This window comes from Gordonia sp. NPDC003425, assembly GCF_053588635.1.
In genome coordinates this window covers 152197-201979 of sequence record NZ_JBSFQI010000003.1, presented here as the reverse complement: position 1 = coordinate 201979, position 49783 = coordinate 152197, and the positions used below count along the sequence as shown (strand labels likewise).

Sequence of the window (49783 nt, the reverse complement as noted above, 5' to 3'; positions counted from 1 at the left end):
CGAGCAGCAACAAGGCGGCGAGCAGCAACAAGGCGGCGAGCAGCAACAAGGCGGCGAGCAGCAACAAGGCGGCGAGCAGCAACAAGGCGGCGAGCAGCAACAAGGCGGCGAGCAGCAGGAGCAGCAGAAAGGCGGCGACACCAGCACCTCCGCCAACACCACCTCGAACTCGGAGGAGTGAGGTCTCCGACCGAAGAGAGCGCCGCACGACGTGATCGCCGGTACGCCCGCGTCGTGTGAACGATCTCACCGTCGTATGGGGGTATGGGTCCGACGGGTGGGTTCGTTGCCACAACAATGTCCACTCCCGCCACCTCCGTCGCGCAGCATGGCACCGACCCCAGCCGGAATGGCTTGTCAGCGCACCGCGGCGCGATCATCGCGATGGCTCTCGGCGGCTTCGGTATCGGTACCACCGAGTTCGTCGCCATGGGTCTGCTGCCCAACATCGCCGGTTCGCTACGGGTCAGTGAGCCCACCGCCGGATACGTGGTATCCGCCTATGCGCTCGGCGTGGTGGTCGGCGCCCCGCTGATCGCAGCACTCACCGCACGGGTATCCCGGCGGACACTGCTCATCGCCCTGATGGTGGCGTTCACCGTCGGCAACGCCGCCACCGTGCTCGCACCGGGCTTCGGGCTGCTGATCGCCGCGCGATTCGTGGCCGGAATCCCGCACGGCGCCTACTTCGGGGTCGCCGCGCTCGTGGCCGCGCATCTGGCGGGTCCGCGCAAACGCGCCAAGGCGGTAGGACTGGTGTTGCTGGGGTTGTCGGTGGCCAACGTGGCCGGAGTTCCGCTGGCCACCTGGCTCGGCGAAAACCTCGGTTGGCGCAGCGCTTTCGCGGTCGTGGTGGTCATCGGCATCTCGACGATCGCCGCGCTCGCCGTCTACCTGCCACCGCTGACCGACATGGCGGTGACCGACCCGATGACCGAACTCGGGGCGCTACGACGCTCGCAGGTGTGGTTCACACTCGCGATCGGCGTCGTGGGCTTCGGCGGGATGTTCGCGTTCTACACCTACCTGAACACGGCGCTCACCAGCCTGGCCGGGATTCCGGTGGGATTCATCCCGATCGCGCTGATGCTCTTCGGGCTCGGCATGGTGGTGGGCAACCTGGTGGGTGGCGCCGCGGCCGACCGCAGCGTACCGATGGCCATCCTGGGCGGGCTGCTCGCCATCACCGTCGCCCTGCTGGCCTTCGCGCTCCTGGTCCAGTACGCCTGGGTCGCTCTCGTCCTGACCTTCTGCGTCGGCGTGACCGGCACCGCGATGGTGCCCGCGCTACAGACCCGGCTCATGGACGTCGCCGACGACGCCCAGACCCTGGCCGCCGCGCTCAACCACTCCGCGCTCAACGTCGCGAATGCGTCGGGCGCGTGGCTCGGCGGACTGGTGATCGCGGCCGGCCTTGGCTACCGCGCTCCGTCGGTGCTCGGCGCCGGTCTCGCGTTGGCCGGCGTCGCCGTGCTGGGCGTCGCGGTGTTAGCGGGTGGGCACGCTCGACGGGGTTCTGGGCACGCTCGACGGGGTTCTGGGCACGCTCGACGGGAATCTGGGCACGCTCGACGGGGTTCTGGGCACGCTCGACGGGAAGTGGTCGAGGGTGCGGGTGCGGATCAGCCGACGTCGGGCGGTGTGGCCACCGACTTCGACAGGTAGAGCGGTTCGCCGAGCTTGTCGAGGAGTTCGAGCTGCGTCTCGAGGTAGTCGATGTGGTGCTCCTCGTCCTTGAGGATCTCCTCGAATATCTTCGCGGTGGTGATGTCCTGCTTCTCCCGGCACATGGCGATGCCGGGCTTGAGACGGTCCACCACCTCGATCTCGATGGCCAGGTCGGACTCGAACTGCTCGCGCAGGGTCTGCCCGATGCGCAGCGGCAGCAGCTTCTGGTAGTTGGGGAGACCTTCGAGGAACAGGATGCGATCGGTCAAGATCTCCGCGTGGGTCATCTCCTCGATCGATTCGGCCCTGGTCTTGGCGGCCAGTTCGGTCAGGCCCCAGTTGTCCTGCATCTTGGAGTGCAGAAAGTACTGGTTGATCGCCGTCAGCTCGCTGGTGAGCTGCTCGTTGAGTAGTGCGATGACCTCGTCATCCCCGCGCATGGCTGTCTCCGTTCGGCTGGTGGTGCCAGCGAACGTAACACGACAAAAGCCCCCGCGGGATCATTCCACGCGGGCGGTCTTCGCAGGTCAGGTTAGGCTGCGCTCGTGTGAGCGACCTTTCCGGCGACACGCGTGGTCACGATCTGTGCGAGTCGTTCCACGCAGGTGCCGCAGCCCTCGCCCGCGCCGCAACGCTCGCTGACCGCATCGGGAGTGCGCGCGCCGGCGTCACAGTGCTCGTGGACCTCGTCGACGGTGACGGCACGGCATATGCAGACGAACATCGGGCACCTCGCAATCGTGTTAGGCAAGGTTTACATAAAAGCCGGCAGGGTGCAAGGGTTGGCTTACCTTCTGGACTCGATCCGGATTACGGGCGGGACGCCGGGGCCGATGTCATCGTGCTCCGTAATGTGGTACCCCGTGCCGACAGCGATCACCACCGTGAATGTGAACGGAATCCGCGCCGCGACCAAGCAACGGTCGGAACTCAACCCCGGCCTGTTGCCGTGGCTGGCGTCGGCGGACTCCGACATCGTGCTCCTGCAGGAGATCCGCGCGAGCGAGGAGCAAGCTCGCGAGGCGCTGGGCCCCGCGCTCGACGACGGCTGGCACCTGCGGATGTCGGAGTCGACGGTGAAAGGCCACGCCGGCGTCGGGGTGCTCAGCCGCAGCGAGCCGACGGCGGTGCGGGTGGGCTTCGGCAGCGACGAATTCGATTCCACCGGAAGGTATCTCGAAGCCGACGTGCCCACGTCGTCGGGTCCGGTCACCGTCGCGAGCCTGTACCTGCCGAAGGGCGCCGCCGCACCGGCCGCGGAGTCCACGGACAAGGATGCCGCCAAGTACGAGGAGAAGAAGCGCTTCCTCGGCGACTTCGGTGACCACCTGGCGACGCTCGCCCGCCGTCGCCGCCCCGTGGTGGTCGGTGGTGACTGGAACATCGCCCCCGCCGAGCCCGACATCAAGAACTGGAAGGGCAACCTGCGCAGCCCCGGGTTCCTCCCGCACGAGCGTGCCTGGGTCGCCGACCTCCTGCGGACGGGATGGTCCGACGTGGTCCGCGACCTGCACCCCGACGTCGACGGGCCGTACTCCTGGTGGTCGTGGCGTGGCAAGGCGTTCGACAACGATTCGGGGTGGCGCATCGACTATCTGCTCGCCAACCGGGCGTTGGCGCGACGAGCGGTCAAGGGCTTCGTCGACCGGGCGCAGGCATACGACCGTCGCTGGTCGGATCACGCGCCGGTCACGGTGATATTCGAGTGACGCCGTCTGAGAGACTGGAATCCATGAACGACGTCCCAGAAGCCGTCCCGGCACCCCGCCGGCGGGTGCTGTCGGGTATCCAGCCGACCAGCGATTCCTTCCACCTCGGCAACTACCTCGGGGCCGTGCGCCAGTGGGTCGAGCTGCAGGACGAGTTCGACGCCTTCTACTTCATCCCCGACATGCACGCGCTGACCGTCGCGTTCGATCCCAAGACCCTCGCCGACCGCACCCGGCTGTCGGTGGCCCAGTTGCTGGCCGTCGGCGTCGACCCCCGCCGGTCCACCGTCTACGTGCAGTCCCACATTCCCGAGATCGCACAGCTCACCTGGGTGCTCAGCTGTATCACCGGGTTCGGCGAGGCCAGCCGGATGACCCAGTTCAAGGACAAGACCGCGAAACAGGGCGTCGACTCGGCGGGGGTGGGGCTGTTCACCTATCCGATCCTGATGGCCGCCGACATCCTGGCGTTCCAGGTGGATCTCGTTCCCGTGGGCGAGGATCAGCGTCAGCATCTCGAACTCACCCGCGACCTCGCCCAGCGGTTCGACAAACGGTTCGGCACGGCATTCAAGGTGCCGCAGGCACACATCGTCAAGGAATTCGCCAAGATCTACGATCTGCAGAATCCCACCGCGAAGATGAGCAAGTCCGCCGAGACCGACAAGGGGCTGATCAACCTGCTCGACGACCCGAAGCGGTCGGCGAAGAAGATCCGATCCGCGGTCACCGACACGGGCACCGACATCGCTTTCGACCCCGCCACCAAGCCGGGCGTCAGCAATCTGCTGACCATCCAGTCGGCGCTGACGGGGGTGGGTGTCGACGACCTCGTGGCCAAATACGACGGCAAGGGATACGGCGAGCTCAAGGTCGACACCGCCGAGATCCTCACCGATTTCGTGACGCCGCTGCGCGGCCGGGTCCAGGAACTCCTCGACGATCCCGGCTACCTCGACGAGGTTCTCGCCGCCGGAGCCGAACGCGCGCGCACCATCGCTTCGGCCACACTGCGCGACGTGTATGACAAGGTGGGATTCATGGCGCCGGTGCGCTCCACGTCCTAGCGCGACGATTCCCCGACCGTTTCACCGACCGGCCCATGCGACAGCCGTCGGGGGTTCGCGCGCCGACACACAAGAGGCGGTAGGCGATGAGTTCGGTGGTCGACTCGGCGAAGGGTGTGGTCGCGCGCGGCAAGCAGGAGTACGCCGCAGCGCGTGAGCGGTGGGGCTGGTTGGATCATCTGCTGCGCACCGTCGAACGCTATGGCGACCGACGTGGAAATCTCTACGCCGCGAGCATCAGTTTCAACGGCATCCTCGCGATCGTGCCGATCACGATGGTGGCCTTCGCGATCGCCGCCTTCGTTCTGGTCAATCACCCCGAACTGATCGACGACATCAAGGACGCGATCGTCAAGGCGATGCCCGGTCAACTCGGCACCACCCTGGAGAAGGCCATCGACTCCGCGATCGATTCACGCGCCACCGTCGGTGTGATCGGTCTGCTCGGTGCCGCGTTCACCGGCATCGGCTGGATCTCCGGCGTCCGGCTGGCGATGACCGAGATGTACGGCGGGCGTGTGAATCGAAATGCTGTGCTGTCCAAGGTGTTCGACCTGCTCACCTTCATCCTGCTCGGACTCGCGTTCCTGGTCACGCTCGCCCTCACCACGTTGGCCAACAGCAGCCTCATCGTGAGGATCCTCGGCTGGCTGCACATCGAGGACGCCTCCTGGACGCCCGTGGTGGTGCGTGCGGTGGCGCTCGTGATCGCCGTGTTCGCGTCGTGGATGCTGTTCTCGTTCGTGCTCTACCGGCTGCCGCTGTCGGGGGTCCCGTTCCGCAATGTGCTCAAGGCGGGACTGGTCACCGCGGTGGTCTTCGAGATCCTCAAGGCCGTCGGCGGCATCTACCTTCGATCCGTGCTCAGCAGTCCGGCCGGTCTCGCGTTCGGCCCGATCCTCGGTGTGATGGTGTTCGCGTACCTGGCGTCGCGGATCATCCTCTACGCCAGCGCATGGTGTGCGACCGATCCGATCAACGAGCCATATCAGGTGGTCGACCCGGACGAGGCCGCACCGCCGGCGCCGGTCGTGGTGCGGCCGAGCTACGAGGTCAATCCGGTACCGCGAGCGGGAGCGGTGGCAGCGGCGCTCGCAGTGGGTGCCGCGATCAGCGCCGCGACGGGCTGGGTGCTGCGGCGCTGACCGCGACGTGCTCTGCGGCGCCCGCCGCGACGGCGCTCACCGCCGGGAGAACAGGCGAAGTCCCACGGCGAGCGATCCGAGTGCCGCCAATGCACACAGGAGTCCGATGAGAATGCGGATCGACCACTTCGGGGCCTGATCCTGACCGGCCGCGGCGCGCTGGGTGGCGGCCCGGGTGTCACGCGGCGCGTCCGTCGTCGGTGCGGCGTCGGGGGACGGGGCCACCGGAGACACCAGCCGGCCGACGGCGTACTCGCGGCCCGCGTGCACGCCGTAGTCGACGAGTGAGCGGGCTTGGGTCCAGTAGTTGTCGTCGGCGGTGGACAGGCCGTACATCTGCACAACGAGGACGGTGCGTCCGTCGCGGTGGACGGCTCCCACATAGGTCTTCAATGCATCGTCGGTGTAGCCGGTCTTACCGCCGAGCGCACCCGGATCGCCGTCGAGGACTAGATGATTCGACGTCTGCATCATGTAGGCGGGATGGTCGGTGTCGCCGGGCACGTCGGCACGTTTGGGGTATCCGGGAAACCGGTAGGTGGGCATCGCGACGAACTCGCGAAACGCGGGTTCGGCCATCGCGGCGCGGAAGATCAGGGCCAGATCGTAGGGGGACGTCGACATTCCGGCGGCATCGAGTCCCGACGGGCTCGCCGCGCGGGTGTCGTCCGCATGCAGGCTGTGGGCCAGGCTGTTCATCGTCTCGAGGGTCGTGTCGACGCCGCCGAGTTCGCGGGCGAGCACGTGCGCGCAGTCGTTGCCCGACACCATCAGCAGGCCGATCATCATGTCGCGGACGGTGTAGTGTCCGCCCGGTCCCAGACCACACGAGTCGCCCTCGGCGCTCCAGTCCTCCGGTGTGGCGGTGACCACCCGGTCCATCGGGATGCCCGCGCGCAGCACGGCGAGCGCCAGCAGCACCTTGATCGTCGACGCCGGCCGATAGCGTCCATGCGGGTCCTTCGCGGCGATCACCGCCCCGCTGTCGAGGTCGGCCACCAGCCAGGCCGCCGAGGTCAGCCGTTGCGGGATCGGGCCGGCGCCGGGCTCGGCGATGACACCGCACGCCGACAACGCCTCGCCGCCGACGGCGGGGTTGGGCACCGGGAGCGGCGCGGGTGTCGACGATCCGGGCGCGACGACCTCCGACTCGTCCACCGCGGCGGGGGGCGTGACGCGATGCGGGCAGCGGTCGGTGTCGGGGGTCGCGAAGGGTGTGGTGATCGGGCCGGCGGCGGGCTCGGCATGCGCGGGCGGCGCATCCATCCATGCCGCAGCCGGCGAGCACAAACCCGCGCCGACGACGATCCCGGCGGCGACGGAACCGATTCGTCGCCGCCAGCTGGATCGAATCCTGGTCCGCCGGTACACCGCTGGTGAGACTAGCACCGGCGGATGGCGGCGTCTCAGAGCAGCGTGTACGCCTCGGTGAGGACGTGGCGCAGGATCTGTTCCATCTCGTCGAACTCGGCCTGCCCGCTGATCAGCGGCGGCGCGAGCTGGATGACCGGGTCCCCGCGATCGTCGGCGCGGCAGTACAGGCCCGCGTCGAACAGCGCCGTCGACAGGAAGCCGCGCAGGATCCGTTCGGACTCGGCTTCGGAGAAGGTCTCCTTGGTGGCCTTGTCCTTGACGAGTTCGATCCCGTAGAAGAAGCCCTCGCCGCGCACATCGCCGACGATCGGCAGGTCGTGGAGCTTCTCGAGAGTCGCGCGGAACGCGGGGGCGCTGCTCTTCACGTGATCGTTGAGGCCCTCGCGCTCGAAGATGTCGAGGTTGGCCAGGGCGACCGCCGAGGAGACGGGGTGCCCGCCGAACGTGTAGCCGTGCGCGAACGTGGTGATGCCGTCGTTGAACGGTTCGAAGAGTCTCTCGCTCGCGATCATCGCACCGATGGGGGAGTAGCCCGACGTCATCCCCTTGGCGCACGTGATGATGTCGGGGGTGTAGCCGAAGTCCTCGCAGGCGAACATCGATCCGATCCGGCCGAACGCGCAGATCACCTCGTCGGAGACGAGAAGAACGTCGTACTCATCGCAGATCTCGCGGACCCGCTCGAAGTAGCCGGGCGGCGGCGGGAAACACCCACCGGCGTTCTGGACGGGCTCGAGGAAGACGGCGGCGACGGTGTCGGGACCCTCGAACTCGATCGCCTCGGCGATGCGGTCGGCGGCCCATCGGCCGAACTTCTTGGGATCTGCCGCCAGATCTTCGTCCGGGGCACGGTAGATGTTGGTGTTCGGTGCGCGGAACCCGCCCGGGGTCAACGGTTCGAACATCTTCTTCAGGTCGGGAATACCGGTGATCGCCAGCGCGCCCTGCGGGGTGCCGTGGTAGGCGATGGAACGTGAGATCACCTTGTGCTTCAACGGCTTTCCGGTGAGCTTGAAGTACTGCTTGGCCAGTTTCCACGCGCTTTCGACGGCTTCACCGCCGCCGGTGGTGAAGAACACCCGGTTCAGGTCGCCCGGGGCGTAGGCGGCGAGGCGTTCGGCGAGTTCGATGGCCGGGGGCGTGGCATAGGACCACAGCGGGAAGAAGGAGAGTTCCCGCGCCTGCTTGGCGGCGGCGTCGGCGAGCTCCTCGCGGCCGTGACCCACCTGGACCACGAACAATCCGGCCAGCCCGTCGAGGTAACTGCGGCCTCGATCGTCGAAGATGCGAACGCCCTCGCCGCGGGTGATGACCGGCGGCGTGAGGCCGCCGCCGTGCCGGCTGAAGTGTCCCCACAAGTGTGCGGCGCTGCGTTCGCCGAGCAGACTCGGCGAGGTGGTGATGGTCATCGGGTTCCCCAATTGTATTGCTGTTTCACTAATTTGAGATAGACGAGGGTTTCGGTCGCGTTGACCTCGGGATGCGTGCGCACCGTTCGGTTGATGATGCTCAGCAGGTGGTCGTCGTCTTCGCAGACCACCTCGATCACGATGTCGAAGGTGCCTGCGGTCAGCACCACGTAGTCGATCTCGGTGTGTTCGGCGAGCTGGCGGGCGAGCGCCTCGGTGTCGCCGGTACACCGGATGCCGATCAGCGCCTGCCGGGAAAACCCCAGCTTCAGCGGATCGGTCACCGCCACTATCTGCAGGAGCCCGCTTTCGTTGAGCTTCTGCACGCGGTTGCGGACCGCCGCCTCCGACAGGCCGACGGACTTGCCGATCGACGCATACGAACTTCGACCATCGGACTGAAGCTCTTCGATGATCTTCTTCGCGGTCGCGTCGAGATGCGGGGGAACGGGTTCGGCCACCCCATGATCGTGACGGAATCCGCAATCAGATGCAACAGATACTGTCGTTATCGATACTTGATTCGGCATTGAAGTCGTGAATCAGTAGTTGCGCAGGTACTATTGCAGCCCATGTCCACCACTACGAGTATCGCGGCGGGATGGCTCGACGGAACTGCGTATGTCGGGGGCGGCGCGGCGCACACCGTGAACGATCCCGCCACCGACCTGCCGGTGGCTACCCTGAACCTCGCCGGCGGGAGCGACGTCGACCTGGCCGTGATGAATGCTCGGCGCGCGCAACATGATTGGGGTCGTGCCACGCCGGCCGAGCGGGCTGCGGTGCTGACCAGGCTCGCCGGGTTGGTGGCCGAGGCCGCCGATGTGCTGGCCGCCGAGGAGGTTTCGCACACCGGCAAGGCGATCAGGCTGGCCACCGAGTTCGATGTGCCCGGCAGCCAGGACAACATCGAGTTCTTCGCCGGTGTGGCCCGGAACCTGGAGGGTAAGGCCGCCGCCGAATACTCCGGCGACCACACGTCGTCGATCCGGCGTGAGCCGGTGGGAGTGGTGGGGTCGATCACCCCGTGGAATTACCCGCTGCAGATGGCCGTGTGGAAGGTGATCCCGGCACTCGCCGCCGGCTGTGCGGTGGTGCTCAAGCCCGCCGAGATCACTCCGTTGACCACCCTCACCCTTGCGCAGCTGGCCACCGAGGCCGGACTACCCGACGGCGTGTTCAACGTCCTCGTCGGCACCGGCGCGCAGGTCGGCGCGGCCATCGCCGGTCACCCGGGCGTCGACATCGTGACCTTCACCGGCTCCACCGCGGTGGGTCGGATGGTGATGGCTCAGGCCGCGGTGAACGGTACGCGCGTACAACTCGAACTCGGCGGCAAGGCGCCCTTCGTCGTGTTCGACGACGCCGATCTCGACGCCGCGATCCAGGGGGCGGTGGCCGGATCGCTGATCAACGCGGGCCAGGACTGCACGGCCGCCACCCGCGCGATCGTGGCACGCGAGCACTACGACGAATTCGTCTCCGGCGTCGCCGATCTCATGGCGTCGGTGCGGGTGGGCGATCCGCGCGATCCGGCCACCGACATGGGATCGCTGATCTCGCACGCACATCGCGACAAAGTGGCCGCGATGGTGGCGCGAGCCCCGGGCGAAGGCGGCCGGGTGGTCACCGGCGGGCGAGTCCCCGACGGTCCGGGATGCTTCTATCCGCCCACTCTGATCGCCGACGTCGACGAACGCTCGGAGATCTACCGGGACGAGGTGTTCGGGCCGGTGCTGACGGTGAGTTCCTTCGCCGACGACGCCGACGCGATCCGGCGTGCCAACGACACCGTCTACGGACTCGCGGCATCGGCGTGGACCCGCGATGTGTACCGGGCGCAGCTCGCCGGACGCGAGATCCACGCCGGGTGCGTCTGGATCAACGACCACATCCCGATCGTCAGCGAGATGCCACATGGGGGAGTCGGCGCATCCGGCTTCGGCAAGGACATGTCCACCTACTCCCTCGACGAGTACCTCGCCATCAAACACGTCATGAGCGACATCACCGCGGTGGCCGCAAAGCCCTGGCACCGGACGGTTTTCGCGGACAACAGTGCTATCGAACAGAAGGTGGAGCAATGACCGCGAGTTGGGCAGCCGAGCCGACCGCGCGCGGGATCGCGATGGTCGCCGACGCCGCACCCGAGTCGTATTGGCTCGACCGGCCGGAGCGGCCCGCGCCGCGGCCCCGGCTGACCGGCGAGGTGACGGCCGATCTGCTGGTGGTCGGCGGCGGATTCACCGGATTGTGGGCCGCGGTGCAGGCCGCCGAGCGCGATCCGGGGCGAAGCATCGTGCTCGTGGAACGCGACCGCATCGCCGAACACGCTTCCGGGCGCAACGGCGGCTTCTGTTCGGCGAGCCTGACCCACGGTCTGGGCAACGGGCAGGCGCGTTTCGCCGACGAACTGCCCGAACTGCTGCGGATGGGCCGCGACACCCTCGACGAGATCGAGAAGGCGATCCGCCGGCTGGGCATCTCGGCCGACGCCGAACGCACCGGCGAACTCGACATCGCCAACTTCGACTGGCAGACCGAGGAACTGGCCGAGATGTCCTCGGCGGCGGCGTTGCTCGGCGAGCAGCTGGTGCTGCTGCCGAAGGAGCAGGCGCGCGAGCGGGTGGACTCGCCGATGGTGCAGTCGGCGCTCTTCGATCCGGACGTGGTGATGCTCGACCCCGCGAAACTCGCCTGGGGATTGGCCGATGCGGCACAACGGCTCGGGGTGCGGATCTACGAACGCACCGAGGTCACCGGTGTACGGACCGACCGCGGCCGGGTGCGCGCCGACACCGGATTCGGCGCGGTGATCGCCGATCGGGTGGTGCTCGCGACGTCGGCGAGTCCCTCACTCGTGCGGCGCCTACGGCTCTACACGGTGCCGGTGTGGGACTACGCCATCGTCACCGAACCGCTCACCGACGCGCAACTGGAATCGATCGGCTGGGCCGGCCGCGAGGGACTGGCCGATTGCGGCCCGCGGTTCCACTACTTCCGGCTCACCGCCGACAACCGGATTCTGTTCGGTGGCTGGGATGCGTTGTACCACTACGGTTCCGGTGACTCGCCACGTCATCAGCAGGAGCCGCAGGAGTTCGCGCTCCTCGCCGAGCAGCTGCTGCAGATGTTCCCGCAGCTCGAGGGAATCACCGCGAGCCACGCGTGGGGCGGGGCGATCGACACGTGTTCGCGCTTCTGTGCGTTCTGGGACCGCTCGCACGGTGGCCGGGTGGTGACCGCGGTGGGATTCACCGGACTCGGGGTGGGAGCGTCGCATTTCGCCGCGGCCACCGCACTCGATCTGGTGGACGGACGGATCACCGAACGCACCGAACTCGACATGGTGCGCAGCAAGCCCCTACCGTTTCCGCCGGAGCCGTTGCGCTGGTTCGGGATCAACGTCACCCGCCATCAGATCGCCCGCAGCGAACGCCGTAACGGCAAACGCGGTGCGTGGCTCACCGTGATGGACAAGGTGGGGCTCGGCTTCGACAGCTGAGGCCGCGGCCGTTCTCAGTGTGCGGCTCGGGCGAGCCAGCGCGTCATCGCGGTGGTGGCCATGGCGGCGGTGGTGGTCTGCACCCGCGCGATGTCGGCGCTCACGCGGTCGGGGCCGTCGACGCCGAGCGCGTTCTCGAGTTCGGTGCGGTAGTGCGGCACGGCCAGCCACGCGTCGAGCAACGGCGTGTCCACCTCGAGGTGAAACTGCACCCCGTAGCTGTTGCCGTGACGGAACACCTGGTGTGGGTAGCGATCCGACGACGCGAGCAGGGTGGCTCCGTCGGGCAGCGCGAACGTGTCGAAGTGCCACTGCATCACCGGAAACGTGGTGGGCGAGAGACCGGTCCAGACCGGGTCGGCGCGGCCCGCCTCGTTCCAGGTGACCTCACAGACACCCACCTCGCCGACGGGACCGGTGGTCACCTCGGCGCCGAGTGCGGCGGCCAGCAACTGAGAGCCCAGGCACACACCCCAGATGGGCACCTTTGCCTCCACCGCGCGGCGCAAGAAGCCGATCTCGTCGCCGATCCAGGCGATCGTGTCGGCATCGTTAACACCCATGCCGCCGCCCATCACCACGATGGCGTCGAAGGCGGCCGGATCGGCGGGCAGCGGCTCCTGCCAAACCCGAACCGTGGTGATCCCGCCGTGTCTCACCAGCGAATCGGTGTAGCTGCCGGGCGATTCGGGTTCCGCGTGGCGCAGTTCGAGAATCCGCAGGGGCGTCACGGCGTGGCGTCCCGCGGTACCACGATCACCGGCGCCGTGGTCCACCGCAGGATGCGGGCGGCGGTGGTGCCGAGGAAGACGCGGTCGTCGGCGCCGAGACGGCCGGAACCCACGGCGACGATGTCGTTGTCGTCCCACGGCAGGTTGTCGAGGGCCTCGTCGAGCGTGTCGCCGTCGGCGACGAGGACTTCCACGTCGATGTCCAGATCGACCGATGCACGAGTGTCCTCGAGCAGCTTCTGCGCGACCGCGACCTGCTGTTTGCGTGCCTCGAGACTCGACTCGTCGGCGAACGGAAGGTCAAGGGACACAAGGGAGAGAAGCCGGATGTCGATCGAGGCCAGTTCGGCCAGTCCCAGGGAGAAGGGCAGCGGGCTCGACCCCGAGTCGGTCGCCGGGACCGCGACCGTGAGCATGTCGATCTTGACGCGTCTGCGCTCGACGTACCCCCGGGGAGCCAGCGCCACCGGAAGTGGGGAGGAATGCAGCAGTTCGGTGCTGACCGTGCCGAGGCGGTGGCGGCGGATGAGACCGTCGGTGGCCCCGCCGACCACGATCATCGCCGCGCCGGACTGCCTGGCGATCTCGATGAGTCCCGCGGTGAACGAGTCGTTCACGGTGACCACCGCACGGGTCTCGATGCCGTCCGGGATGAGGGCCGCTCCTTCGGCGAGCCACTCGGCGGCCTGGTTCTCGACGCGTTCCATATAGCCGCCGACCCCGGGATTGCCGTCGTACGGCACGGGATGCAGGACGCAGATCAGGTCGATGGCCGCACCGGTCACCGCCGCGAGTGCGGCCGCGAAGGCGACGCCGTCCTTGCCCGACGGGGTGTTGATGTAGCCGACGGCGAGGCGATAGGGATTCCCAGTAGCGGGATTATCAGTAGCGGCATTATCAGTAGCTGGATTATCAGTAGCGGGATTATCAGTAGACATCGGGCACCTTCACTTCGGTGTTCGCGTTGAGTGTCTTGCCTTGGAAGAACTCACGGTCGTTGGCAAAGCATGCCAGCATCAGCGGGATGCCGAGCACCAGCATGCCCACACCGAGGATGAAGACACCGCCGATGCCGCCGACCGAGGTGGAACCGTAGTCGGGCGCGATCATGTCGATGGCGCTCTTGATGAACGCCCACGCCATGGCGATGCCGCCGAGGAGGGGAAACAGGCCGCGCATGAAGAAGTTTCGCGCCGAGTCGAACAGGGTGCGGCGGAAGTACCACACGCAGGAGAACGCGGTGATGCCGTAGTAGAAGGCCACCGCGAGACCCAGCGAGGCGATGGAATCGGCGAGGGTGTTCTGGCTGGCGATCGAGAGCACGAGATAGAACACCAGCGCCGACACACCCATCACCGCGGTGCCGAAGGCCGGGGTCATGTAGCGGGGATGGACGACCCCGAAGCGAGCGGGCAGTGCCTTGTACACGGCCATCGACAGCGTGCCGCGGGCGGTGGGGAGGATCGTCGACTGGGTGGACGACAACGCCGAGATGCACACGACCAGAAGCAATGCCGAGGCCATTACCGGACCTGCCACGGGGTCGCCGAGAATGGTCAGGACGTCGTCGGCGTTGTCGGGGTTGTTCAGGCCGATCCCGGTGGTGCCGAATCCGGCGAATGCCTCCACCGCGTAGGCCACGAGCACGTAGGTGGCCACCAGGATGAGGCAGGTGATCACGGCGGCGCGGCCCGGGGTCTTCTCCGGGTCCTTGGTTTCCTCGCCGACCGCCAGACAGGCGTCCCAGCCCCAGTAGATGAAGATGCACAGGATCACCGCGGCCGCGATCTCCGACTGGCTCAAGCCCCCCGGCCACAGCCACCCGAGTTCGGGGGTGATCGCCTGCGGTCCGGCATGGTCGGTGACCACCTTCACCAACGCGATGACGCTGGCCAGGATGAGGATGCCGAACTGGATGAACATCAGCACCGACTGCATGCGTTCGCTGATCACGATGCCGCGGATGCTGACGTAGGTCATCACCACGATGAAGAAGCAGCCCAGTGTCACCTTCGCCCAGGAACTTTCGGCGAGTGAGTCGAGGTGCAGGAACCTGAACAGGTAGACCGCGGCGATCTCGGCGACGTTGGCCAGGACGATGATCGCCGAGACGGCAAGACCCCAGCCGCCGATCCACCCGATCCAGGGGCCGAAAGCCTTGGTGCCCCACGTGAACGTGGTGCCACAGTCGGGTGTGTCGCGGGACAGTTCCCGGTAAGCGAACGCGACCAGCAGCATCGGGATGAAGGCGACGACGAACATGGCCGGCGCCTTGCTGTGGACGGCCACCACCACGTAGCCGAGGGTGGCGGCGAGACTGTAGGCCGGCGCCACCGCCGACAGCCCGATGATGACGTTGCCGAGCAGGCCGATCGACCCCGCTCGCAAACCCTTTTCGCCTGCCTGGATCTCGGCGTGGACGCTTTGTGGCATGGTGATCTCCCACTCATGAGGACATGATGGGGATAAGGCTAACCAGGCGGAGTAGTCCTCGCCGGATATGTCGGAAAGAGCGAGCATTGCAGCTCAGGCAGGTGGGCGCGGAGTGTCGTCGTCGGCGAACTCGTCGCCGGTCTCGGCTTCCACCGCGACATGGTGCGGCGGCAGGTTCGACAGATCCGGGGCGATCACGGTGGGCATCAGCCCCGAGTCGGGCAATCCGAACTTGGCCTCCGATCCGTAGGCGGGTTCGAGCAGCAGATCGTGGCTTCGGCGCGGAAGGGTCTCGCCCCGGAAGTAGTCCGGCTTCATCACCCACCACACGATCATCACCACCACACCGAGCAGCAGGGCGCCGATCCCCACGACGGCCACGGCACCGATCCCGAGGATCGTGACATTGTTGCCGTTGTCGTCGGTGAGCCACGAGGGCTTGGCGTACTGGATGAGTCCGTAGACGAAGACGACGACCAGCACGATGCCACCGAGACCCGGCAGCACGCCACGCATGACGAAGTCGCGCGTCGAGCGGGTGAGTGTCTTGCGGTAGAACCACACGCACGCGAATCCGGTGAGGCCGTAGTAGAACGCGATCATCAGACCCACCGAACCGATCAGCGCGGTGAGGAGATTGGTGCTGATCACCGTGAACAACAGGTAGAACACCACCGACACCACGCCCATGACGATCGTCGAGACGGTGGGGGTGAGGAACCGGGGATGGATCTTGGCGAACGAGGTCGGGATCGCCTTGTAGACACCCATCGACAGTGTGGTGCGGGCCGTCGGGAGGATCGTCGTCTGGGTTGATGCCGACGCGGATGTCAGGATCGACGCCGAGAGGAGCAGCAACCCGATGTGGCCGAGGAAGCTGTCGCCGAACAGGTCCGGTCCGATCGCGCGGAAGACGTCGTCGGAGTTGTCGGGGTTGCCGAGGCCGTCCCCCGTGGTTCCGACCCCGGCGAAGGCGATCGCCGCGACCGTAACGATCGCGTAGGTCGCCAGGAGCAACACGGTGGAGATGACGGCGGCACGTCCCGGCGTCTTTCCGGGATCGTCGGATTCCTCGTTGCACGCAACCGCGGTGTCCCAGCCCCAGTAGATGAAGATGGCGGTCAGGAGGGCCGGTGCGATGACACTGGAAAAGTCCATACCGCTGGGCCAGAACCACGACAGCGACGGCGTGATCGAGTAGGGCAGGGCGTGGTGCGAGTACACCTTGATCAGGGCGACGACGGAGAGCACCACGAGCACGATCACCTCGAAGGAGAGCAGTCCGTACTGCAGCCGTGCCGACACCTCGATGCCTCGGTAGCAGATCCAGGTCATCAGCGCGATCCAGATGATGCCCGCGACGGTGGCCCACACGGTGTTGTCTGCGAGATCGGCCACCGAATGCCAGCCGAGGTCACCGACGAATGTGAACGAATACGCGCCGGCGATCTGCGCGAGGTTCGCCATCACGATGACGTCGGCGGCGATGATTCCCCAGCCGCCGAGCCAGCCGACGATGGGGCCGAATGCTCGCGACGCCCACGTGAACGTGGTTCCGCAATCCGGTTCGGCTTTGTTGAGTTCCTGATAGGCGACCGCGATGAGATACATCGGGATGAACGCGATCAACACGATCGCCGGTGCCTTGACACCGGCCAGCAGTGAGCCGCCACTGGCCACGATGAGTCCGAGCGTGGCGGCCAGACTGTAGGCGGGTGCGGTGGAGGCCATTCCCACCACGATCGATCCGACGAGTCCCAGGGCGCCGTCCTTGAGGCCCTTGCTCTCCACCGATGACATCGATGTGGGTGGAACAGTGGTGTTGTCGCTCACGGGAACTCCCTCCGCGGCCCGGCGACGATGCGGGCCCGACCGCTAATTCTGTGGAGAGACTACGGTTTTCGCAGAGTTTTCGCGCAGCAGTAACGGAATTTGTAGGAATTGGACCGATTTGTCGCGAATTGCGTTGTTCGGTGGCGGGTCCGTGGCGCACCGATCGGCCGTGGCGATCGACCGCGAACTCTTCTCCCGACGGTCCTTCCACGACTCGAGCCCGCCACCCCGGACGGGGTTGCGGGCTCGAGTCGGGCTGCAGAGAAGGTTTGTGGTCAGCGCGAGAACAGCAGTGCGCGCTTCACCTCTTGGATGGCCTGGGTCACCTGGATTCCACGCGGGCAGGCATCGGTGCAGTTGAAGGTGGTGCGGCACCGCCACACGCCGTCGGAGTCGTTGAGGATGTCCATCCGCTCCAGGGCGCCCTCGTCTCGGCTGTCGAAGATGAACCGGTGGGCGTTGACGATGGCCGCCGGACCGAAGTAGCTGCCCTCGTTCCAGAACACCGGGCAACTGGTGGTGCAGCAGGCACACAGGATGCACTTGGTGGTGTCGTCGAAACGGGCGCGGTCGGTCTGACTCTGGATGCGCTCACGGGTGGGCTCGTTGCCCGAGGTGATCAGGAACGGCTTGATCGCCCGGTAGGCGTCGAAGAACGGCTCCATGTCCACCACCAGATCCTTCTCCACCGGCAGGCCCTTGATGGGCTCGATGGTGATGGTGATGCTCTTGGACTTGTCCTTGGGCAGGAAGTCCTTCATCAGGATCTTGCAGGCCAGCCGGTTGACTCCGTTGATCCGCATGGCGTCCGAACCGCAGACGCCGTGCGCGCAACTGCGCCGGAAGGTCAGGGTGCCGTCGAGGTAGCCCTTCACGTAGAGCAGGAGGTTCAGCAGGCGATCGGTCGGCAGCGCCGGCACCCGGAAGCTCTCGAAGCCCTGCGCGTCGGGATTCTCCGGGTTGAACCGGTAGATCTTCAGCGTCACCATCGTCGCCTCGTCGGGCACCGGTGGCAGCGGCGGCTCGTCGGACGACGGCGTCGGATTGTTCTCCAGCGTGACGGTCATCAGTACTTGCGCTCCATCGGCTCGTAGCGGGTCTGGATGATGGGCTTCCAGTCGAGCTCGATGTCGGACAGGAGCGCATCACCCTTCTTGTAGGCGATCGTGTGACGCATGTAGTTCACGTCGTCGCGGTCGGGGTAGTCCTCGCGGGCGTGACCGCCGCGCGACTCCTTGCGGTTGAGCGCGCCCACCACGGTGACCTCGGCGAGCTCGAGCAGGAAGCCGAGTTCGATGGCCTCGAGCAGATCCGAGTTGAAGCGCGTGCCCTTGTCGTGCACGCGGATGTGCTCGTAGCGCTCCTTGAGGGTGTGGATGTCGGTGAGCGCCTGCTTGAGGGTCTCCTCGGTGCGGAACACCGACGCGTTGTTGTCCATCGACGCCTGCAGTTCGGTGCGGATGTCGGCGACGCGCTCGTGGCCACGCTCGGACAGGATCGTTTGGAGCCATCCGTCGACCATCGCGGTGGGCTCTTCGGGCAGATCGGTGAACTCGTGTGCGTTGGCGTACTCGGCGGCCGCGATGCCCGCGCGACGGCCGAACACGTTGATGTCGAGCAGCGAGTTGGTGCCGAGCCGGTTGGCGCCGTGCACCGACACGCAGGCGCACTCGCCGGCTGCGTAGAGACCGTGCACGATGTCGTCGTTGTTGTTGCTGCGCAACACCTGGCCCTCGACGTTGGTGGGGATGCCGCCCATCAGGTAGTGGCAGGTGGGGTAGACCGGCACCCACTCGGTCACCGGGTCCACACCGAGGTAGGTGCGGGAGAACTCGGTGATGTCGGGCAGCTTCTCGTTGAGGACGTCCTCGCCGAGGTGGGTCACGTCGATGTAGACGTAATCCTTGTTGGGTCCGGCGCCGCGGCCCTCGAGCACCTCGAGCACCATCGACCGGGCCACGATGTCGCGTGGCGCGAGGTCCTTGATGGTGGGGGCGTATCGCTCCATGAACCGCTCGCCCTCGGCATTGCGCAGGATGCCGCCCTCGCCGCGCACCGCCTCGGAGATCAGGATGCCGAGCCCGGCCAGACCGGTGGGATGGAACTGGTGGAATTCCATGTCCTCCACCGGCAGTCCCTTGCGGAACACGATTCCCACGCCGTCGCCGGTGAGGGTGTGGGCGTTGGACGTGGTCTTGTACATCCGGCCCGATCCGCCGGTGGCGAAGATGATCGACTTGGCATGGAACACGTGCAGTTCGCCGGTGGCCAGCTCGTAGGCGACGATGCCGGTCGCGACGGGCTCACCGTCGGCGTTCTCCGACAGGCACAGGTCCAGTGCGTAGTACTCGTTGAAGAACTCGACGTCGTGCTTGACGCAGTTCTGATAGAGCGTCTGCAGGATCATGTGCCCGGTACGGTCGGCCGCGTAGCAGGCGCGACGCACCGGCGACTTGCCGTGGTCGCGGGTGTGACCGCCGAACCGGCGCTGGTCGATCTTGCCCTCGGGGGTGCGGTTGAACGGCAGGCCCATCTTCTCGAGGTCGAGGACGGCGTCGATGGCCTCCTTGGCCATGATCTCCACCGCGTCCTGGTCGGCGAGGTAGTCGCCGCCCTTCACCGTGTCGAAGGTGTGCCACTCCCAGTTGTCCTCCTCGACGTTGGCCAGCGCGGCGCACATGCCGCCCTGCGCCGCGCCGGTGTGGCTGCGGGTGGGATAGAGCTTGGTGAGTACGGCGGTACGGGCGCGGGGCGCCGACTCGATCGCGGCGCGCATGCCTGCGCCGCCTGCCCCGACGATGACGACGTCGTAGCGGTGTTCCTGCATCGGTGTTGGTCTCCTTAGCTGACGCTGTTCGCGTCGAAGGTCAGCAGCGCGTACGTGCCCAGGGTCAGGACGAGGATCATCGAGATGCCCAGGAGCACGTTGAGCCAGAAGCGGGTGGTGTCCTTGCGGGAGTAGTCGGCGATCACCGTGCGGACACCGTTGCCGCCGTGGAGCTGGGCCAGCCACAGCATCAGCAGATCCCAGATCTGCCAGAACGGTTCACGCCAGCGTGCGGCGACGAAGGAGGCGTCGATGCGGTGCACACCGTTGTCCCAGGCCAGCATGATGAACATGTGGCCGATGGTCAGGATGATCAGGGCGAGACCGGAGAAGCGCATGAACAGCCATGCCCACTTCTCGAAGTTGCCGCCGCGGGGCTTGCGCGGTGACCGCGGGTTGTCGAGGCTCGCGGGCCGGTCGTGCTGGGTACCCAGCGTCTTGGCGATGTGCGGTGTCGAGGAGGAAGTCGTCATCGAGGTTCTCCTAGAGTGAGTCGATCAGGATCTGCAGGAGCCGGATTGCCGCGGCGCCGAACACGACGACGAACAGCCCGATGATCACCCACAGCATCTGACGCTGGTACTTCGGTCCCTTCGACCAGAAGTCCACCAGGATGATGCGGACACCGTTGAAGGCGTGATAGAGCACGCAGGCGACCAGCGCGATCTCCATCAGGCCGATGATGGGGGTCTTGTAGGTCTCGATGATCTCCGAGTACTTGTTCGGATCGATCCGGATGACCGCCGTGTCGAGCACGTGCACGAACAAGAAGAAGAAGATCGTCACGCCGGTGATGCGATGCAGCACCCATGACCACATACCTGGATCACCGCGGTAGAGGGAACGCTTACGCACCGGCTCCGGTGCGACCTCGGTCTCGGAACTCATCGGGAAATTGGCCTCCAACATCGTCGATGGACGCGGCCAGCCGGACGGGCCCGGCGTGACCTTTGACCCATATCCAACAGACTTTAAACCTATGCTGAGGGCATCGTTGAATTGCCCGAACAGATTTGGGCCACAAGACAATCCGACTTAGGTTTGCCTAACCACTGTCCCGATGGGGTGTGGAGTGGTATCCACGTGTCATCGGGCGAGACGACGGGAGAGCTGCGTGACCGCAGAGGTGGACTGGAAATTGTTGCGGGACAAGGCAAAACAGATGATTCCGAATGCCTACGCACCGTATTCGGGCTATCCCGTCGGGGCCGCCGCCGTCACCACGACGGGACAATTCGTCGTCGGATGCAATGTGGAGAATGTCTCATATGGGCTCGGCATCTGCGCCGAGGTGGCGCTCGTCGCGCAGTTGATCGCGTCGGGCGCCGGTAAGCCGGCGGCCATCAGCGTCTGCGACGCGCGGGGGGCCGTGCTGATGCCGTGCGGCCGCTGCCGTCAGGTGCTCTTCGAGCACGGCGGTGCAGCGATGCTGGTGGACCACCGCGACGGCCCCCGGACGCTGGAGAGCCTGCTGCCCGACGCCTTCGGTCCCGACGACCTCGACGCGGTGCGTCGGTGAGTGCGAGCACCGGGCCGCACACGGGTGCCGACGATCCGCACGCCGTGGGCGTGATCGCCACCAAACGCGACGGCGGGACGCTGACCGACCGGCAGATCGAATGGATGATCGATTCCTACACGCGGGGCGAGGTGGCCGACGAGCAGATGTCGGCGCTGCTGATGGCGGTGGTGCTGCGCGGCATGGACCGCCGCGAGATCCGCACCTGGACGCGGGCGATGATCGACAGCGGCGAGCGGATGGACTTCACCGGCCTGCGGCGGGACGGACACGACCTGCGCACCGTGGACAAACACTCCACCGGCGGCGTCGGCGACAAGATCACGCTGCCGCTCGCGCCGCTGGTCGCGTCGTTCGGTGTCGCGGTACCGCAGTTGTCGGGGCGCGGACTCGGGCACACCGGCGGAACGCTGGACAAGCTGGAGTCGATCCCGGGATGGCGCGCGGAGATCCCCGTGGCGGCGATGGTGGCCCAACTCGAGCGGGTGGGCGCGGTGATCTGTGCCGCCGGTGGCGACCTCGCCCCCGCCGACCGCAAGCTCTACGCGCTGCGGGATGTCACCGGCACGGTCGAGTCGGTACCACTCATCGCGAGTTCGATCATGAGCAAGAAGATCGCCGAGGGCACCGGCGCGCTGGTGCTCGACGTCAAGGTGGGTTCGGGTGCCTTCCTGCCCGACGAGACGCTGGCCCGCGAACTGGCGGCCACCATGGTGGCGCTGGGTGCCGACGCCGGGGTGCGCACCAGTGCCCTGCTCACCGACATGGACGCTCCGCTGGGCTACACGGCGGGCAACGCGGTCGAGGTGGCCGAGTCGGTGGAGGTACTCGGCGGCGGCGGCCCGGCCGACGTCGTCGCGCTGACTCTGGCGCTCGCGCGCGAGATGCTCGACGCGGCCGGCGTCGTCGATGCGGACCCGGCGGCCCATCTGGCCGACGGGCGGGCGATGGATTGCTGGCGCGCGATGATCGCCGCCCAGGGCGGCGACCCCGATGCGCCGTTGCCGAGCGCGCCGGAGCACGAGGTGCTGCCCGCTCCCGCGGGGGGCATCGTGGCGCGGATCGACGCGCGCGCGGTCGGCGACGCCGCCTGGCGGCTGGGTGCCGGGCGGGCGCGGCCCGGTGAATCGGTGCAGGCCGAGGCGGGCGTGACGTGGCATGCGCGCCCCGGCGACCGGATCGTCGCGGGCGCGCCGCTGTTCACCCTGCACACCCGCACCCCGGAACGGTTCGCGGCGGCGCGCGCGGCCTTGGCCGACGCAGTGGTCATCGGGCCGGACGAGGTCCCCACGCGGCCGTTGGTGCTCGATCGGATCGCGTCGGACGGCTAGGTTCGATCAGGTGACCGTCCACGCCGATCCGCGCCCCCTCGACATGCCCACCATCGCGCTGGCCCCCAAGGTGCTGCTCCACGATCACCTCGACGGGGGATTACGTCCGTCGACCGTGCTGGAACTCGCCCACGAGACCGGCTACGAGGGACTGCCCGCCGACGACGCCGACGCGTTGGCCCGCTGGTTCCGCGACGCCGCCGACAGCGGATCGCTGGAGCGCTATCTGGAGACCTTCGCGCACACCGTCGCGGTGATGCAGACGGTGCCCGCCCTCGAACGGGTGGCCCGCGAATGCGTTGAGGATCTCGCCGCCGACGGTGTGGTGTACGCCGAGGTGCGCTATGCCCCCGAGCAGCACCTCGAACACGGGCTGACCCTCGACGAGGTGGTGGAGGCGGTGCTGCGCGGATTCGCCGAGGGCGAGTCGGTGGCCGCGGCAGGCGGACGGTCGATCACCGTGCGGTGCCTGGTGACCGCGATGCGCCACGCCGCCCGGTCGCGTGAGATCGCCGAACTCGCCGTGCGATACCGCCATCGCGGGGTGGTGGGATTCGACATCGCCGGCGCCGAGGCGGGTCACCCACCCACCCGGCATCTCGACGCGTTCGAATACATGCGGGCACACAGCGCGCCGTTCACCATCCACGCCGGTGAGGCATTCGGTCTGCCGTCGATCCACGAGGCGATCGGGTTCTGCGGTACCGACCGGCTCGGCCACGGCGTGCGGGTGATCGACGACATCGAACTCCCGGCGGGGGTGGACCCCGCCGCGCACTCGTTCGACGGTGCGCGCCTCGGTGAGATCGCCAACGCGGTGCGCGACAAGCGGATTCCGTTGGAGCTGTGTCCCAGCTCGAACGTGCAGACCGGCGCGGTCCCGTCGATCGCCGAGCATCCGTTCAACGTGCTCGCACGACTGCGCTTCCGGGTGACGGTGAACACCGACAACCGGCTGATGAGCGACACCACGATGAGCAAGGAGTTCTACCGCCTCGCACAGCAGTTCGGCTACGGCTGGACCGACCTGGAACGCTTCACGGTCAACGCCATGAAGTCGGCCTTCATCCACTTCGACGAGCGCCTGGCCTTCATCGACGACGTCATCAAGCCGGGATTCGCGGTCCTCATCGGCTGAATGGGGTATTTGGTCCCATATCGGGAGGGACCTTGTCCACACGCTCGACCCCCCGCGCACTGGAAGTCTGGACGATGCCCACCTGTGTGGGGTACTTGTCAGCGCCTGAGGGGAGCCCGTTCGTGGCCATTGACCAGCCCATCGCCCGCCCCGCGAGTTCGGTTGGGGTAGCAGACGTTCCCGCGGCGACGCGCCCGTATCCGCCGACCTGGGGGATGAAGGGCACCCTGATCTACAAGATCATGATGACGACGGATCACAAGTTCATCGGGATCATGTACATCGTCACGTCGTTCGTGTTCTTCGTGATCGGCGGCCTGATGGCGCTGCTGATGCGCGCCGAACTCGCGCACCCGGGAATGCAGTTCCTCTCCACCGAACAGTTCAACCAGCTCTTCACCATCCACGGCAGCATCATGCTGCTGCTGTTCGCGATGCCGTTGTCGTTCGGGATGGCCAACTTCCTGCTGCCACTGCAGATCGGTGCCCCCGACGTCGCGTTCCCGCGCCTCAATGCCTTCGGCTACTGGCTCTACCTGTTCGGCGGGCTCACCGTTGCCGCGGGCTTCCTGACCCCCGGCGGCGCCGCGGACTTCGGCTGGACCGCCTACACCCCGCTGACCGACGCCGTGCATTCGCCGGGTGTCGGCGGGGACCTGTGGTTCATGGGTGTCGTCGTCGGTGGTCTCGGCAGCATCCTGGCCTCGGTCAACTTCATCACCACGGTGATCTGCCTGCGTGCCCCCGGCATGACGATGTTCCGGATGCCGATCTTCACGTGGAACATGCTGGTGACCAGCCTGCTGGTGCTGTTGATCTTCCCGCTGCTCGCGGCCGCGGCCCTCGGCGTCGAGGTGGACCGGCAGTTCGGTGCGCATCTGTTCGATCCCGCCAACGGCGGCGTGATCATGTGGCAGCACCTGTTCTGGTTCTTCGGTCACCCCGAGGTGTACGTCCTGGCGCTGCCGTTCTTCGGCATCATCACCGAGATCATCCCGGTGTTCAGCCGCAAACCGCTCTTCGGGTATTCCGGCATGGTGTACGCGACGCTGGGGATCGCGGCGCTCTCGATCGCCGTCTGGGCGCACCACATGTATGTCACCGGCGCAGTGCTGCTGCCCTTCTTCGCCTTCATGACCTTCCTGATCGCGGTGCCCACCGGCGTGAAGTTCTTCAACTGGATAGGCACGATGTGGAAGGGGCACATGACGTTCGAGACGCCGATGCTCTTCGCTGTCGGCTTCATCGTCACGTTCCTGCTCGGTGGCCTGACCGGTGTGCTGCTGGCCAGTCCGCCGCTGGACTTCCACATCTCCGACACCTATTTCGTGGTGGCCCACTTCCACTACACGCTGTTCGGCGTGGTGGTGTTCGCCGCGTTCGGCGGCATCTACTTCTGGTTCCCCAAGATGACCGGACGCATGATGGACGAGCGGCTGGGCAAGTGGCACTTCTGGACCACGTTCATCGGCTTTCAGGTGACCTTCCTGGTGCAGCACTGGCTGGGCAATGAGGGCATGCCGCGTCGTTACGCCGATTACCTGCCGTCGGACGGATTCACCACCCTCAACGAGATCTCCACGGCCGGGTCGTTCATCCTCGGACTCTCGTCGATCTTCTTCTTCTGGAACGTGTTCAAGAGCTATCGGTACGGCGAGGTGGTGACCGTGGACGACCCGTGGGGCTTCGGCAACTCGCTGGAGTGGGCCACCAGTTGCCCGCCGCCGCGGCACAACTTCACCGAGTTGCCGCGCATCCGGTCCGAGCGGCCGGCGTTCGAGCTGCACTACCCGCATCTGGTGCAACGCTTGCACGACGAGAAGTACATGGGCCGCGGACACAGTGCTGCCGACGCCGAGGCCGTAGGGGCGTCGAACGCCGCGCCCTGACCGCAGGGTAGCGACAAGAAATCGGGCCGAGGATCTTCCTCGGCCCGATTTCTTTGTGGCTCTAGGGCTTTCGAGCTCTCACGCTCTCGAGGTTACGGTCTCTCGAGCGTCAAGGTCTCTCAGCGCTTGATGACCAGCCGGTCTTCGAACTCGTGCTCGAGGGCACGCCATGCCTCGGCCTCGTTGTCGAACGGCGGGCTCGGGGCCAGCCGTTTGGGGTCGGGATTGACCGCGTAGTCGACGAACCAGCCCAGCGGCGTGGTGGTGCCTAGCGCTTCGTTGACCGAGTCGTCGTCGGCGTAATCGGCTGCGTCGGTGAACAATTCGACAGCCAGATCGAGCTGGTTGCGATCGATGCGGCGCGGGCCGTCGACGATGTCCTCGGTGAGACCCGGAAGCACGTACACGTTGTCGTCGATCACGTCGAACTCCAGCGACCCGTCGGTGGCGGCGGTGCGCACCTCGTCGAACGTCGATACGTCGGTGAGGTCGTGATCGTTGTTCTCGGCGAGGAACTTCGACAGCGTCCGCGGTGAGGCGAAGACGAAGATCTTGCCGCGCGAACCGAGGAAGACCGGGTCGTCGCCGAGATAGCAACGCAGCGAGAGGTATTCGCCGGTGCCGGTCACGATGCGGATCGGGTCGATGCCGACCACCGCCCAGAAGTCGTCGTCATCGACGTCGTCCTGATCGTCCTCGGCGTCGTCGTCCTCGTCCTCGTCCTCGTCGAGTTCGTCCTCGGCGTCGTTGTCCGAATCGTCTTCTGCGTCTTCGGCGGTGGCGCCGACGAGATCGATGTCGTCGTCCTCGGGCTCGTCCTCGTCCTCCGCCGACGCCGCTGCCTCGAGTTCGGCCTCGGCCGCGGCCACCGCGTCGGCATCCACGTCGGGGGTGGAGATGACGCCGTCGATCGCGTCGAGCACGTCGTCCCAGTGTTTGGCGATCAGCCGGCCGATACGGACCCAGAGGTCCACGCCGTCACGGCCGTCGAAGTTGCGCGTTCCGGTGGTGACGGCACCGAGGATGGGATTGCCGTTGAAGAACTTGGTGATGGTGATGAGTTCGCAGACCTCGCCGAGGATGCGCACGATCTCCAGCGCGTCCTCGAGTTCGGCGATGACCTCGGGACTGGGGTCCTCGGCGGCGAGTTCCGGAACGCCCACAAGATCGTAGGTGTGCCGGTCATCGGGGACGAGTTCGTCGGCCTGCAGCCGCGCGACGGTCGACCAGGCCGGATGCTCGGCGAGGTCGTTCTCGTCGTCGTTGCGGATGAACGCCACCAGCTCGGCGACGCCGGGAAAGACGTAGAGGTCCTCGTCGAGACCGAGGAACGCCTCCCACTCGTCGTCGCCTTCCCGCCAGCGGGGCGCCCAGAGGGTGAAGCTGTTTCCGTCGGTGAGTCCGAGCTCGATGGGGACGATGTCTCCGGCCATGAGCACACAGCCTAGTCGCCGAAACTGTGAGCACGATGGGCGACCCCGCCACCTTCGAGTGAACGATTTGTGCCACAGCGCGAACGCGTGCCGACGGTGTGGGTGGGCTGCTCACCGAGGCCGGTAGAAGCCCTCGAATGTCTGGTCCAGATTGGTGGTTCGCACCGGCGACACCTGCACCGGGTCGCCGGCTTCGACCATCTGTCCGTTGCCGATGTACATGGCCACGTGACCCGACCAGACGGCCAGATCGCCGGGCTGCAGATCGGCCTGGGAGACCGCGGTGCCCGCGGTGTCCTGGTCTTGGGCGAGCCGTGGGATGTCCAGGCCCGCCTGACGGTAGGCCCATTGCGTCAACCCGCTGCAGTCGAAGCCGGCGGGGCTGGTTCCGCCCCATACGTAGGGCACCCCGCGCTGGCTCAGCGCTGCCCGCACGGCCGTGGCCGCGCGCTCGTTGGGGGCGTGCACCACCGAGCCGTCCGGGAGCGTGATGGCCACGCCGGGACCGCCCGCGAGGTCGGTGCCGGCCGCCGGGGTGGGGGTCGAGGGGCCGGAAGCCTCGGCCGGCGCCTGATGACGCGCGAGTTCGGTCATCGCGCGGGTGTCGTCGGCGAGATCGGCCCGGGCGCGGGCCACCACGGCCAGGCCGCGCTGCACGTGGTCGGCGGCCACGGGAACGATGGCCGCGAGGCCCGCCGGGGTGAACAGTGCATCGCCGAGCGTGCGGGCGTAGCGCTCGAAGGAGTCGACGAGGCCGTCGAGTTGCTCGGCGGCGCTGCGCACGCGGGCGCACGCGGTGACCACGAGCCGCCCGATCTCCGCGGCATCGTCGTCGGCCAGGCGACCGGTCCGCCGTGTGGTCTCCGCGGCCGTCACCGCGCCATCGGAACCGGCACCGCGCCATCCGGCCAGCATGGTGTCGGTGGCGCGGGCGGTGCGGGCGCGGACGTCGTCGAGGTCTGTTGTCGCGGTGCGCATCCGGTCGGCGGGGTTACCGGCGGGCAGGATGCCGGTGCCCAATGCCGTGAGAAGCAGGCGCAGCGGCTCGATGAGGATGTCGATCGGGATCATCACAGCCGCAACCCCATCTCGGCGGAACGGTCGGTGGTGGCGTAGGCGGTGTCGGCGGCGCGGGTTGCCTCGGCCACCGCCCGATGCGCCGCGGCCACCTGTTCCAGCCATCGGCTGCGGCCCTCGAGCGCCATACCCAGTGCGGACAGGAATTCGGCACCGATCATGCCGAAGGTGGGGGTCAGCGACTCCAGACCGACCCGGGTGCTCGCGGCGTGCGCGCCGACGCGGGCCGCTGCGGCGCGGTGCGCGGTGGCGAATCCGTCCATGAATTCCGTCGTGGCGGTGAGCGTGGGATCGGTGGGCGCGGGGTCGGTGGGCCCGGGTTGGGCGGGTGCGGGGCCGGCGGGAACTGTCATGGAAGGTCTGACGCGATGAGTGCGTGCGTGGTTCCGTCCACGTCGGCGCCGCTGTGACGCCGACAGCCGGGCACACCGAGTGCCCGCACCCTAGTGTTGTCCGCATGCACGTACAGATCGTCGATCATCCGCTTGCCGCGGCACGCCTGACCACGATGCGCGACAAGACGACGGATAACGCGGGTTTCCGTGCCGCACTGTCGGATCTGACGCAGATGCTCGTCTACGAGGCTCTCGTCGGTGCCCCGGAGTCGAAGCTCGAGATCGAGACACCACTGCAGCGGTGCGTGGGGTCGAAGCTGGCGTGCCCGCCGCTGCTGGTGCCGGTGCTGCGCGCGGGTCTGGGCATGGTGGAGCAGGCGCACGCGATGGTCCCGGAGGCCCGCGTCGGGTTCGTGGGGATCGCCCGCGACGAGGAGACCGCGAAGCCGGTGCCCTACCTGGAGTCGCTGCCCGCCGACCTCACCGACATCCCCGTCTTCGTGCTGGATCCGATGCTCGCGACCGGCGGTTCGATGCTGCACACCATCGAGCTGCTGGTGGCCCGCAACGCCACCGACATCACTGCGGTGTGTGTCGTCGCCGCACCGGAAGGTGTTGCCGCTCTGGAGAAATCGGGCCATCCGGTGCGACTGGTGGTGGGCGCGGTGGACGACGGACTCAATGACGTCGCCTACATCGTGCCCGGACTCGGCGATGCGGGGGACCGTCAGTTCGGTCCGCGCTGACGGTGCGGGCGCGAATCCCGCGGTCGAGCCAGTACGAGCCGAGGGCGGCCACGAGCAGTATCGGCACCATCGGCAATGGGGGGTGCACGAGTTCGGCGGCGAAGGCGGTGGCGAAGAATGCCGTCCGCTGGGTCACTGCGAGGACCGCGCATGCGGCGATCAGTGCGAAGCCGGGCACGCTGGCGTGACCACCGAGGTGGCGTATCAGCAGCGCGACGAAAGCTCCGAGAGCGGCCCCGGTGGCGAATGCCGGGGTGAGTAGGCCGCCGGTCGCACCGGCCCGCAGGTACGCGGCGGTCAGGACGGGCTTGAGCACCACCGCCGCGGCCACCGCCGCCAGGGTGACCGTCGGCGAGAAGGTGGTGGCCACGATGCTTTTGCCGTTGCCGGGCAATTCCGGAAGGTAGAGGGCCGCCACCCCGGTGAGCAGGCCCGCCGCGCCGATCGCCACGATGATCCACGGCGAGCGATGACCCAGGGGATTCGTCCCGGAGGTGAGCGCCAGGAACCCGCGACCGAGGAGAACCGCCACCGGAATGACCGCGCAGGCAAAGATGATCGTTCCCCAACCGGTGTGGGTCACCGGCCAGGCGAAGGTCGGTGCGCCGTGCGTGATCGGCCACGTGGTGCCCACGGCGATGGCCGACACCGCCAGTGCGGTGAGCACCGCGGCCGGGCGCCACGATCGCAACAGCACCTCGACGGTGAACAAGGCACCGGCGATCGGCACGTTGTAGACCGCGGCGAGGCCGGCCCCCGCGGCCGCCGCCCACAGCAGGCGACGCGCGTCCGGCGTCATCGCGAACAAGCTGGTGACGCGCGTGGCGGCCACCGCCGCGAGCTGGCGTGGTGCGCCTTCGCGGCCGAGTGAGGCGCCGGTGCCCACCGCCAGGATCTGGATGAGCGCGTCAGCGGTCTGTCCGGGGACGTCGAGGCGATCTCCCTCGCGGACCTCGTCCTCGAGACGCAGCACGTGCCGGCGCCTGCGCAGCAGCCACCAGCATGCGCCCGCGAGAACTCCGCCGATGACGGGGCCGAACAGTCGTCGCTGCCATGGGGCGTCGGACACCCCGAGCAGCAGGCTGCCCGTCTGGTAACCGAAGGTGAGGTGCTGCAGCGCGTGGAGCGCGAACGTCGTCGCCAGCCCGATCAGTCCGGCCAGGACGCCGATCGCGACCACCGAGAATCCGAATGCGAGTCGCCGCGCCCACATCGGTGTCGTCCGGTCCTCAGGCGGCGGTCGCCGACCAGCGGCCGTGGTGGCGCCGGACCGCCACGGGATGGTCGAAGCAGGTGCTGATCGTCTCGGAGGTGAGGGCGTCGGCCACCGGGCCCTGGGCGACGATCTCACCGTCGCGCAGCAGCATGGCGTGCGTCGTGCTGGCGGGCAGGTCTTCGAGGTGGTGGGTCACCAGCACGCTGGCCAGGTCGGCGACCTCGGTGCGCAGCCGGTCGATCGCCGACAACAACTTCTCGCGGGCGGCCAGATCGAGGCCGGTCGCCGGTTCGTCGAGCAGCAGCAGGGCCGGGCGGGGCATCAGTGCGCGCGCGATCAGCGTGCGGCCGCGTTCACCCTGACTCATCACCGGCCACAACGAGTCGCGGCGTGCGGTCATGCCCAGCAGTTCCAGCAGATCGTCGGCCGCGCGGTGCTCGGTGTCGCTGTAGGTGCGTCGCCGGTCGAGTTCGGGGGTGTTCGTCAGACCGGTCAGCACCACGTCGTGGGCGCTGAGCGGGATGTCGATGCGCCAGCGTGGGTCGACGTGCCCGATGTGGGTGCGGAGTTCGCGCATGTCCACCCGGCCCAGACGCCGACCCAGCACGTCCACGGTGCCGCGGGTGGGGTGCGACCGTGCGCCCGCGATCGCCATCAACGTCGACTTGCCAGCGCCGTTGGGGCCCAGCAGCGCCCAATGTTCGCCCGCCGACACGCTGAGATCGATGTCGTGCAACAGCATGCGGCCGCTGCGGACAACATCGACCCCGGACAGGTTCAGTAGTCGTTGCATCGCTCAGGGACCCGACGTCCAGTAGGCGAGCATCGGTTCGGTGGCCACCGTCTCACCGTTCTGCACGATGGTCAGTTGCCCGGGCGCGATGATGTATTTGACGTCGTTGTTGAGTACCTCGTAGGTGTTGCCGACGCGGGTCGGATACTGCACCTCGATGGCGTTGCCGTCGGCGAGCCCCTTGTAGTACATGCGGCCCACCTGATCACCCACCTGGCAGATCACCACCCGCGAGCGAGCGGTCTGACCGATCACCACCGCGGGGTCGTCGGCCGCGTTGCATCGCGGTCCGTCGGTGAAACCCTGCCAATCGGCCCCGGCGACGCTTGGGGTGGCCCGCGGTGTGGTGGGTGGTGTGGTGGGCGGTGTGGCGGGTCCCGCGCCGCCGCCGGGTGCCGTGGTGACAGTGTTGGTGACCGTCGACGGGCTCGGGGTGGTGGCCGACGACGTCGCCGACGGTTGCGCGGTGGTGTCGGAGTCTCCCGGGAGCAGCAGCACCGCGGCGAGCACGCCGCCCACCACGATCAGCACACCGGCCGCGATCGCCACGATCACCGCCGGTGACGACCACGGCGAACGATCGTTGCCGGGCGGCCGGTCGCCCGGATAGCCACCGCCCGACGACGGGTAGCCCCCGCCCTGATAGGGGTTGGGGGGTCCCGGCGGGTAGCTCATGGGCGTTCTCCTTCGGTGGGCAGCTCGTCGGCGACGCGGTGCGCGAGGTCGTGCAGTCGATCGCGCGTGCGGTGCACCCGCGACAGGTCGTGTGTCGACGCTGGGTCTGTCGCGGCTGTGTCTGTCGCCGCTGTGTCTGTCGCCGCTGGGTATGTCGCCGCTGGGTATGTCGCTGCCGTGCCGGATTGCGTTGCCGATGGCGCGACTTCGGGCGCCGCTGTCATTTCGATGTAGTACTTGAGCTTCGGTTCGGTGCCCGACGGCCGCGCCATGACGCGCACGCCCACGCCGTCGGGCGCGGTCCCGTGCAGCGCCACCGCGTCGGTCCGTAGCCCGTCGTCGCGTTCGGCGTAATCCTCGGCGATCACCGGAATGCCGCCGAGGGTGGCCGGCGGATGCCGGCGCAGCCGGGTCATCACCGCGTCGATCTCACCCGGGTCGCGCACGCGCAGGGACCGCTGGCGGGTGACGTGCACACCGTGTGCGGCGAACAGCGTGTCGAGTTCGTCGGCCAGGGTGTGCCCGGCGACGGCGCATCGATGCGCGAGCATCGCGATCGCGACGGCCGCGCTGATGCCGTCCTTGTCGCGGACCGCGTCGGGGTCCACGCAGTGGCCGATGGCCTCCTCGTAGGCGTAGAGCAGTGGCTCGCCCGCCCGTACCAGCCACTTGAATCCGGTGAGGGTGGTGACGTGCCGGGCACCGTGGTGCCGCGCGATGTCGGCCAGCAGGGTGCCCGACACCAGCGTGCTCGCGACCACCGGTTCGCCGAGCCCGGTGGTCGCGAGCAGGAACGAACCCAGCAGGGCCCCGGTGTCGTCACCGCTGAGCATGCCCCATCGACCGTCGACGCGGATTCCCACCGCGCAGCGGTCGGCATCGGGATCCAGAGCGATCGCCAGATGGGCGTCGACCTCCTCGGCGAGCGCGAGCACACGGTCGGCGGCCCCGGGTTCCTCCGGATTCGGGAACGCCACGGTGGGGAAGTCGGGGTCGGGCTCGAACTGCTCGGGAACCACGTGCACATCGGCGAATCCGGCGTCGGCGAGCGCGCGGACCGCGAGCGGTCCGCCGACCCCGTGCATGGCGGTGAGCGCGATGCGCAGCGGGCTGTCGGATACGCGGGGGAACCGCACCGCGAGGCGATGGAGGTAGCGGTCGGCGACCGCGTGGGCCCGCGCGTCGGGGACCACGGGACGTCGCGGGATGGCTGCGGCGGGTCCGGCGTCGGCGATCAACGCCTCGATTTCGAGGTCGGCAGGGGGAACGAGTTGCGCGCCGCCGTCCAGGTACACCTTGTAGCCGTTGTCGGCGGGCGGGTTGTGCGACGCGGTGACCTGTACGCCCGCCACCGCGCGCAGGTCGCGGCAGGCGAAGGCCAGCAGCGGCGTCGGCAGCGGCTCGGGAAGGGCGACGACGTCGAAACCGGCCGCGGCGAGGACCTCGGCGGCGCTGCGGGCGAAGGCCTGCGATCCGTGCCGGGCGTCGCGGCCCACCACCACGGTGCCGCCCGCGCAGCCGTGCCCGGTGAGCCACGCGGCCAGGCCCGCGGTGGCGCGGGTCACCACCGCCACGTTCATGCCGTTGGGTCCGGCGCGCACCGGACCGCGCAGCCCGGCGGTGCCGAACCGCAACGTCCCGGCGAACCGGTCGGCGAGGTCGTCCGCGTCGCAGGCGGCGAGTTCGGCGCGTGTCGCGGGGTCGGGGTCGGCGGCGATCCACGCCGCCACCCGCGGATCGGCCGCGGTGATCTCGGTCGTGTTGGTGTTCTCGGTCGTCTTGGTGTTCTCGGGCATGACGGTGGCGGCCCGGATCTACAGTTCGCCGACGATGCGGGCCAGCAGGTCACCCATCCGGCGTGCCGATTCGCGGCCCACCTCGAGCACCTCGGCGTGACTGAGCGGTTCGCCGGTGATGCCGGCGGCAAGATTGGTGACCAGCGACACGCCGAGCACGTTCATACCCGCCGCCCGCGCCGCGATCGTCTCGTGCACCGTGGACATGCCGACGAGGTCGGCGCCGAGGGTCCGCAGCATGCGGATCTCGGCGGGCGTCTCGTAGTGCGGTCCCGGCAGTCCGGCGTAGACGCCCTCGGCCAGCGTGGGATCGACGGCGCGTGCGATCTCGCGCAGCCGCGGGGCATACGCGTCGACGAGATCCACGAACTGCGCGCCGGTCAGGGGCGAACGCGCGGTGAGATTCAGGTGATCGGAGATCAGCACGGGCTGGCCCACCGACATGTCGTCGCGCAGACCCCCGGCCGCGTTGGTGAGGACCACGGTGTGCACGCCCGCGGCGGCGGCGGTGCGGACGGGGTGGACCACCCGCGAAAGGTGGTGACCCTCATAGGCGTGGATGCGTCCGAGCAGGATCAGCACTCGCCGTCCGCCGATCTGCACCGACAGCACGGTGCCGCCGTGCCCGGCGGCCCTGGGGGCGGTGAAGCCGGGGATCTGGGACATCGGGATGGAGGCGACCGGTGTGCCGAAGGCGTCTGCGGCTGGCGCCCACCCGGAGCCGAGGATGACGGCCACATCGTGTGCTGCCGCGTCGGTCTCGGCGGCGATGGTCGCCGCAGCGGCGACGGCGGCCGCGTCGGCGTCGACGGTGGGATCCATGGGCACAAGCCTAAGGGCATCGCGCGTGGACCGAGCGGGCAGGCGATAGGGTCTGTGCCATGCCATTTCTGAGTGACACGCCGCACGGTGGGGCCGAGATCGCCGAACTCTACCTCGGATCGCCGGGTGTGGAACTCGACGAGGCCAATCCGGAGAACAGGTTCGGCGTGGAGTGGTTGACCACGGTGGGCAAACTCCTCGACGAGGTCGCCGCGGGTCCGGCCAAGGCGCTGGTGATCACGGCCACCGGAAAGTTCTTCAGCAACGGACTCGACACCGATCACGTCTTCGCCCACCCCGCGGAGCTGCCCGCCTACCTCGACTCGGTGCATGAGCTCTACGCCAAGGTGCTGACGCTGCCGGTGGCCACCGTGGCGGCGGTCAACGGCCACGCGTTCGGCGCCGGCGCGATGCTGGCCCTGTGCGCCGACCACCGGGTGATGCGTACCGGCCGCGGGTTCTGGTCGCTGCCCGAGGCGGCGCTGAACATGCCGTTCACGCGCGGTATGGCGTCGCTGGTACGCACCCGGGTGCCCGACCGTTCCGCCACCGAGGCGATGCTCACCAGCCGCCGCTACGGCGCCCAGGACGCCGTGGTCGCGGGCATTGTCGACGAGGCCGTCGAGGCCGCCGACCTGATCGGGCGGGCCAGTGCCGTCGCCGCCGAGCGATCCGCGACGGCCGGCGACAACCTGTCGGTGATCAAGCGCGGGCTGCGTTTGCACCTGCTCGAAGACCTGGCGGTGACGACACCGCCATCGCTGCTGTGACCGAGGACTGGGCGTCGGTCATCGACCGGTGGACGTCCACGCACGGCGGCGACGTCATCGGCTGGCGGCGCTCCATCCACGCGCACCCGGAGCTGTCGCGTCAGGAGGTGGTGACCACCGAACTGGTGATGAGTGCGCTCGCCGACCTCGGCCTGTCGCCGCGGCGACTTCCGATGGGCACCGGCGTGGTGTGCGACCTCGGTCCCGCCGACGGATTGCGGATCGCGCTGCGCGCCGACATGGACGCGTTGCCGGTCACCGAGCACACCGGGCTGTCGTTCGCCTCAGGTGTCGACGGCGTGTCGCACGCGTGCGGCCACGACGCACACACCGCGATCCTGCTGGGCGTGGCCGCACTGCTGGCATCGGTCGATGCGCTGCCGGTGGGTGTGCGGCTGATCTTCCAGCCCGCCGAGGAGGTGATGCCCGGCGGCGCGCTGGACGCGGTGGCGGCCGGCGTCCTGGAGGGTGTCAGCCGCATCTTCGCCCTGCACTGCGATCCGCGGCTGCCGGTGGGCACGGTGGGGTTGCGTGCCGGACCGCTGACCTCGGCCGCCGATCACATCGACCTCACCCTGCACTCGCCGGGTGGTCACACGTCGCGGCCGCACCTGACCGCCGACCTGGTGTACGCGATGGGCACGGTCATCACCGGGCTGCCCGGCGTGCTGTCGCGCCGGGTGGACCCGCGGTCGGGCACGGTGATGGTGTGGGGTGCCGCGCACGCGGGCAACGCGGCCAACGCCATCCCGCAGGAGGGCAGGCTGCGCGGCACGGTACGCACCGGTGATCACGCCACGTGGGCCGAACTGGAACCGCTGGTACGCAACGTGATCGGCCAGCTCGTCGCACCGCTCGGCGTGTCCTACGACCTCGCCTACTTCCGTGGTGTGCCGCCGGTGGTCAACGACGAACTGGCCATTGCGATGCTCGCCCGGTCGGTGGCCGCCATCGACCCGGCAGCGGTCGTGGACACCCCGCAGTCACCGGGCGGCGAGGATTTCTCCTGGTATCTCGAGCAGGTGCCGGGTGCGATGGCCCGGCTCGGCGTGTGGGACGGTCGGCGCCCGCAGGTCGACCTGCATCAACCCAACTTCGACCTCGACGAACGTGCCCTCCTCATCGGGGTGCGTACGCTCGCCGGCGTGGTGCTCGGCGCGCACGGGTAGTCAGGCCCGATCGGTTGGTCAGGGCCCGATCCGGTCAATCAGGGCTCGATCCGGTCAATCAGGGCTCGATCGGGCCCGGCCCGACGTTGCGGGCTTCCCGCAAGCGGATGTCTTGCACGTATTCTGCTGGGGCGCCGGCGATCTCGGCGGCATCGGCCATCACGCCGAGATAGCGTGCCGACGGCAGGCCGCCCTCGAACGCGTCGAGAACGTAGAGCCACGCCAGCACCGCGCCGTCCGCGGTGTCCACGCGGGCGCGGATCTTGCGATGGATGTCGAGCTCGGATCCCTCCCACCGGTCGAGATTCTCCTCGTCCTCGGTCGGCACGTCGTAGAGAACCACGAACACCTTCGCGGTGGGATCGTCGCGGTCTTCGGTGACCGTCGCCAGTGAACCCTCCCAGCCGATGTCGGCGCCGCCGAAGGTCAGTCGCCACCCGTGCAGCCAACCCGTCCCCGCCATCGGGGAGTGCGGCGCCCGTTCGGCCATCTGATCGGGATGCATGTTCGACCCGTAGGCGGCATATATCGGCACGTCGGAAAACTCTAGATGCTCACGGGCGACGGCGAAAGGCGGACGCATCCGCACCGGTGTTGCGCGGGCGACGACCGGCCGCACCCTGGTTGTCGTGTCCTGACACCCAGTCGGCACTGAGCGTCCGTCGCCGGACGACTAAGTTGGAGTGCGGTCCGGCCGCCCGGCGGTCGACAACCCAGCCCCGCACGTCGATGACAGGAGTGTGCCCAGTGACCAGGATCGTGATCATCGGTGGTGGGCCTGCGGGTTATGAGGCGGCCCTGGTTGCCGCGGCCTACGGCGCGGACGTCACCGTGATCGATTCCGACGGCATCGGTGGGGCCTGCGTGCTCTGGGATTGCGTTCCCTCCAAGACCTTCATCGCCTCCACCGGCATCCGCACCGAGGTGCGTCGCGCGATCGATCTCGGCATCAACATCAGGACCGACGACGCGATGGTCACGCTGCCGCAGATCCATCAGCGGGTGCGTGATCTCGCGTTCGCGCAGTCCGCCGACATCCGGTCGCGACTGATCAGCGAGGGCGTCACCCTGGTGTCCGGGACGGCGACGTTGGAGCGCACCGACGTCGGGGTGGCCACCCACGGGGTGACCGCGACGCTCGCCGACGGATCGACGCAACACTTCGAGGGTGACGTGGTTCTGATCGCGACGGGCGCATCACCGCGGGTACTGCCCGACGCGCAACCCGACGGTGAACGCATCTTGACGTGGCGGCAGCTCTACGACCTCGAGGAACTGCCCGAGCATCTGGTGGTGGTGGGATCGGGTGTCACCGGAGCCGAGTTCGTGCACGCCTACACAGAGCTGGGCGTGAAGGTGACCCTGGTCTCCAGTCGCGACCGGGTGTTGCCCGGTGAGGACGAGGATGCGGCCCTGGTACTCGAGGACGCGCTGGCCGAACGCGGCGTGGAGCTGGTCAAACACGCACGCGCCGACAAGGTGGAACGCCACGGCGACACCGTCACCACACACCTCGCCGACGGCCGCACCGTCACCGGCAGCCACGTGCTGATGACGGTCGGTTCGATTCCCAACACCGCCGGCATCGGCCTCGACGAGGCCGGTGTGGCCACCGACCGGGGCGGATACATCACCGTCGATCGGGTGTCGCGCACCTCGGTACCGGGTATCTACGCCGCCGGCGACTGCACCGGTCTGTTCCCCCTCGCGTCGGTCGCCGCCATGCAGGGACGGATCGCCATGTACCACTCCCTGGGCGAAGGGGTCAGCCCCATCAAACTCAAGACGGTGGCCTCGGCCATCTTCACGCGACCCGAGATCGCCACCGTCGGGGTTTCGCAGAAGGCAATCGACGCCGGGGAGTATCCGGCGCGCACGGTGATGCTGCCGCTGGCGACCAATCCGCGGGCCAAGATGAGTGGGCTGCGCCGCGGCTTCGTCAAGATCTTCTGCCGCCCGGCGACCGGTGTGGTGATCGGCGGTGTGGTGGTGGCGCCGACCGCCTCGGAGCTGATCCTGCCGATCGCCCTCGCGGTGCAGAACAAGCTGACCGTCGGGGATCTCGCGCAGACGCTGTCGGTCTATCCGTCGCTGTCGGGCTCGATCACCGAAGCGGCCCGGCAACTCGTGCGCCACGACGACCTGGACTAGTCCACAGGGCCGCGGTACGGACCTGCCGGAGGGGGACGCGCGGGGTAATCTCGACATGATTTCGGGCCGTGGACCAGGGGAGGGCCGGTGACGTCACCATCGTCGGGGCGCGACGGCGACTCGGGTCCGTCGCGGGAGGCGCGAGTTCGCTCGAAGGGGGACGATCAGGGTGGCGGGGACGTCACCAACTGGGAGTCGATGAGCATCGTCGAGGTGCTGCACAAGATCTCGACGATGAAGGAGACCTCGGCGTCGGGCGACGCCGCCGCAGTGCTCATCGCCCTGGGTATCGCGCGCGATGTGGCCGCCAGGATGCGTTACGCGTTCGGCACCGAAGACGAGCTCTACGGACTCGCCGCGACCGGCAGTCTTACTGCGGGACAACAACTCTCGAAGCACATCACCGACTCGGCGGACGCGGCGCAGGTGGCGGCGACCGCCATGCAGACCGCGGTGGGGATTCTCACCGCGACGCACGGTCAGACGCCGGACCTGGAGCGGTTGAGTACTCACCTCGTGTCGCACCCCGAGGACTCCGCCGACGTCCGTGCGCAGGTGAGATCGATCATGCTCGGCACCTACAGCAACCCGATGGTCGATGTGCAGTCGACGCTGCCGCAGCCGGCGCCGGGGGGGACGATGTCCACGATCAGCACCTTCGGCGGTACCGGCGGAAGCGGTGGGGGTGATGCCACCAACACGCGTTCGCAGGCGGGCAATCTGGCCGACGCCGACGGACCCGATCCGGCGGGTCCCGGGTCGTCGCCGCCGGCCGCCGCCCCGGCCGTGACGCCTGCCGGCGCCCGGCCGACCACGCCGGCCGGGGTCGACGCGCCATCGGGTCCCGGCGGTCCGACGTCGCCGTCTCGCCGGCCGGCATCCGATCCCGGCCGACTCTCGCGCGACGGGCAGGCCGATCCGGTGGTGCCGGTTGGTGGACCCCGCTCGCCGCGCGCGCAGGGAGCTCCCCGGCCCGGTGGGCCGGGGAGCTCCGATGGGGGGCCGTCGGCCGGTGGCCCCTCCGACGTCGGTGGTCCCGCCGCGACAGGTCCGGAAACACTGCCCCCGGCGGCACCGTGGGGACCGGTGCTGCCGGGCTCCGCGAACGCGCCCACCACCACGGCTCCCATCGGTGGGCCGGCCCGCGGTGCGCTGCCGGCGGCGTCCACGCCCGGCGCTCCCGGAGGGGCTGTGCGCCCCAAAGGAGACGAGAAGCACCGTCCGGCAAGGTATCTCAACACCCGCGAGAACGGCGAGGAGCTGGTTGGCGGTTTGCCGCTGGTCGGTCCGCCGGTCATCGGCGACTGGGTGCCGCAGTCGAGCCCGGCCACCGGTACGAACGCCGATGCCGGGACTGCCGTTCCGGCGGTCGCCGCCGACAAGGGTGCCGAGGGTGCCGCGACCCCCGACACGGGCACCGCGTCGGGCAAGGAGTTCGGTTCGGTCCCGTCATGACCATGCCGTCGGTCCGCCGCATCGATCGCCTGCCGGGAGGTGTCGGCGGCCTGGTGGAGCGGGTGCCCCGGGCAGCGATCGACGAGTGCCTCGGACTCATCATGGCCACCGTCATCGACCTCGCCGGCCTCGGCGGACTGCAGGCGGTGCGCGAGGCGGCCGATCAGTGGCGCTCGCACGGTACGGTGCCCGCCGAGACCCGTGCCCGCGTCGACGCCGCGCTCACCCGGTGCGAACTCGACGCGGTGTTGGCCCACCGCGTCGCCGACGTCGAGAGCCAGCGTGTGCTGTTCCGGAAAGCCCGCGGACTGGCCTGCGTGGCGATGGTGTGCACGCCGGGGATCGATGCACGCACCCGGTTCGGTGAGGCCGTCTACGAGGCGGCGAGCGCGATGGGCGGCACCGCGGGTTTGGTGGGGATCATCGCCGACTTCGTGCCGTGAGCGGCCCGCAGTGCGCCCAAGGGTGCCACCGGGCGGCGGCGCGTCTCGATGAGTTCCCGGTGGGGGCGCCGCATCTCCATTAGTGTCGGTGGGCATGGAGACCGAGTTCAATCCGGACCGGCCTGCGGACTTGGGGCCGCTGTACCGTGCCGAGGCCTGGCGGCGGATGGGTACGGAGCAATTCGACATCGTCGTGATCGGCGGAGGCGTGGTGGGTGTCGGTGCGGCGCTCGATGCCGCGACCCGCGGCCTGCGCGTGGCCCTCGTGGAGGCCCGTGACATCGCGTCGGGCACATCGAGTCGCTCGTCGAAGATGTTCCACGGCGGGCTGCGTTACCTCGAACAACTCGAATTCGGCCTGGTGCGTGAGGCATTGCACGAGCGGGAACTCTCGCTCAGTCTGCTGGCACCACACCTGGTGAAGCCGTTGCCGTTCCTGTATCCGCTCAAACACCGGGTGTGGGAGCGTCCCTACATGGCCGCCGGGTTGTTCCTCTACGACACCATGGGCGGCGCGAAATCTGTTCCGGGACAACGACATGTGACCCGTTCCGGGGCGCTTCGGGTGGCGCCTGCGCTCAAACGCGATTCCCTGATCGGTGGTATCCGCTACTACGACACCGTCGTCGACGACGCGCGCCACAGTCTGACCGTCGCGCGCACGGCCGCCAACTACGGCGCCGTGATCCGCACGTCGACGCAGGTGGTGGGATTTCTGCGGGAGGCCGACCGCATCATGGGTGTGCGCGTGCGCGACACCGAGAACGGCGAGACCGCGGAGATCCGGGCGCATTGCGTGATCAACGCGGCGGGCGTGTGGACCGACGAGGTGCAGGCACTGTCGAAGTTGCGCGGGCACTTCCGCGTGCGGGCCTCCAAGGGCGTGCACATCGTGGTCTCGCGCGACCGGATCGTCAGCGAGACCGCGATCATCCTCCGCACGCCGAGTTCGGTGCTGTTCGTGATCCCGTGGGAGACGCACTGGATCATCGGGACCACCGACACCGACTGGAATCTCGACCTCGCCCACCCGGCCGCCACGCGCGCCGACATCGACTACATCCTCGAACGCGTCAACGAGGTGCTGGTCACCCCGCTGCGCCACGAGGACATCGAAGGGGTCTACGCGGGCCTGCGACCGCTGCTGGCCGGTGAGGAGGAGTCGACGTCGACGCTCTCGCGTGAACACGCGGTGGCGACGGTGGCGCCGGGCCTGATCGCCATCGCCGGTGGCAAGTACACCACCTACCGGGTGATGGCGGCCGACGCGGTGGAGGCGTGCACCGACTTCATTCCCAGCCGGGTGGCTCCCTCGATCACCGCCCGGGTGCCGCTGATCGGGGCCGACGGATACTTCGCGCTGGTCAATCAGTGCGATCAGCTCGGTGAGCGCTACGGGCTGCACCCCTATCGCATCCGACGGCTGCTCAATCGCTACGGCTCGCTCATCGACGACGTGCTCTTCTATGCCGCCGCCGACCCCTCACTGCTGCGGCCGCTGGCAGCGGCGCCGCAGTACCTGAGGGTGGAGGTGGTGTACGCCGCCATCGACGAGGCCGCCCTGCATCTCGAGGATGTGCTGGCGCGGCGCACCCGGATCTCCATCGAGTACGGTCACCGCGGCGTCGACTGTGCACGAGAGGTGGCCGAATTGTTGGCGCCGGTGCTGGGCTGGAGCGACGAGACCGTCGAGTTCGAGATCGAGACCTACAACGCGCGTGTGGCCGCCGAGGTGGCGTCGCAGCAGCAACCCGACGATGCGTCCGCCGATGCGTTACGGGCGGCGGCCCCGGAGTCGCGGGTCGACATCCTCGAGCCGGTGCCCGTGCCGGAGTGAAGGGTTTCATCGGGCCCAGACTTCATCGGGCCATTGTGCTCTACGCCCGGTAACGTCGATATCGGGACAATGAGCTATGGGAGAAGGACAGGTCATGGTGGACACTCCGATTCACGCACTCGCCGTCGATGAAGCCTGGGAACTGCTTGCCACTGCCGAGATGGGCAGGATCGCGGTGAGCGCGGGCGGTCAGCCCGACATCTTCCCGATCAACTTCTACGCGGGCCAGGGCCGGATTCTCTTCCGGACGGCGGAGGGCACCAAGCTCTCCGAGCTCACCGTCAATGATCACGTGGCCTTCGAAACCGACAGCTACACAGACACCGGCGGGTGGAGTGTGGTCGTGAAGGGCACCGCGCGGGTGCTCTCCACAGGAGCAGAGATCGCCGACGCGGACAAGCAACCCCTCAAACCGTGGGTGCCCACGCTCAAGTACAACTACGTCGAGATCACGCCCACCGAGGTGAGTGCGCGACGTTTCGATTTCGGTCCCGAACCCGAGCGCTATCCCGTCTGACCGCAGGATCGGTGCCCGAACGACGCCGAGGTGACCGATGTCACCGCTGGCACGACGGGCAGTAATAGATCACGCGCTCCTCGCTGACACCCGACGGTGTGTGTCGGCCCATCTCGTCGCGACGGATGGGTGTGCCGCACCGTCGACATGGTGCCCCGATGCGCCCGTACACCCAGGTTCGCGCACCGTGACCGGTGCGGCCGGTGGTGGTGCGCGCGAGCCGATTCCGGTTCTCCCACAGCATCCGTCGGCACAGATCCACCAGTGCGGGCAGGTTGTCGACCTCGCGCACCGGACGGTCCGGACGCAGTCCGGTGAGAAAGCACGCCTCGCACCGGTAGACGTTGCCCACGCCGGCCAGCAATCGCTGATCGAGCAGGGCCAGGCCGATCGGGGTGTCGGGATGGGCCGCCAGGTTCGCGACGGCTGCCTCGGCGTCGAAATCGTCGGCGAGGAGGTCGGGCCCGAGCCAGTCCAAATCCGCGGCGGTTGCCGAGACCAGTTCGAGAATGCCCAGGTCGAACCCGACCGCCTCGTAACCGTTGGCGCGCAAAACGATTCGCGCCTGGAATCCCGGTCGGCGCCATCGGGTGCCGGCCCGGTGCACGTGCCAGGCGCCCTCCATCTTCAGGTGGCTGTGAATGCTGACGCTGGTGCTGTCGGGCCGTTCGACGTCGATCAGCAGGTGTTTGCCGCGCGAGCGGACGGCGGTCACGGTGGCGCCGGTCAGGTCGGTGGTGGCCAAGGACGGGATACGAAAGTCACTGCGCTCCAGAGGGTGTCCCACCAATGCACGGCGCAGTCGATCGGCGGCCTGGTAGACGGTGTCGCCCTCAGGCATGGTTTCCGTACCGCAGTCGCAGGCCGCGCGGTGTGGTGGCGAAACCGGCGTCGACGAAGACGGGGGCGAGGGGTGACCGCAAGGCGTTCACACCGTCGATCTGATCGACCATCAGTCGTGACACCCGGCCCGACGCCACGGTGGAGGCGAGTGCGGATGCCATCGCGGAGAGGCTACCGTCATCGTCGGTGAAGCTCAGAACCGTCTTGCCGCCGCGTTCGACGAACGCGACGAGATCGCCGTCCACGAGAACCACCAGGGCGCCGGGTTTGCGACCGGGCCGGTGCCCCCCGGCCTCGGGGCGGGTGGGGGGCCACGCCAGTGCCGCACCGTACGGGTTGGCAGGGTCGGTGGCGGCCAGCACCACACCCTGCTCGTGTCGTCTGTCGGCGGGTCCGGCGTCGGCGTGGGCGTGGCGGCGCAACTCGTCGACGGTGGCGGGCCCGGCGAACTGGGCGCCGCCCAGCCGGTCGACGAAATAGCCGCGTCGGACCTGTCCGTTGTCCTCGAACACAGTGAACGCCTTGTAGATTCGCGCGAATCCGCCATTGACGTCCTCGCCGGTGACGCTGCCGCGGGTCACCACCCCGTAGCGGGTGAGTAGTTGTTCGCACAGCGCCTGGGTGACCGTGGTCGGGTCCAGTTCGGCACGCGCAGGCGCGAACCAGCGTCCGCTCGCCGTGGCGCGGACGGTCCCGGCCCCGGCGTTCTGGGCGAGGAGGTGACGGGTGGTGAGGCGGCTGCGCAGGCGCGGCGGCCGTGCGCGCGACCGGTGTGCCGGTGCCGACCGTGCGTTCGCGCTGCGGCGCGGCGCGAGCAGTGCGCGAATCGGGCCGAACGAGTCGTTGCTGATGTGCCCGGACCACACCAGATCCCACAGCGCGTTCTCCACCTCGTCGGCCGATGCCGCATCGTCGGACCCCGCGGCGAACCCGGTGAGTTGGGGGAACCGCAGACCGCCGCCGGTGCCCAACGCGTCAAGCAGTCGGTGGTGCACGTCGGTGGTGTCGATGTCGACGGGGGCCGGTGCGAACAGCGGAGCCAGGTCGGCCGGGTAGAAGCTGATCCACCCGTCCGACGAGCCGATGCGGCCGTGTCCGGCCCAGACGATCTCCCCGGAGCTGAGCAGTTCGTCGAGCATGGCGGGCCGGTAATCCCTCACGCGGGTCGGCAGCACCAGCGATTCCCATGCCGACGCCGGAATCCGGTGCCCGGCAAGCTGATCGAGTACCACAGCCACCCCGTCGGTGCCGGTGAGCCGTTCCGGTTCGGCCACGTGCTGCCACGAGACGAGGAACCGCGTGAACGTGGCGATGTCGACGGGCTCGATCTCCGCGCGGCTCGCCGCCAGCGAACCGCGCCGAATCTGACCGAGGACGTCGCTGTGGCACCATTGAGTCTGCCATGCCGGCCCGGCGGTGGTCTGCCATGCCGGCTCGCCGGCGGTGGTCTGACGGGCCGGCTCGCCGGCGGTGGCCGGGGCGGGCGCGGAGTCGGAGTCGGCGTCGGCGGGCAGGAAGTCGCCCTCCACCACCTTGCGGTCGGCGGCCAGCCGTACCAGGGTATCGCGCACCACGGCCGGACCCATACCGAGACTCTCGGCGGCCTCATCGACGGTGAAGGGGCCGTGGGTACGGGCGTACCGGTGCACCAGATCGCCCACCGGATCGGGCACCGGAGCCACGAATGCGGCCGGAACCCCTAGTGGGGCGGGCACTCCCAGTGCATCGCGCAGCCGTGCCGTGTCCTCGACGGCCGCCCACAACGGCACGCCGCGCACACTGACGGAGATGATCGCGCCACTGCGATGAAGTCGGGTGAGCAGATCCAGTGCGGGCGTGTGCTCGCCGCGGTAGCGCAGCGCCACCTCGTCGGTGGTCAGCGGCCCCAGCCAGCGCAGCAGATCGACGATGTCGTCGGCGTCGCGGGCCTTGCGGTGCTCGTCGAGTCGTTGCAGACGGGCCACCACCTGGGCGATCACCGCGGGATCGAGGAGTTCGCGCAGATCGACGCGGCCGAGCAGTTGCGCCAGCAACGCGGTGTCCAGAGAGAGTGCGGCAGCACGGCGTTCGGCCACCGGAGCGTCGTCGTTGTACATGAACGCACCCACGTAACCGAACAGCAGCGACGCGGCGAACGGTGATGGCGCCGCGGTCTCGACCTCCACCATCCGGATGCGCCTGCTACCGATGCGGACGAGTAGGTCGGTCAGCGCGGGCAGGTCGTAGACGTCCTGCAGGCATTCGCGGACCGCCTCGAGCACGATCGGGAAATCGGGGAATTGCGATGCCACCGAGAGCAATTGGGCGCTGCGCTGACGTTGCTGCCACAGCGGGGCGCGTCTGCCCGGATCGCGTCGCGGCAGCAGCAGTGCGCGTGCGGCGCACTCCCGGAAGCGCGAGGCGAACATCGACGATTCGGCGAGTGCGTCGGTCACGAGTTGCTCGATCTCGTCGGGGTCGACGGTGAACACCGCCGAACCCGGTGGTTCGTCGTCGGTGTCGGGGAGGCGGACGATGATCCCGTCGTCCGACGCGGTGACGGCCCCGTCGAGCCCGAGCGTGGCCTGCAGGCGCGCCGAGATCGCCGACGCCCACGGCGCATGGACACGTAAACCGTAGGGGGAGTGCAGAATCAGGCGCCAGTCGCCGAGTTCGTCACGGAACCGTTCCACCACCAGGGTTCGGTCGGTGGGCAGGTGACCGGTGGCCTGGCGTTGTTCGGCGATCAGTGCGGCGAGATTGTCCCGGGCGTAGCCGCTGAGCCCGAGGTCGGCGGTGTGTCGGTCGAGTTCGGATTCGTCGGCGATCGCCCCGACGAATTTGCCGATCGCGGCGCCCAGTTCGGCGGGCCTACCCACCGTGTCGCCGATCCAGAACGGCAACCTGCCGGGCTGCCCGAACGCCGGCGACACCAGCACCCGGTCGTGGGTGATGTCCTCGATCCTCCAACTGGTTGCACCGAGGGCGAACACGTCGCCGACGCGTGATTCGTAGACCATCTCCTCGTCGAGTTCCCCGACACGGGACTGTTTCCCGGCGCCGACCTGTCCCGCTCGCTCCGCTCCCGGCGACCCCACCATGAACACACCGAACAGTCCGCGATCGGGGATGGTCCCGCCGGAGGTGACGGCCAGTCGCTGTGCGCCGCGGCGCCCGGTGAGTGTGTTGGTGTCGCGATCCCAGGTGACCCGGGGGCGCAGTTCGGCGAACTCGTCGGACGGAAATCGTCCGGAGATGAGGTCGAGTGTCGCCTCGTACACCGACCGTCCGAGTTCGCGGTAGGGGGTGGCGCGACGCACCACGTCGAACCAGGCGTCCACATCGAGGTCGTCCACCGCGGCCGCCGCGATCGTCTGCTGGGCCAGCACATCGAGCGGATTGCGCGGAATCCGAAGCTCTTCGATCGCCTCGTCGCGCATGCGTTGCACTGCCACGGTGCAGTGGATCAGATCGGTGCGGTGTTTGGGGAACAGCACGCCCTGACTGATCTCGCCGACCTGATGGCCGGCGCGACCGATGCGCTGCAATCCGCTGGCCACCGACGGCGGGGCCTCCACCTGGATCACCAGATCCACTGCACCCATGTCGATCCCGAGTTCGAGTGAGCTGGTGGCCACCACGCACCGCAGTCGCCCGCTCTTGAGGTCGTCCTCGATCTCGGCGCGCTGTTCCTTGCTCACCGAGCCGTGATGTGCGCGGGCCAGCAGTGTGTCGGCGCCCGTTGTCGATCCGGAGGCCATGACCAGCGCCGGCGCCCCGCCGCCGACACGTTCGTTGCGGGGCACCTCGCGTTCGGCGCCCGCCCTCGACTCGTGGATCTCGTTGAGCCGCGCAGTGAGTCGTTCGGCGAGTCGTCGTGAGTTGGCGAACACGATGGTGGTGCGGTTGGCCTCGATGAGGTCGACGATCGACGCCTCGACGTACGGCCACAACGAACCCGCGGTGGGGGAGAACGCGTCGTCGAGTTCCTCGGTGTCGGGCGCCGACGGCGGCGGCGGAATGTTCGCCATGTCCTCCACCGGCACGTCGACGCGCAGGTCGAAGGTCTTGGTGGCGCGGGGACGCACGATGGTGCACGGAGCCGCGCCGGAGAGGAAGTCGGCGACCAGTTCGGGTGGCCGAACCGTCGCCGACAGCCCGATCCGTTGTGCGGGCTTGTCGAGCAGTTCGTCGAGACGTTCGAGCGACAACGCGAGATGTGTGCCGCGTTTGGTGCCCGCGACCGCGTGTACCTCGTCGATGATGACGGTCTCGACGGCGGCCAGCGTCGTGCGGACCGACGAGGTGAGCATCAGGTATAGCGATTCGGGGGTGGTGATCAGGATGTCCGGCGGGGTCTTGGCCAGGATGCGCCGCTGCGCGGCCGGAGTGTCGCCGGAGCGCAATCCCACGGTGATGGACGGTTCGGGCTCCCCGAGCTCCTGCGCGGCCCGGGTGATCCCGGCCAGCGGGGCACGCAGATTGCGCTCCACGTCCACCGCGAGTGCCTTGAGTGGCGAGATGTAGACGACGCGGGTGCCACGCGCGCGGTCGGGACGGGCCGCGAGGGTGTCGAGTGCCCACAGAAACGCCGACAGCGTCTTGCCCGACCCGGTGGGTGCGATCACCAGCGTGTGTTCACCGTCGGCGACGGCCTTCCACGCGCCGGACTGTGCCGCAGTGGGCGCCGGGAACGCACCGCTGAACCACCGCCGCGTGGGGGCGGTGAAGCGCTGCAGAACCGGCGCGGAAGTGGCCACGCAATCCATCATCCCCGACGGCCCCGACAGCCATCCCCGACGGCCCCGACAGCGCCCGGGCTGGTATAGAGTCTGATCTGCGCTGATTGCCTGGAATCCGGTGAAAGTCCGGAACGGTCGCGCCACTGTGAGCCCGCGGGCGAGTCAGGACGGGCGGTCGGCGGACCTGAGCCACGCGCTCGCACGTGACGATTGGGGACGCGCAATCCCCGAAAGGACCACTTGAGATGACTTCTTCGCACGCACCGGCCGCCCGGCCGGCACGATCGCTCGCGGTTCCCGACCTGTCGGTCGCGAGTACCGCGGTGGTGCTGTCGGTGACCGTTCTGCTGGCCGCGCTGGCCTACTACTTCCTGGGCTACGACCAGGGCGCGGTGTCGGTCTTCGGTTCCGACACCCACGTGCACGAGTTCGTGCACGACGCCCGCCACTTCCTCGGATTCCCCTGCCACTGAGCAGTGACAGAACCAGGAGACGCCGGGACCGGGAGACAACAGCACATGGAGAAGAAGTTCATCGGCATCGGCCTGCTTGCGGGCCTGATCGCCGGAATCGTGTCGTACGTGTTCGCGCGGGTGTTCATCGAGCCGGTGGTGGCCAAGGCCATCGACTACGAGGACGGCCGGTCGGAGGCGGAGGAGGCTCTCGAGGCCGCGCACGGCCACGGCGCACATGAGCACGGGGCCGAGGTGTTCACCCGGTCGGTGCAGCAGAACATCGGTGCCGGGGTGGGCACCGTCGTGTTCGCGGTGGCCATGGGTGCACTGTTCGCGGTGGCGTTCACCGTGTTGTGGGCATATGTGGGCCGGCGTTATCCGGCGACCGATCCGCGGTGGGCCGTCGGCGCGCTGGGCGCGATCGGGTTCGTCGCGGTGTTCGGCGTGCCGTTCTTCGCCTACCCGGCCAACCCGCCCGCAGTGGGCAATGACGACACCATCGGGGCGCGGTCGGGTGCGTTCCTGACGATCACGCTGCTGTCGGTGGCGTTCGCGATCGCCGCGGTGGTGGCCGCGCTGTGGCTGCGTCCTCGACTCGGTGGGCTGGTGTCGGCGATCATCGCCGCCGTCGGCTACCTGATCGCGGTGACCATCACCATCGCGCTGTTGCCGGAGTTCCACGAGGTACCCACGCCGCTCACCGATGACGGTGGCCAGATCGTGTTCCCCGGGTTCCCGGGCGACGTGGTCGGCGATTTCCGCGTGTACGTGGTGGCCAATCAGGTGATCATCTGGACGGTGCTGACCGCCGGGTTCGCGCTCGGCATCGGCCGGCTGATGCGCGGCGGATCGTCGGACGAGGTGAGTGCCGAGCGCGCCGAACCGCAGTCGGTGGGCTGACGCAGTTCGTGGGTTGAACTCGCTCCCGCGGGTGATCGATTGCCCGGATGT

The 49783-nt window shown here is 68.3% G+C and carries 45 protein-coding genes and 1 riboswitch; of the genes, 21 read left to right on the top strand and 24 right to left on the bottom strand.

What is annotated here, in order from left to right:
• Together ACWDTD_RS05740 and ACWDTD_RS05735 are read left to right on the top strand one after the other, a co-directional pair.
• The coding region (locus ACWDTD_RS05740; RefSeq protein ID WP_449746107.1) for a hypothetical protein at positions 1-181 on the top strand (181 nt) is incomplete at its 5' end.
• Positions 182-297: 116 nt separating this feature from the next.
• Positions 298-1665 (top strand): MFS transporter, encoded by a 1368-nt coding sequence (locus ACWDTD_RS05735; RefSeq protein ID WP_449746106.1) that lies wholly within the window; start codon positions 298-300, stop codon positions 1663-1665.
• Here ACWDTD_RS05735 and bfr read toward each other — a convergent pair.
• On the bottom strand, positions 1623-2108 hold the full coding sequence (bfr, locus tag ACWDTD_RS05730; protein ID WP_449746105.1) for a bacterioferritin: 486 nt from the start codon (positions 2106-2108) through the stop codon (positions 1623-1625). The genes ACWDTD_RS05735 and bfr overlap by 43 nt on opposite strands.
• A gap of 92 nt (positions 2109-2200) precedes the next feature.
• Positions 2201-2392, bottom strand: coding sequence for a (2Fe-2S)-binding protein (locus ACWDTD_RS05725; protein WP_449746104.1), 192 nt, complete (start codon positions 2390-2392; stop codon positions 2201-2203).
• 139 nt (positions 2393-2531) lie between these two features.
• Here ACWDTD_RS05725 and ACWDTD_RS05720 point away from each other — a divergent pair, with 139 nt between their 5' ends.
• The 3 genes from ACWDTD_RS05720 (at position 2532) to ACWDTD_RS05710 (ending at position 5589) form a co-directional block, all read left to right on the top strand.
• The gene (locus ACWDTD_RS05720; protein WP_449746103.1) at positions 2532-3377 is read left to right on the top strand and encodes an exodeoxyribonuclease III; all 846 of its coding nucleotides are present in this window, start codon (positions 2532-2534) and stop codon (positions 3375-3377) included.
• Positions 3378-3400: 23 nt separating this feature from the next.
• On the top strand, positions 3401-4444 hold the full coding sequence (gene trpS, locus ACWDTD_RS05715; RefSeq protein WP_449746102.1) for a tryptophan--tRNA ligase: 1044 nt from the start codon (positions 3401-3403) through the stop codon (positions 4442-4444).
• 86 nt (positions 4445-4530) lie between these two features.
• A complete protein-coding gene (locus ACWDTD_RS05710; protein WP_449746101.1) occupies positions 4531-5589 on the top strand; it encodes a YhjD/YihY/BrkB family envelope integrity protein in 1059 nt (352 codons plus the stop codon).
• A 36-nt stretch (positions 5590-5625) separates the two neighbouring features.
• On the opposite strand, the gene ACWDTD_RS05705 is transcribed toward ACWDTD_RS05710, so the two are convergent.
• The 3 genes from ACWDTD_RS05705 to ACWDTD_RS05695 are packed head-to-tail and all read right to left on the bottom strand — an operon-like array spanning position 5626 to position 8833.
• A complete protein-coding gene (locus ACWDTD_RS05705; RefSeq protein WP_449746238.1) occupies positions 5626-6942 on the bottom strand; it encodes a D-alanyl-D-alanine carboxypeptidase family protein in 1317 nt (438 codons plus the stop codon).
• A gap of 53 nt (positions 6943-6995) precedes the next feature.
• Positions 6996-8372 (bottom strand): aspartate aminotransferase family protein, encoded by a 1377-nt coding sequence (locus ACWDTD_RS05700; RefSeq protein WP_449746100.1) that lies wholly within the window; start codon positions 8370-8372, stop codon positions 6996-6998.
• Positions 8369-8833: an Lrp/AsnC family transcriptional regulator gene (locus tag ACWDTD_RS05695; RefSeq protein WP_449746099.1), complete on the bottom strand. Its 465-nt coding sequence runs from the start codon at positions 8831-8833 to the stop codon at positions 8369-8371. The genes ACWDTD_RS05700 and ACWDTD_RS05695 overlap by 4 nt, the downstream gene beginning before the upstream one ends.
• A gap of 111 nt (positions 8834-8944) precedes the next feature.
• On the opposite strand from ACWDTD_RS05695, the gene ACWDTD_RS05690 reads away from it, so the two are divergent.
• Together ACWDTD_RS05690 and ACWDTD_RS05685 are read left to right on the top strand one after the other, a co-directional pair.
• On the top strand, positions 8945-10459 hold the full coding sequence (locus tag ACWDTD_RS05690) for a gamma-aminobutyraldehyde dehydrogenase (protein WP_449746098.1): 1515 nt from the start codon (positions 8945-8947) through the stop codon (positions 10457-10459).
• Positions 10456-11877, top strand: a complete 1422-nt coding sequence (locus tag ACWDTD_RS05685) for an NAD(P)/FAD-dependent oxidoreductase (protein ID WP_449746097.1) — start codon at positions 10456-10458, stop codon at positions 11875-11877. The genes ACWDTD_RS05690 and ACWDTD_RS05685 overlap by 4 nt, the downstream gene beginning before the upstream one ends.
• A 14-nt stretch (positions 11878-11891) precedes the next feature.
• Here ACWDTD_RS05685 and ACWDTD_RS05680 read toward each other — a convergent pair whose 3' ends face one another.
• The 8 genes from ACWDTD_RS05680 to sdhC all read right to left on the bottom strand — a co-directional run bounded on the left by ACWDTD_RS05680 (position 11892) and on the right by sdhC (position 20589).
• Positions 11892-12608, bottom strand: coding sequence for a type 1 glutamine amidotransferase (locus tag ACWDTD_RS05680; RefSeq protein ID WP_449746096.1), 717 nt, complete (start codon positions 12606-12608; stop codon positions 11892-11894).
• Complete coding sequence (locus ACWDTD_RS05675) at positions 12605-13546, bottom strand: universal stress protein (RefSeq protein WP_449746095.1); 942 nt, start codon at positions 13544-13546, stop codon at positions 12605-12607. Before ACWDTD_RS05675 ends, ACWDTD_RS05680 begins: the two co-directional genes overlap by 4 nt.
• The gene (locus ACWDTD_RS05670; RefSeq protein WP_449746094.1) at positions 13536-15041 is read right to left on the bottom strand and encodes an APC family permease; all 1506 of its coding nucleotides are present in this window, start codon (positions 15039-15041) and stop codon (positions 13536-13538) included. Before ACWDTD_RS05670 ends, ACWDTD_RS05675 begins: the two co-directional genes overlap by 11 nt.
• Positions 15042-15134: 93 nt before the next feature.
• A complete protein-coding gene (locus tag ACWDTD_RS05665; RefSeq protein ID WP_449746237.1) occupies positions 15135-16841 on the bottom strand; it encodes an APC family permease in 1707 nt (568 codons plus the stop codon).
• Between the two features lie 308 nt (positions 16842-17149).
• Positions 17150-17941: a succinate dehydrogenase iron-sulfur subunit gene (locus ACWDTD_RS05660; RefSeq protein ID WP_449746093.1), complete on the bottom strand. Its 792-nt coding sequence runs from the start codon at positions 17939-17941 to the stop codon at positions 17150-17152.
• Positions 17941-19701, bottom strand: a complete 1761-nt coding sequence (gene sdhA / locus ACWDTD_RS05655; RefSeq protein ID WP_449746092.1) for a succinate dehydrogenase flavoprotein subunit — start codon at positions 19699-19701, stop codon at positions 17941-17943. Before sdhA ends, ACWDTD_RS05660 begins: the two co-directional genes overlap by 1 nt.
• A gap of 14 nt (positions 19702-19715) precedes the next feature.
• The gene (locus ACWDTD_RS05650; RefSeq protein ID WP_449746091.1) at positions 19716-20174 is read right to left on the bottom strand and encodes a succinate dehydrogenase hydrophobic membrane anchor subunit; all 459 of its coding nucleotides are present in this window, start codon (positions 20172-20174) and stop codon (positions 19716-19718) included.
• A gap of 10 nt (positions 20175-20184) precedes the next feature.
• Positions 20185-20589, bottom strand: coding sequence for a succinate dehydrogenase, cytochrome b556 subunit (gene sdhC / locus ACWDTD_RS05645; RefSeq protein ID WP_449746090.1), 405 nt, complete (start codon positions 20587-20589; stop codon positions 20185-20187).
• Between the two features lie 226 nt (positions 20590-20815).
• Between sdhC and ACWDTD_RS05640 the strand changes: the two genes are divergently transcribed.
• From ACWDTD_RS05640 to ctaD, 4 genes are all read left to right on the top strand, one after another.
• Positions 20816-21220 carry a cytidine deaminase gene (locus ACWDTD_RS05640; protein WP_449746089.1) on the top strand — a complete coding sequence of 135 codons (405 nt, stop codon included), beginning with the start codon at positions 20816-20818 and terminating at the stop codon, positions 21218-21220.
• Entirely contained in the window at positions 21217-22551 is a 1335-nt protein-coding gene (locus tag ACWDTD_RS05635) for a thymidine phosphorylase (protein ID WP_449746088.1), read from the top strand. The genes ACWDTD_RS05640 and ACWDTD_RS05635 overlap by 4 nt, the downstream gene beginning before the upstream one ends.
• Positions 22552-22594: 43 nt before the next feature.
• Positions 22595-23689 carry an adenosine deaminase gene (locus tag ACWDTD_RS05630; RefSeq protein ID WP_449746236.1) on the top strand — a complete coding sequence of 365 codons (1095 nt, stop codon included), beginning with the start codon at positions 22595-22597 and terminating at the stop codon, positions 23687-23689.
• Between the two features lie 74 nt (positions 23690-23763).
• Positions 23764-25578, top strand: a complete 1815-nt coding sequence (ctaD, locus tag ACWDTD_RS05625; RefSeq protein ID WP_449746235.1) for an aa3-type cytochrome oxidase subunit I — start codon at positions 23764-23766, stop codon at positions 25576-25578.
• Positions 25579-25697: 119 nt separating this feature from the next.
• On the opposite strand, the gene ACWDTD_RS05620 is transcribed toward ctaD, so the two are convergent.
• The 3 genes from ACWDTD_RS05620 to ACWDTD_RS05610 all read right to left on the bottom strand — a co-directional run bounded on the left by ACWDTD_RS05620 (position 25698) and on the right by ACWDTD_RS05610 (position 28441).
• On the bottom strand, positions 25698-27011 hold the full coding sequence (locus tag ACWDTD_RS05620) for a primosomal protein (RefSeq protein ID WP_449746087.1): 1314 nt from the start codon (positions 27009-27011) through the stop codon (positions 25698-25700).
• 111 nt (positions 27012-27122) lie between these two features.
• On the bottom strand, positions 27123-28082 hold the full coding sequence (locus ACWDTD_RS05615; protein ID WP_449746234.1) for a C40 family peptidase: 960 nt from the start codon (positions 28080-28082) through the stop codon (positions 27123-27125).
• Complete coding sequence (locus ACWDTD_RS05610; RefSeq protein ID WP_449746086.1) at positions 28082-28441, bottom strand: type VII secretion target; 360 nt, start codon at positions 28439-28441, stop codon at positions 28082-28084. Before ACWDTD_RS05610 ends, ACWDTD_RS05615 begins: the two co-directional genes overlap by 1 nt.
• Positions 28442-28545: 104 nt before the next feature.
• Between ACWDTD_RS05610 and upp the strand changes: the two genes are divergently transcribed.
• Positions 28546-29169 (top strand): uracil phosphoribosyltransferase, encoded by a 624-nt coding sequence (gene upp / locus ACWDTD_RS05605; protein ID WP_449746085.1) that lies wholly within the window; start codon positions 28546-28548, stop codon positions 29167-29169.
• On the opposite strand, the gene ACWDTD_RS05600 is transcribed toward upp, so the two are convergent.
• Genes ACWDTD_RS05600 through ACWDTD_RS05580 form a run of 5 tightly spaced genes read right to left on the bottom strand, consistent with a single transcriptional unit; the run spans position 29102 to position 34471 of the window.
• Positions 29102-30382 carry a chloride channel protein gene (locus ACWDTD_RS05600; RefSeq protein ID WP_449746084.1) on the bottom strand — a complete coding sequence of 427 codons (1281 nt, stop codon included), beginning with the start codon at positions 30380-30382 and terminating at the stop codon, positions 29102-29104. The two genes, upp and ACWDTD_RS05600, sit on opposite strands and share 68 nt — an antisense overlap.
• Before the next feature lie 16 nt (positions 30383-30398).
• The gene (locus ACWDTD_RS05595; protein ID WP_449746083.1) at positions 30399-31178 is read right to left on the bottom strand and encodes an ABC transporter ATP-binding protein; all 780 of its coding nucleotides are present in this window, start codon (positions 31176-31178) and stop codon (positions 30399-30401) included.
• Between the two features lie 3 nt (positions 31179-31181).
• Positions 31182-31853 carry a hypothetical protein gene (locus tag ACWDTD_RS05590; RefSeq protein WP_449746082.1) on the bottom strand — a complete coding sequence of 224 codons (672 nt, stop codon included), beginning with the start codon at positions 31851-31853 and terminating at the stop codon, positions 31182-31184.
• Positions 31850-33649, bottom strand: a complete 1800-nt coding sequence (locus tag ACWDTD_RS05585; RefSeq protein WP_449746081.1) for a phospho-sugar mutase — start codon at positions 33647-33649, stop codon at positions 31850-31852. The genes ACWDTD_RS05590 and ACWDTD_RS05585 overlap by 4 nt, the downstream gene beginning before the upstream one ends.
• Positions 33650-33667: 18 nt before the next feature.
• Positions 33668-34471, bottom strand: a complete 804-nt coding sequence (locus tag ACWDTD_RS05580; RefSeq protein ID WP_449746080.1) for a purine-nucleoside phosphorylase — start codon at positions 34469-34471, stop codon at positions 33668-33670.
• A gap of 59 nt (positions 34472-34530) precedes the next feature.
• Here ACWDTD_RS05580 and ACWDTD_RS05575 point away from each other — a divergent pair, with 59 nt between their 5' ends.
• Complete coding sequence (locus ACWDTD_RS05575) at positions 34531-35241, top strand: enoyl-CoA hydratase/isomerase family protein (RefSeq protein ID WP_449746079.1); 711 nt, start codon at positions 34531-34533, stop codon at positions 35239-35241.
• Positions 35238-36410, top strand: coding sequence for an amidohydrolase (locus tag ACWDTD_RS05570; protein ID WP_449746078.1), 1173 nt, complete (start codon positions 35238-35240; stop codon positions 36408-36410). The genes ACWDTD_RS05575 and ACWDTD_RS05570 overlap by 4 nt, the downstream gene beginning before the upstream one ends.
• 58 nt (positions 36411-36468) lie before the next feature.
• Here the strand turns inward: ACWDTD_RS05570 and ACWDTD_RS05565 are convergent, their stop codons facing one another.
• Positions 36469-36945, bottom strand: a complete 477-nt coding sequence (locus ACWDTD_RS05565; protein ID WP_449746077.1) for a gamma-glutamylcyclotransferase — start codon at positions 36943-36945, stop codon at positions 36469-36471.
• Between the two features lie 194 nt (positions 36946-37139).
• Between ACWDTD_RS05565 and ACWDTD_RS05560 the strand changes: the two genes are divergently transcribed.
• The 5 genes from ACWDTD_RS05560 (at position 37140) to ACWDTD_RS05540 (ending at position 42813) form a co-directional block, all read left to right on the top strand.
• Entirely contained in the window at positions 37140-38561 is a 1422-nt protein-coding gene (locus ACWDTD_RS05560) for an NAD(P)H-quinone dehydrogenase (RefSeq protein ID WP_449746076.1), read from the top strand.
• 87 nt (positions 38562-38648) lie between these two features.
• Positions 38649-40016, top strand: a complete 1368-nt coding sequence (locus tag ACWDTD_RS05555; RefSeq protein WP_449746075.1) for a hypothetical protein — start codon at positions 38649-38651, stop codon at positions 40014-40016.
• Entirely contained in the window at positions 40013-40459 is a 447-nt protein-coding gene (locus ACWDTD_RS05550; RefSeq protein ID WP_449746074.1) for a hypothetical protein, read from the top strand. Before ACWDTD_RS05555 ends, ACWDTD_RS05550 begins: the two co-directional genes overlap by 4 nt.
• 94 nt (positions 40460-40553) lie before the next feature.
• Entirely contained in the window at positions 40554-42296 is a 1743-nt protein-coding gene (locus ACWDTD_RS05545) for a glycerol-3-phosphate dehydrogenase/oxidase (protein ID WP_449746073.1), read from the top strand.
• Positions 42297-42390: 94 nt separating this feature from the next.
• Positions 42391-42813: a pyridoxamine 5'-phosphate oxidase family protein gene (locus ACWDTD_RS05540; RefSeq protein WP_449746072.1), complete on the top strand. Its 423-nt coding sequence runs from the start codon at positions 42391-42393 to the stop codon at positions 42811-42813.
• Positions 42814-42853: 40 nt separating this feature from the next.
• On the opposite strand, the gene ACWDTD_RS05535 is transcribed toward ACWDTD_RS05540, so the two are convergent.
• Positions 42854-43654 carry a DNA-formamidopyrimidine glycosylase family protein gene (locus tag ACWDTD_RS05535; RefSeq protein ID WP_449746071.1) on the bottom strand — a complete coding sequence of 267 codons (801 nt, stop codon included), beginning with the start codon at positions 43652-43654 and terminating at the stop codon, positions 42854-42856.
• Positions 43647-48404 (bottom strand): ATP-dependent helicase, encoded by a 4758-nt coding sequence (locus ACWDTD_RS05530; RefSeq protein WP_449746233.1) that lies wholly within the window; start codon positions 48402-48404, stop codon positions 43647-43649. Before ACWDTD_RS05530 ends, ACWDTD_RS05535 begins: the two co-directional genes overlap by 8 nt.
• A gap of 83 nt (positions 48405-48487) precedes the next feature.
• Positions 48488-48546: riboswitch (cobalamin riboswitch) on the top strand.
• A 76-nt stretch (positions 48547-48622) separates the two neighbouring features.
• Here ACWDTD_RS05530 and ACWDTD_RS05525 point away from each other — a divergent pair.
• Entirely contained in the window at positions 48623-48850 is a 228-nt protein-coding gene (locus tag ACWDTD_RS05525) for a CbtB domain-containing protein (RefSeq protein WP_449746070.1), read from the top strand.
• Positions 48851-48895: 45 nt separating this feature from the next.
• On the top strand, positions 48896-49732 hold the full coding sequence (locus ACWDTD_RS05520) for a CbtA family protein (RefSeq protein ID WP_449746069.1): 837 nt from the start codon (positions 48896-48898) through the stop codon (positions 49730-49732).
• The last annotated feature ends 51 nt before the right edge of the window (positions 49733-49783 follow it).

Coding starts and splice junctions, on each gene's coding strand:
- ACWDTD_RS05735 (WP_449746106.1), top strand. CDS start 298: ATGTCCACTCCCGCCACCTCCGTCGCGCAGCATGGCACCGACCCCAGC.
- bfr (WP_449746105.1), bottom strand. CDS start 2,108: ATGCGCGGGGATGACGAGGTCATCGCACTACTCAACGAGCAGCTCACC.
- ACWDTD_RS05725 (WP_449746104.1), bottom strand. CDS start 2,392: ATGTTCGTCTGCATATGCCGTGCCGTCACCGTCGACGAGGTCCACGAG.
- trpS (WP_449746102.1), top strand. CDS start 3,401: ATGAACGACGTCCCAGAAGCCGTCCCGGCACCCCGCCGGCGGGTGCTG.
- ACWDTD_RS05710 (WP_449746101.1), top strand. CDS start 4,531: ATGAGTTCGGTGGTCGACTCGGCGAAGGGTGTGGTCGCGCGCGGCAAG.
- ACWDTD_RS05700 (WP_449746100.1), bottom strand. CDS start 8,372: ATGACCATCACCACCTCGCCGAGTCTGCTCGGCGAACGCAGCGCCGCA.
- ACWDTD_RS05690 (WP_449746098.1), top strand. CDS start 8,945: ATGTCCACCACTACGAGTATCGCGGCGGGATGGCTCGACGGAACTGCG.
- ACWDTD_RS05685 (WP_449746097.1), top strand. CDS start 10,456: ATGACCGCGAGTTGGGCAGCCGAGCCGACCGCGCGCGGGATCGCGATG.
- ACWDTD_RS05675 (WP_449746095.1), bottom strand. CDS start 13,546: ATGTCTACTGATAATCCCGCTACTGATAATCCAGCTACTGATAATGCC.
- ACWDTD_RS05670 (WP_449746094.1), bottom strand. CDS start 15,041: ATGCCACAAAGCGTCCACGCCGAGATCCAGGCAGGCGAAAAGGGTTTG.
- ACWDTD_RS05665 (WP_449746237.1), bottom strand. CDS start 16,841: ATGTCATCGGTGGAGAGCAAGGGCCTCAAGGACGGCGCCCTGGGACTC.
- ACWDTD_RS05660 (WP_449746093.1), bottom strand. CDS start 17,941: ATGACCGTCACGCTGGAGAACAATCCGACGCCGTCGTCCGACGAGCCG.
- sdhA (WP_449746092.1), bottom strand. CDS start 19,701: ATGCAGGAACACCGCTACGACGTCGTCATCGTCGGGGCAGGCGGCGCA.
- ACWDTD_RS05650 (WP_449746091.1), bottom strand. CDS start 20,174: ATGACGACTTCCTCCTCGACACCGCACATCGCCAAGACGCTGGGTACC.
- sdhC (WP_449746090.1), bottom strand. CDS start 20,589: ATGAGTTCCGAGACCGAGGTCGCACCGGAGCCGGTGCGTAAGCGTTCC.
- ACWDTD_RS05630 (WP_449746236.1), top strand. CDS start 22,595: ATGCCCACCATCGCGCTGGCCCCCAAGGTGCTGCTCCACGATCACCTC.
- ctaD (WP_449746235.1), top strand. CDS start 23,764: ATGCCCACCTGTGTGGGGTACTTGTCAGCGCCTGAGGGGAGCCCGTTC.
- ACWDTD_RS05620 (WP_449746087.1), bottom strand. CDS start 27,011: ATGGCCGGAGACATCGTCCCCATCGAGCTCGGACTCACCGACGGAAAC.
- ACWDTD_RS05615 (WP_449746234.1), bottom strand. CDS start 28,082: ATGATCCCGATCGACATCCTCATCGAGCCGCTGCGCCTGCTTCTCACG.
- ACWDTD_RS05610 (WP_449746086.1), bottom strand. CDS start 28,441: ATGACAGTTCCCGCCGGCCCCGCACCCGCCCAACCCGGGCCCACCGAC.
- upp (WP_449746085.1), top strand. CDS start 28,546: ATGCACGTACAGATCGTCGATCATCCGCTTGCCGCGGCACGCCTGACC.
- ACWDTD_RS05600 (WP_449746084.1), bottom strand. CDS start 30,382: ATGTGGGCGCGGCGACTCGCATTCGGATTCTCGGTGGTCGCGATCGGC.
- ACWDTD_RS05595 (WP_449746083.1), bottom strand. CDS start 31,178: ATGCAACGACTACTGAACCTGTCCGGGGTCGATGTTGTCCGCAGCGGC.
- ACWDTD_RS05590 (WP_449746082.1), bottom strand. CDS start 31,853: ATGAGCTACCCGCCGGGACCCCCCAACCCCTATCAGGGCGGGGGCTAC.
- ACWDTD_RS05585 (WP_449746081.1), bottom strand. CDS start 33,649: ATGCCCGAGAACACCAAGACGACCGAGAACACCAACACGACCGAGATC.
- ACWDTD_RS05580 (WP_449746080.1), bottom strand. CDS start 34,471: ATGGATCCCACCGTCGACGCCGACGCGGCCGCCGTCGCCGCTGCGGCG.
- ACWDTD_RS05575 (WP_449746079.1), top strand. CDS start 34,531: ATGCCATTTCTGAGTGACACGCCGCACGGTGGGGCCGAGATCGCCGAA.
- ACWDTD_RS05560 (WP_449746076.1), top strand. CDS start 37,140: ATGACAGGAGTGTGCCCAGTGACCAGGATCGTGATCATCGGTGGTGGG.
- ACWDTD_RS05550 (WP_449746074.1), top strand. CDS start 40,013: ATGACCATGCCGTCGGTCCGCCGCATCGATCGCCTGCCGGGAGGTGTC.
- ACWDTD_RS05545 (WP_449746073.1), top strand. CDS start 40,554: ATGGAGACCGAGTTCAATCCGGACCGGCCTGCGGACTTGGGGCCGCTG.
- ACWDTD_RS05540 (WP_449746072.1), top strand. CDS start 42,391: ATGGTGGACACTCCGATTCACGCACTCGCCGTCGATGAAGCCTGGGAA.
- ACWDTD_RS05535 (WP_449746071.1), bottom strand. CDS start 43,654: ATGCCTGAGGGCGACACCGTCTACCAGGCCGCCGATCGACTGCGCCGT.
- ACWDTD_RS05530 (WP_449746233.1), bottom strand. CDS start 48,404: ATGGATTGCGTGGCCACTTCCGCGCCGGTTCTGCAGCGCTTCACCGCC.
- ACWDTD_RS05525 (WP_449746070.1), top strand. CDS start 48,623: ATGACTTCTTCGCACGCACCGGCCGCCCGGCCGGCACGATCGCTCGCG.
- ACWDTD_RS05520 (WP_449746069.1), top strand. CDS start 48,896: ATGGAGAAGAAGTTCATCGGCATCGGCCTGCTTGCGGGCCTGATCGCC.